This is a genomic window from Burkholderia sp. DN3021 (assembly GCF_049805555.1).
Classification (GTDB): domain Bacteria; phylum Pseudomonadota; class Gammaproteobacteria; order Burkholderiales; family Burkholderiaceae; genus Burkholderia; species Burkholderia pyrrocinia_C.
On the sequence record NZ_JBNCAB010000044.1, the window covers coordinates 1 to 56,365 of the forward strand.

Consider the following 56,365-nt stretch of genomic DNA (forward strand, 5'->3'; position numbering starts at 1 on the left):
CCGCGAGGCCGCGCGGGCCCGCCGCGACGCCGCACGCGGCACGCCGGCGTCCGCCCCGCTGCACGCCACCTACAACAACGCAGGTAATCAGGGAGGAGAACAATCATGACGACCCCGAACATGATGCCCGTGCGGCGCGACATCCGTTTCGCGCTGCCGCCCGAACGCGCGCGCGACTGGCACGTGCAGGGCGTGCCGGTCACGCACTTCATGAACGCACTGTCGCTGCTGTTCCCGGCCGGCGAACGCTTCTTCATGGATTCGGTGCGCAACTACCGCGACCGGATCGAGGATCCCGAGCTGAAGAAGCAGGTGCTCGGCTTCATCGGCCAGGAAGCGATGCACACGCGCGAGCACATCGAATACAACGACCTGCTGCAGGCGTCGGGCCTGCCCGCGCACAAGCTCGACAAGCGCCTGTGGACGATCCTCGGCTGGTTCAAGAAGGTGCTGCCGCATTCGATGCAGCTCGCGATCACGATCGCGCTCGAGCACTACACGGCGATCCTCGCGAACCAGCTGCTGTCGGGCCACGAGCACCGCATCGACGGCTCGGTCGAAGGCTACCAGCAGATGTGGATGTGGCATGCGATGGAGGAAACAGAGCACAAGGCGGTGTCGTACGACGTATGGACCACCGTGATGAAGCCGGGCCTCGGCAGCTACCTGCTGCGCACGGGCACGATGCTGACGACGACGGTGTTCTTCTGGGCGATCGTGTTCGACTTCCACGTGCGCCTGATGCGCGCGCACCGTCGCGAACACGGCAAGTTCGGCGGTATGTGGCGCCTCGTGAAGTACCTGTACGGCCCGAAGCACGGCGTGTTCCCGAGCATCGCGCGCGAATGGCTCGACTACTTCCGCCCGGGCTTCCACCCGTGGGACCACGACAACCACCAGTACCTGCAGGGGCTCGACACGCTGCTCGAGAACATCGACGCGACCAACGCGCGCTACGCGGCGCAAGCCGCCCCGCGCCGCGTGCCGCTGCACCCGGTTGCGCAGGCATGACGCGATGGCGCGCGCTCACGAGATGCTGACCGTCCAGTCCGGCGACGTGAAACTCGCCGTCTACGTAAGCGGATCGCGTCGCGCGCCGCCGCTGATCCTCGTGCACGGCTACCCCGATTCGGCGGCCGTGTGGGCGCCGATCCGCGCACGGCTCGCGAAGCGCTACCGCGTGATCGCGTACGACGTGCGCGGCGCCGGCGCGTCCGATGCGCCGCGCCGCCGTGCCGACTACACGCTCGCGCGGCTCGCCGACGACCTGAAGGCGGTGGCCGACGCGACCTGCGGCGGCCGGCCGTTCCACCTCGTCGGCCACGACTGGGGCTCGATCCAGTGCTGGGAGGCCGTGACCGACCCCTCGTTCCGTGGCCGGATCGCGTCGTACACGTCGATCTCGGGCCCGTGCCTCGATCACGTATTCCGCGCGAAGCTGCGGCTCAAGCAGAGCCTGAAGTCGTGGTACATCGCGTTCTTCCACCTGCCGTTCGTGCCGTCGCTGGTGTGGCGACTCGGCGGCGCGGCGCTGTGGCCGCGCTGGCTGCAGCTCACCGAACGCGTGCGCGCCGAGCGCGACCCCGTGCAACTGAAGAATGCGCTGAACGGCCTGCAGCTTTACCGCGCGAACTTCCTCGCACGGGCACGCAAGCCGCGCGAACGGTATGCGCAGGCGCCCGTGCAGATCCTGGTGCCCGTGCGCGACCGCTACGTGACGCCCGAAATGTCGGTCGACCTCGACCGCTGGCTCGGCAACCACGTGCGCGAGGAAATCGACGGCACGCACTGGATCGTGCTGCGCCACCCGGACATGATCGCGTCGCGGATCGACCGCTTCGCGTCCGCGCAGGAGCGGCCGGCGGTCACGACCGCCGCGGTTCAGCGCACCGCCGGCGTCGGCAGGCGCCTGAACAGCGTCTCGTAGTCGACGACGAGCCCGTCGTCGTCGATGTCCATCTCGGCCGTGAAATTCCTGAAGATGCCTTCGTAGCGGTAGCGCCGGCCCGGCTCGATGCACGCGTAGGCCTGCTTGACCGGCGTGACCTTCAGGTCCGGCGTCGAGATATACGCGACGTCGATCGGCCGCCGCTCGCCGCGCGCGAGCCCGAGGCGGCCGATCGGCAGCGAATTCGTGAACGGCGTCGCCGCGATGTCGATGTCGACGCAGCCGTCGAGCTCCGGCAGCGCGCGGCCCGCGCCGTCGTGCCAGTGGCCTGCGCCGTCGCCGCGCAGTTCGAGCGTGCCGCCGCCCATCACCTTGAGCACCGCATACGTCACGCGCCAGTGCGAATCGCACTCGACGCGATACGCGAGCCCGTATGCGCGGCCGTACCGCTGGCCGACCACCGCGCTTTCGACGACGATCCCGCCGCCGCTCCGGTCGAACGTCAGATGTTCGGCCCCGTCGCCCTCGAGCGACGCCCAACGCACTTCGCGCATCCTTCCGCCTCCGGGTTTACTCAATGCGAAGGATCGTCGCATACATTCCGACCATCCGGAATTTCACTGTCGACAAATCCAACGAGCGTCATTCGTTGTCGAAGTTCATGTCCCTGCCTTCAAACGAGGACCGGATAGCTTCCACGACTCGCGACGCCCTGCGCTCATTCTCCAGCTGCGGATACTGCTGCTTCAGCTTGCCGGAGATTTGCCAGCCGTTTTCCTTGACAGAGCGAATGATACGGTCAGCATCCGGGCCCGGCATCTCCACGACCTCCTTGAGCCGCTCCTGGGCAAGCTGAAAGATCAGCAGCGTCCTGGCTTCATCGGCCATCTCCGTGCGAATCGTGTGCTCGACAACTCGCGCGGTATACAGAACGTGAGCCGTCAGATCCGGATAACGCCAAGCGAAGCGCGCATCTTCGTAGTCGTCGAATACGAAGTTGCTCAGCGTCCCGTCCTCATAGGTCACCAGTTCTCCGAACCGATAGGACGTTGCATAGCGGCGCATGAAGCAGCGAGAAAACACCTCGAGCGTGCGATCGTAACCGGCACGGAACTCCGTCGAACTCGTGATGGTTGCCGAGATCGGCAATATCACGCCATCCGGCACCGCCTTGTCCCGCACCAGAGAATCGTTGATTAGAAAGCGATGAATCCGGCCGTTGCCGTCTCGCATAGGGTGGATATAAACGAAGCCGAATGCCAACGCAGCGGCACGTGCCAGCGGCTCTGCGCCTCGAGTCGCGGCCTCGAATTCACCGAGGCCCTCCAGCATCGCCGCCACGTCCTCGAACGCAGGAGCAATGTAATGCACGATATTCTCGCGCATCGTCGCCTGCCCTACAAAGACCGGCGAACGCCGCAACCCCAAACCGAACGCATCGTGGCCCAGAATGCCGGCTTGCAGAGTATGCAGGCTACGGTCGCTTAGTGGAGCGTCGATACGGCCGCAGTATTGCGCGATGACGTGTGCAAACCGCTGGATGCGGTCGGTCTGATCAGCCTCTTTCTCGATGAGAAAGCTCGCCCGCGACTCCTTGAACGTCAACCAGCTGGCTGTCCGCATCAGGATGTCGGCCCCGAAAACGCGATCCAACTCTCTCAATGCGGTGCCCAAGTCGAACTGCAGCGCTGCCTGCACCGCCGCAGTTCGCCGAACCAGCGGGCAGAACGCGGGCGTTCCCGGCAAGTTGTCGTGCACGCGCCAACGGCGAACGCGAAGCGACTCTGTGCGAGTAAGGTATTCAGTCGGAGAAACGGCGTTGACATAGCCGCCGTTGGTCACGTCAGGCACATTCAGGCGCCTGCCTGTCAGCCACTCGTACAGGAAACCCGCGCGTCGGGCGTATTGGCCAAAGGGGGCATTTCGGCACCACATTTCGATCGGCTCCGGTCCCACGGCTGCAAACAGGCGTGCAAAAAACTCGAAGTGAAGCTCTTCGTACTTGAGTCCGAATTCAAAATGGCCGGCGAAGTCGTCGGTGGGTCGATAGCTGGGCGGATACCGGTTTTCTACCTGCTCATCAGTTTCCCGGCTCGCACGTCCGGTGCCGATGACCGAATCGACACGCAGAGGTTGTGCGAGCGTAATACCGTAGCGAGCAGCCAGAGCCTTGAAGCCGACTTGCATGGAAAAATCTCCTACCGAGGCCGCGAAAATACTACCAATTTCCGGATCCTACCCGAAAACGCTAACGCGTTCGCAGGGGCACGGAAAATCTAACGACGACCAAAATTTGCTACCAAAATAGAGAAACTCCAAAAAAACGCTAATGCGCCTGACAAACGCATCTTGGACAACGCTTTCCGCCCCAATTCGGGGCGCCGCCCACAAATCCTGACTATCCAGGATTCCCTATTCCGGTGCATGGAATTGTGTCCTATGCTCGCGGCTCGTCCTGTCCCGCCGCCACCATGCCTACCGCCCGCTCCGCCTCGCCGTCGATCGACCTGCGCATCCTGCTGCGCGGCATCGGGCAGATCGTGCTGCAGGCGAATGCGTTCACCGGCGCGCTGCTGCTCGCAGCGCTGGCGTTGACCGACGTGCGGCTCGCGTGCGCGGCGCTGGTCGGCTCGGCCGCCGCGAGCATGACCGCCGTGCTGACGGGCGCCGAGCGGCGCGACGTCGAACTGGGGCTGCACGGCTTCAACGGCGCGCTCGCCGCGCTGATCGCCGTGCTGCTCGCGCCCCGTCCGCTCGCCGCGCTCGCGCTGGTGCCGCTGGTCGCCATCGGCGCGGCACTCGTGCAACGCGCGATGCGCGCGCCGCTCGCCCGCTGGCGCCAGTGTCCGTATTCGAGCCCGTGCCTCGCCGTTACCGCGCTGTGGCTGTCGTTTGTTGGGCCGCCGCCTGCGCGCGGCCCCACGGCTGGCGCGATACTGACGCTTTCTTCCATCGCCGACGCGCTGCTCTCGGGCATCGCGCAGACCACCTTCGCGCAAGGCGCGTGGGCCGGCGCGCTGATCGTCGCCGGCATCGCCGCCGCGTCGCGCCGCGCGGCCGCGTTCGCGCTCGGCGGCGCCATCGTGTCGGCCGTGCTGCTGCTCGCGCTCGGCGCGAACGGCACGTCGTTCGCCGACGGCCTGCTCGGCTTCAACGGCGCGCTCGCCGCGCTCGCGTTGGCGCCGCGCGGCCCGCGCGCGGCATTCGCGGCCGCCGCGCTCGCCGCACTGATCCAGTGGCTCGCGACATGCGCGGGCATCCCCGCGTTCACGGCCCCGTTCGTGCTCGCGTCGTGGGTCACGGTGGCTGTCGCGCGCCGCTTCACCCTCGGAGAACCCGATGTCGTCATTCGCACACCGTCCTGATGCCGTGAAACCCGGCGGCCCGATCTCGGATGCCGAACGCCGGCTGCGCGTCGATCTCGCCGCCGCGTATCGGCTCGTCGCGCTGAACGGCTGGGACGACCTGATCTACACGCACCTTTCCGCGACCGTGCCCGGCGAGCCCGGCCATTTCCTGATCAACCCGTTCGGCCTCGCGTTCGACGAGGTCCGCGCATCGAACCTCGTGAAGATCGACCTGGCCGGCAACCGGATCGGCGACAGCGAGCACGCGGTCAACGTGACCGGCTTCGCGCTGCACGCGGCCGTGCATGCGGCGCGCGCCGACGCCGTGTGCGTGATGCATCTGCACAATACGGCCGGCATTGCCGTGTCGATCCAGCGCGACGGGCTGTTGCCCGCATCGCAGCACGCGCTGCGCTTTCATCGCGACCTCGCGTACCACGACTACGAGGCGCTCGCGTTCTCGCCGGCCGAAGGCGCGCGGCTGACCGCGAGCCTCGGCGCGAAATCCGCGATGCTGCTGCGCAATCACGGCACGCTGACGGTCGGCCGCACCGTTGCCGAAGCCTATGTGCTGATGGATACGCTGATCAAGGCGTGCGACATCCAGGTGCGCGCGCAGGCGGGCGGCGGGCCGCTCGTGCTGCCCGACCCGGCCGTCGCCGACCGCACCGCCGAACAACTGCGCGGCGGCGGCGCGATCGAAGGCGAACTGGAATGGCCGGCGCTGCTGCGCCGGCTCGACCGGATCGATCCGTCGTATCGCGACTGACGCCGCAACCATCGCCGCAACCGCGGCCGAATCGTTCAAACCCAACCGGAGCACCTGTCATGCCGACTTTCAATATCCAGCTGTTCGAAGGCCGCACCGTCGACCAGAAGCGCGAATTCGTCGAAGCGATCACGCGCGTCACGTGCGAGACGCTCGGCTGCGCGCCGGGCTCGGTCGACATCATCCTGACCGACGTGAAGAAGGAGAACTGGGCGACGGCGGGGAAGCTGTGGAGCGACGAGGGCTGACAGGCGTAACGCAGTCCCTACGGAACCCGCCGGGCAAAACGAGCTCGAACCAGGCCGGAGCCTGAACGGCCGCGCCGCGACATCGCAGCGCTCGAAGGAGACCGCATGATCGAGAACACACGCATCGCCTCGGCGTTGAACGAGATGATCCTGTCCATGGGCGCGGAACTGGATCGATCGCTTCAGCAAGTCAAGGAAACCTGCTCCGAACACGAGTTCGCGACCTATCGCGAATTCGTCTCCTCCTTGCTCACCACGATGCTGGTCGACTTCATGAATCCACTCTATGCACGGCACCCCGATCTGAAGCCCGAGCGGCTCGACTAGCGCGCGTTCGCGCGGTCTCCCGGCTCGGCCGTTGTGCGCCCGCACATCGCTTTGTCACGCAATCGGCGCATAATGCCGGACAGACGCAGCAGCCAATGGCCACCCGGGAGACCGCCATGGAAGCGAAGAACGAGGAAGTCGTCGCACACCTGCTCTCCGACGTCGTCGAATTCGCGCGCGAGCGCCTGCCCGAAGCCACGTTCCGGATCGTCGAACCTTTCCTGCGTCATTACTACGATTTCGTCGACGCCGACGATCTCCAGGACCGCAGCATCGCCGACCTGTACGGCGCCGCGATGGCGCACTGGCAGACCGCCCAGAAATACGTGCCCGGCAGCGAACGGCTGCGCGTATACAACCCGATCCTCGAACAGCACGGCTGGCATTCCGACCACACGGTGATCGAGATCGTCAACGACGACATGCCGTTCCTCGTCGACTCGGTGACGATGGCCGTCAACCGCCTCGGGCTCGCGCTGCATTCGGCACTGCATCCCGTGTTCCGCATCTGGCGCGGCGCCAACGGCGGCATCGAGCGCGTCGACGCGGGCGGCGCGACGTCCGGCGACGGCCAGTCGCAACTCGCGTCGTTCATCCATTTCGAAGTCGATCGCTGCGGCGACGCCGCGCTGCTCGACACGCTGCGCGAGGACATCGCGCGCGTGCTCGGCGACGTGCGCGCATCGGTCGAGGACTGGCCGAAGATCGTCGACATCGTGCGCGCGACGATCAAGGACATGAAAGCGCGCGAATCGACCACGGAAGACATCGAGGCGCGCGCGTTCCTCGAATGGATGGCCGCCGATCACTTCACGTTCCTCGGCCACCGCGACTACGCGCTGGTGTCGGATGGCACCGGCTTCGGCCTGCGCGGCATCGAGGGCACGGGCCTCGGCATCCTGCGCGAATCGCTGCGCACGTCTGGCGCGTCGGACGTGACGCCGCTGCCGAAGGCCGCCGCCGACATCATCACCGGCTCCTGGCCGATCTTCCTGACCAAGGCGAATTCGCGCGCGACCGTGCACCGGCCCGGCTATCTCGACTACGTGGGCGTGAAGCTCGTCGGCGCCGACGGCAAGATCACCGGCGAGCGCCGCTTCATCGGGCTCTACACGTCGACCGCATACATGGTGTCGAGCGCCGAGATCCCGATCGTGCGCCGCAAGTGCGCGAACATCGTGCAGCGCGCGGGCTTCCTGCCGAAGGGGCATCTCGGCAAGACGCTCGTGACGGTGCTCGAAACCTATCCGCGCGACGAGCTGTTCCAGGCCGACGAAGACCAGCTCTACGACATCGCGCTCGGCATCCTGCGGCTGCAGGAACACCAGCGCACGCGCCTATTCGTGCGCCGCGACCGGTTCGACCGCTTCGTGTCGTGCCTCGTGTTCGTGCCGCGCGACAAGTACAACACCGACCTGCGCCGGCGCATCGCGAAGCTGCTCGTCGACGCGTACAACGGCGTGAACGTCGAATTCACGCCGCTGCTGTCGGAATCGGCGATCGCGCGCATTCATTTCGTCGTGCATGCGGAGCCGGGCACGATGCCCGACGTCGACACGCGCGAGCTCGAGACGCGGCTCGTTCAGGTGGCGCGCCGCTGGCAGGACGATCTCGCCGACGCACTGCTCGACGCGTTCGGCGAAGAGCAAGGCAACCGCCTGCTGCAACGCTATGCAGACTCGTTCCCGGCCGGCTATCGCGACGACTATCCGGCGCGCACGGCCGTGCGCGACATCGAGCTGATCGAACGCGTGAAGGATTCGGGCCAGCTCGCGATGAACCTGTACCGGCCGATCGAGGCCGGGGCGCGCGCGTTTCGCTTCAAGGTCTATCGCACGGGCGACCCGATCGCGCTGTCGCGCAGCCTGCCGATGCTCGAGCATCTCGGCGTGCGCGTCGACGAGGAGCGGCCGTACCGGATCCAGACGCAGGACGCCGCGCACGCATGGGTGCACGACTTCGGGCTCGAACTCGCCGACGATACCGAGTTCGACATCGAGCGCGTGAAAGGCCTGTTCGAGGATGCGTTCGACCGGATCTGGAGCGGCCGGATCGAGAACGACGACTTCAACCGCCTCGTGCTGCGCGCGCACCTGAGCGCGCGCGAAGTGACGATCCTGCGCGCGTATGCGAAATACCTGCGACAGGTCGGCTCGACGTTCAGCGACGCGTATATCGAACGCGCGCTGACCGGCAATCCGGCGATCGCGCGCCAGTTCGTCGAGCTGTTCCTGCTGCGCTTCGACCCGCGCACCGGCGACACGCGCGACGTGCAGGCCGAACGGTTGCTGAAGGCGATCGAAGCCGCGCTCGACCAGGTGCCCAACCTCGACGAGGACCGCATCCTGCGCCAGTTCCTCGGCGTGATCAACGCGACCGAGCGCACCAACTACTTCCTGCTCGACGCGAACGGCGAATCGAAACCCTACCTGTCGTTCAAGTTCAATCCGGCGAAAGTGCCGGGCCTGCCCGAACCGAAGCCGATGTTCGAAATCTGGGTGTATTCGCCGCGCGTCGAAGGCGTGCACCTGCGCGGCGGCCGCGTCGCGCGCGGCGGGCTGCGCTGGTCGGATCGCCGCGAGGATTTCCGCACCGAGGTGCTCGGGCTGATGAAGGCGCAGATGGTGAAGAACGTCGTGATCGTCCCGGTCGGCTCGAAAGGCGGCTTCGTCGTGAAGAACCCGCCGCCGCCGAGCGATCGCGAAGCGTGGATGCGCGAAGGCATCGCGTGCTACCAGACGTTCCTGCGCGGCCTGCTCGACCTGACCGACAACCTGGTCGGCAACGCGATCGTGCCGCCGCCCGACGTCGTGCGCCACGACCCGGACGATCCGTATCTGGTCGTCGCCGCCGACAAGGGCACGGCCACCTTCTCCGACTACGCGAACGCGATCTCGCACGAATACGGCTTCTGGCTCGACGACGCGTTCGCGTCCGGCGGCTCGGTCGGCTACGACCACAAGAAGATGGCGATCACCGCGCGCGGCGCGTGGGAATCGGTGAAGCGGCACTTCCGCGAGATGGGCATCGATACGCAGACGACCGACTTCACGGTAGTCGGCGTCGGCGACATGTCGGGCGACGTGTTCGGCAACGGAATGCTGCTGTCGCCGCATATCCGGCTCGTCGCCGCATTCGATCACCGGCACGTGTTCCTCGACCCGAACCCCGATCCGGCGGTCAGCTTCGCGGAGCGCCAGCGGATGTTCGCGCTCGAACGGTCGAGCTGGGCCGACTACGACCCGGCCGCGATTTCGGCGGGCGGCGGCGTCTATCCGCGCACCGCGAAGACGATCCCGCTGTCGCCGGGCGTGCAGGCCGCGCTCGGCATCGACGCGCACGCGCTGCCGCCGACCGAGCTGATCCGCGCGATCCTGCAGGCGCCGGTCGACCTGCTGTACAACGGCGGCATCGGCACCTACGTGAAGGCCGCGCGCGAAACCCACCTGCAGGTCGGCGACCGCGCGAACGACGCGGTGCGCGTGAACGGCGCGGACCTGCGCTGCAAGGTGGTCGGCGAAGGCGGCAACCTCGGCTGCACGCAGTTCGGCCGCATCGAGTTCGCGCAGCGCGGCGGCCGCATCAACACCGATGCGATCGACAACTCGGCCGGCGTCGATTGTTCGGATCACGAAGTCAACATCAAGATCCTGCTCGGGCTCGTCGTCTCCGACGGCGAGATGACCGGGAAGCAGCGCAACGCGCTGCTCGCGGAGATGACCGACGAAGTCGGGCTGCTCGTGCTGCGCGACAACTACTACCAGACGCAAGCGCTGTCGATCGCGGGCCGATATGCCGTCGAGCAGCTCGACGCCGAGGCGCGCCTGATGCGCTGGCTCGAACGCGCGGGCCGCCTGAACCGCGTGATCGAATTCCTGCCGACCGACGACGAAGTCGCCGAACGGCAAGCCGCAAAGCTCGGCCTCACGTCGCCGGAGCGCGCGGTGCTGCTCGCGTACAGCAAGATGTGGCTCTACGACGCGCTGCTCGAATCCGACGTGCCCGAGGATCCGCTGGTCGCCGCGATGCTCGTCGACTACTTCCCCAAGCCGCTGCAGCAGCGCTTCAGCGAGCCGATGCGCCGCCATCCGCTGCGCCGCGAGATTCTCGCGACACACCTGACCAATGCGCTCGTCAATCGCGTCGGCTGCGCGTTCGTGCATCGGCTGATGGAGGAAACCGACGCGAATCCGGGCGACATCGTGCGCGCGTGCATCATGGCGCGCGACGTGTTCGACCTCGATGCGGTATGGCGCGACATCGACGCGCTCGACAACCGCGTCGCCGACGACGTGCAGGCGCGCATGTTCGTCGACGTCGCACGGCTGCTGGAGCGCGCGGCGCTGTGGTTCCTGCGTCATTTGCAGTCCGGCGCGGTGGCCGACGGCGGCGTTAGCGAGCTGATCGCGCGCTGCCGCGACGCGGCGCAGCGGCTCGCGCCGCAGCTGCCGTCGCTGCTGCCGGCCGACGCGCTCGATGCGCTGTCCGAGCGGCAGCGCGTGCTCGTTGAAGCCGGCGTCGACAGCGCGCTCGCGGTGCGCGTCGCGAGCGGCGACATCTCGGCCGCGCTGCTCGACATCGCCGAAGTGGCCGCGACCTGCAACCGCAGCCTCGAACTCGTCGCGGGCGTCTATTTCTCGCTCGGCACGCTGCTCAATTACGGATGGATCGGCGAACGCGCGGCGACGCTGCCGACGCCGACGCACTGGGACATGCTCGCACGCGCGGCCGCGCTAGCGGAAGTCGCGCGGCTGAAGCGCACGCTCGCAACGAGCGCGCTCGCGGAATCGTCGGATTCGACCACGCCGGAGACGATCGTCGGCGCGTGGCGCGAGCGCCGCGACGCCGCGCTCGCGCGCTACGAGCATCTGCTCGCGGACCTGCGCGCGTCGGGCGGCGCCAGCCTCGCGGTACTGCTCGTGATCGTGCGCGAGATGGCCGTGCTCGAACGCGCGTGACCGTTCTGGCTGGATCAGACCGTCGCGACCAGCAGCTCTTCCGCGTTGTTCGGCGGCCGCAGGCCGTCCGTGCGATCGGCGAAATAGCGCCGCGTCAGTTCGGCGGCCGATACGTGCGCGGCAGTCGCGAAGCCGGCCCCCAGCGCGAGCGCCTGGATCTGCGCCGGCATGAAGAAGCTGATGAACGGCGTGCCGCTCGCGCGCGCGCCCTTCGCGGCCATTTCCAGCCCCGGGCGCACGTCCGGGTCCGCGTTCTCCAGCGGCAGCAGGAAAGTCATCGCGAGCGTCGAGCCCGGCGCGAGCGACGCGACTTCGCGCAGCGCGGCCGCATTCGCTTCGCGCGTCAGGTACATGCTGACGCCGGTGGACACCACGACCGCCGGCTTGCCGGCATCGAAGCCCGCGCCGACGAGCGCATCGCGCCACGACTGCTTCGCCTCGAAATCGACCGGCACGAAACGCAGCCAGTCGGGCACGCCGAAGCCGAGCTCGACCAGACGGCGCTGCTTCCATGCCTGCGGTGCCGGCGGGTCGACTTCGAAGACGGTCACGCGCGACGCCATGTCGGGCCGGCGCTGCACGAAACTGTCGAGGCCCGCGCCGAGGATCACGTACTGGTTCACGCCGCGCGCGGCCTGCTCGACCACGAGATCCTCGATGAAGCGCGCCCGCGCGACGATCGACGCGCGAAACGGCCGCGTGAACTGCGGATCCATGTCGCCGCGCTGCTGCCAGCCCGGCGCCGGTGCGAGCAGTCGAAGCCCGACTTCGTCGGCGAGCACGTGCGGCGGCGCGTCGAGTTCGACGTGCAGCGCGCGCCACAGCGCGACGCGCGCGGCGGTGCTGTCGGGGGCGTCTTCGCGGGTATCGGTCATCGCGGCCTCACGCGCCCTGCTTGCCCGGCGCCTGCAGCCGCCACACGCGGCCGTCCGGGTCGCGCACGGTCATGTCGCGCGTGCCCCAGTGCGTGTCCTCGAACGGCGTGACGACATCGACGATCGGCTGCGGCCGCACCGCCTGCTCGTCCGGCACCTTGAGCACGACCTGCATGTCGGGCACCTCGCCCGGCGGCACTTCGGCGATGAACAGAAAAGGGCCGTCGCCGCTGCGTAGCTGGCCCGAGTTGTGATCGGTTTCGAATTCCAGCGTGAAGCCCAGCGCCTGGAAGAATTTCGCGGACTTGCCCCAGTTGTGCGTCGTCAGGTACACGGCTTCGATTCGCTCGGATGACATGTCACGCCTCCTTGGTGGACGGCCCCGCGCCCGGCGGCGGCGCGGCCAGGTATGCGCGCAACGCGTCGGCCACCAGCGCGGACAGCGATTGCTCCGTTTCGATGGCGCGATGCTTGACCTGCCGGATCAGGCCAAGCGGCAGGTACACGTTGAATTGCTTCACTTCTTCGTCGGTCATGGCTGCTAGTATGCTAGCAAAATAGCAATTGTCAAATGCGGGCGGTGGAGAGCGGGATGTCTTGATCGGGCGCGGCCCGCCGCGCGGGCCGCCGGCGCGAACCCCATGGGTTCGCGTCGTTACTTCGCGGCGCGCGCCGCCAGCCGCGCAAACAGCGCGTCGAGATCGAACCCTGCCGTATCGATGCCGATCGTGTCGCGCAGGCATGCGCCCCACGCGGCCGCGTCGTCGAACGTGACGGTGCGCCCGGCCCCCACCGCGTCGCGCAGCGTCAGCGCGGTGTTGAGCAGCGCCGCGCGGCCGTCCGGCAGCACGCGGCATGCGATCAGGTCGTTCACGAAGATCGATTCCGGATACGTCGACGTGAACCAGTTCGCGGCGTCGTAATCGATCCACTCGGCCGGCTTCAGCGAGAAACGGTAAGTGGTCTGCCAGCCATCGGGGATTTCGAACTGCATGTCGAATTCGCCGTCGACCGGCGCGTCGATCACGCGAAACGCGCCATGCGGCGTCAGTTGCCGCTCGCCCGGCACGAAGCGCAGCGGCGCGGTCAGCGTCGCGCTGCCGAAGCCGATGTCCGCGAGCCAGACCGCATCATCGAGATCGATGCGCAGCAGCATGTGCGTCTGCGCGGTGACGATCTCGGGCGGCCGCATCCAGCGCACGCGCGCGATCAGCGGCGTCACGCGAAAACCGATCGTCGTGAGCGCGGTATGGAACAGCTTGTTGAGTTCGAAGCAGTAGCCGCCGCGGCGGCGCCCGATCACCTTGTCGACGATCGCGGGCAGGTCGAGCGCGACGCGCGCGCCGGTCAGCGGATCGAGGTTTTCGAACGGAATCGCCTGCGGGTGCAGCAGATGCAGCCGGCGCAGCACGTCGAGCGTCGGCTCGGCCGGGCCGTCGTAGCCGATGCGGGAGAAATAGCGCGAGAGGTCGAACGAGTCAGTCATGAACCTGCACCGGTAAAAAGGACACGCCACGATAGCATCGCGCGAAATCCCCATGTTGGGCGGGGCGATTGTCCGCCGTCGCGCGCGATGCCGGCACCGCACCGCGCGCAGCCCCGCGCAACGTTACGGCAGCAGCTTCAGCGCCGACGACGCGACCGACGGCACCGAAATGCCCTGGCTCGTCGCGAACTGCACGGCCTGGTTGAGCATCGCCGCGAGCGACTGCAACTGGCCCGGCGCGCTTTGCGCGATATACGACGCGGCCTGCATGTTCTGCGGATTCAGGCCTGACTGCAGCAGCGACGCGGCGCTCGTCGAACCGAGATTGCCGAGCCCCGACTGCAGTTGCGAATACTGCGTAAGCCCCTGGCCGAGCGATGCGAGGCCGTTGCTGAACGCCTGCTTGTCGATCGGGCCGTGCGACGCGCCGCCGCTCGCGAAAGCCTGGCCGAGCGCCTGCGACACCGACTGCTGCGCGCCGCCCATCTGCGACAGTGCGGCCGGCGTCAGCGCATCGCCGCCGGCCAGCTGGCTCGCGGCCTGCTGCGCCTGCCCGGCCGCGCCGGTCAACCCCATCGCCGACGCGAGCGACGACTGGCCGGACAACACCTGCTGGTTCGCACCGACATACGCCTGCAGCAGTTGCGCGATGCCGCCCTGCGCGGGCGCTGCCTGTTGCTGGCCGCCGCCGAGCAGCGATGCGCCGAGCGACTGCAGATCGAGCTGCGCGTGCGCGGCGCCGCTCGCCAGGATGCCGAACGCGATGCCTGCCGAGGCCAGATACCTGCCCGTCGCGCGAATGTGCTTCATGTGTTTCCCTCGTGCCGGAATGATTGAGGCCGATATTGTCGAAGCGCGCCGCGCGCCGCCGCAACGACTGAAACACATCGAAACGAAATCACGCCACGCGGCCGCTTGCAATTCCGCGACCGACGGACACGGTCGAGCGGATTCGTCCGCGGTTGATGCGCGATATCACGCCTGTGCCGGCATTCGTTCTCCGGTTGCATGAATGACGGCGGGTTTCGGGTTCCGCGAGCGGTACCGCAAAACGTATCGCGGCCCAGAAACGCGTTCTCGCGGGCGTGCTGAGTGCCGGGTGCCGACAAACATCGCGTTCGGGGATCGAAGCAAAACGGGCGGCTCGCCGCCACCCGTTTCGTCACCCTGCTACCCGTCACCCTGCTACCCGTCACCCTGCTACCCGTTACCGGCTGCCGGCCGGCCGCGACCTTACGCAGCCATCCACGCCGGCAGCCGCCGGCCGACCCAGTCGGCCGCCTGCTCGTAGCCGCGCGCGAGCTGCAGCACGGCGAGATCGGCGCGCGGACGCCCGATCAGCTGCATCCCCATCGGCAGCCCCGCGTCATTGAAGCCGACCGGCACGTTGATCACCGGACAGCCGGCCAGCGTCCACGGCACGACCGTTTCCATCCAGCGGTGATAAGTGTCCATCGCGCGGCCCGCGATTTCCTTCGGCCAGCGCTGGTCGACGTCGAACGGAAACACCTGCGCGGTCGGCGCCGCGATGAAGTCGTAGCGGTCGAAGAAGCTCAGCACGGCCTGGTGCCACGCGGTGCGCTCGACGCTCGCATCGAACACGGCCGCGCCCTGCATCGCGAGCAGCCCTTCGACCTCGTAGATCGCCTCGGGCTTCAGCAGCGCGCGGCGCGCCGGGTCGCGATAGTGCGCGAGCAGCCCGCCGCCGGACAGCAGGTGCCGATGCACGAGCCACAGGCGCCAGATCCGGTCGGGCGCGAATGCCGGCAGCGCGGCATCGACGTCGCAGCCGATCTCGCGCAGCGTTGCCAACCCCTGTTCGCACTGCGCGAGCACGCCGGCCTCGGTCGCGAGATAGCCGTTCCAATCGCCGACCCACGCGATGCGCTTGCCGCGCAGGTCCGCGTCGAGCGGCTGCGCGAACACGGCCGGATCCTCCGCGAGCGACAGCGGATCGTTGCGGTCGTAGCCGGCCTGGATCGCGAGCAGCTGCGCGACGTCGCCGACCGTGCGGCCCATCGGCCCTTCGATGCCGAGCTGCTGCATGAACACGTCGACGGCCGGCCAGCGCGGTACGCGCCCCTGCGACGGGCGGAAGCCGTAGATGTTGCAGAACGCGGCCGGATTGCGCAGCGAGCCGCCGAAATCGCTGCCGTCCGCCACCGGCAGCATCCGCGACGCGAGCGCCGCCGCCGTGCCGCCGCTGCTGCCGCCCGCGCTCTTCGTCAGGTCGTACGGATTGCGCGTCGCACCATAAACCTCGTTGAACGTATGCGAACCGAGCCCGAACTCCGGCGTATTGGTCTTGCCGATGAAAATCGCGCCGGCCGCGCGCATCCGCGCGACGCCGACGGAATCGGCCTGCGGCACGTTCTCGCGGAAGATCGGCGAGCCGTAGGTGGTCCGCAGCCCCTTCGTCATCGCCAGATCCTTCGGCGCCTGCGGCATCCCGTGCATCCAGCCTTGGTACTCGCCGCGTGCCAGCGCGGCATCCTTTTCCGCGGCTTCGGCGAGCAGCGCAGCGCGCTCGCGCAGCGCAACGATCGCGTTGACTGCGCCGTTCACGCGCTCGACGTGGTCGAGATACGCGCGCATCGTCTCGACGCACGAAACCGCCTTGCGGCGGATCGCCGACGCGAGCTCGCCGGCCGACAGGCGCACGATCGGGTCGACGGGGATGGAGGCGGGAGCGAGAAGCTGCGGGGCGCCGTGCGGCATGCGGGTCTCCTGGAATCGGAATGGATGGCCGGCCGCGCGGCGGCGGCGGTCGCCCCCGAACCGGCCGGGAGGGGCCGCGCCGCGGCCGATGCTCTACTCTACGCGACCCCGATTCGGCGACCTCCGATATTTTCCGTCGCGATTCATTGCGGATCCGACTGAATCGGGGCAACGCATACCGGGCCGCCCACGCCGGCCCGATCGATGAAATCGTTTATGCGCATAAACTAAAATTTCTTATATTTCTAATAGGCGCGACACGAGACGGCGCGCGTTAACGACATTTTTACGCGGTCGCCCGATTTCTTTAGATGGTCCGTTCCGGCGGCGCGCTACGCTGGAAGCATCTCGTTCCGTGGACATCGTTCATGCTCAAGCTGCTGGTTCCGGTCGGTCACTCGCCACGCTCGCTTCAGGCGGTTCGCCACGCGACATTCCTGTATCGCGAGCGGTGCGCGTCGGAAATCGTGCTGATCAACGTTCAGGCGCCGCTCGAATCGACGCGGCTCGAGGCCTATCATCCGCTGTCGCGGCTGCGCTCGATCGAGGAAAAGTTCGCGTCCGACGATCTGGCCATGGCGGAGCGGATTCTGCAGGATGCCGGCGTCAAATACAGCGTCGTGAAGAAGGTCGGGCCGGTGGCCGATACGATCGCGGCCGTGGCGGCCGAGACCGGATGCGACGAGATCGTGGTCGTCGCGCCGCGGCACGACCCGCTTCATGCACTGATGTCGGTGTTTCGCCGCAGCGTGATGGGCCGGCTGGTGCGGATTTCGAATGTGCCGGTGACGGCCGTGCAATGACGGAAACGATGCGCGTCGACAGTCTCACGACGGGCCGCAGGCTTGCACCGGCGACGGACGAATGAGCGGCGCAGTACGTGTGCGCGTTGCGCGCCGCACGTGTACTGCCCCTCACGCGGCGCTTATTTGATGACCTTGCGCCAGAACACGAAATAGGCGGCCGCCGAAGACGCAACCAGCAGGATTGCCCACATCGGAGCAAGACTGATCAGCACGGAAGAGACGTTAAGCATTTGGATTCCTCACTATTTCGACAGCGATGTTCGGCACGCACCTGCTTGCCGGAACCGATGCATTCATCCGTCATCGCGTTCCGTCAAATCATGCATTCATGCTATCGCTTTGAGCGGCAGCGCGACCGTCCCCTCCCGCCAGTACCCTGACATTCGTCAAACTCGCGCGAATCACACACCTGTCGCACCGAAATCCGTCGCACGATTGCCGCGCTGCGTGTCAACCCTCGTCTGCTGCCACCCGCCTGAAAGCTCCGTTCCTTTTGCACGCGAAACACGAAAAACGCGACGGGATCACGCCGCCCCGCCACCGATTCAGCAGACGTTTACCGGGGGAAGCCCCAAGTGCTTCGCCGAACGTGTCCGCGTTACGCTTGAGCGACGAGGAGACGCACCATGAGACGAGCCGTACATATCGCTGTTTTCGCGCTGCTGGCGTATCTCATTGCCGATCGCGCGATCCTGCATGCGCAGGGCCGCGACGCCAGCCCGCTTGCATGCGAACAGGGCGCCGCGCAGGTGAAGGCCGACGCGCTCGGCCGCGGCTTCGGCGAGGCGGCCGCCGGCAGCCAGAGCGAGGCATTCATGTCGGGTTGCCTCGTGACCGGGCGAGGCAACCGGGACGTCGCGATGGCGAACCGTTGACGCGAATCCGGTGACGTTCCGATCGCATTCGAGTCAATTCCCGCTGTTTACCGTCATTTTCTCGATCGATGTCGCGACGGATGTCACGCTCCGGACGCCGTTCATGCTGAAGGTCTGCTCGTGGCCCGTGCCGTCGCGGGGAAGACGCCGCTTCATCTACAACAACAGTCAATCAAAAGATGAGTCATCCCAACACCGATTTGATCCAGCGTTTTTACACGGCCTTTCAGCAGCGCGACATCGACGCGATGCTCGCCTGCTATGCCGATGACATCGTCTTCATCGATCCCGCGTTCGGCGAGCTGCGCGGCGAACTCGCGCGCGACATGTGGCGCATGCTGGCGGCGCGTGCGCAGGAATTTTCGTTGACGTTCGGCGAGGTCGACGCGGACGAACAAACCGGGCGCGCGCAGTGGGTCGCGCACTACCGGTTCACCGCGACCGGCCGCATGGTGGTCAACCGGATCGACGCGCGTTTCCGGTTCCGCGACGGGCTCATCGCCGAGCATCGCGACAGTTTCGACCTGTGGCGCTGGGCGCGTCAGGCGCTTGGGCTGAAGGGCGCCCTGCTCGGCTGGACGCCGTTCGTGCAACGCGCGATCCGCGCGCAGGCGCGGAAGAATCTCGACGCGTATCGGGCAAAGCGGAGATAGGACGCGCGCCGCTACTATTTCATCGTGGCGTTGGCGTGTGTACCGCTTCTTGCGTGCTTGTGCAGATATGTGCGGCACCTGAAACCAGAATCGAGCGCAAGGGCTTCTCTAGCTGGGGCGTGTAGTCGTCCGGCGCGGCTTCGCACGGCCCGCTTCTGTTCCACATAACGAAAGCGAACCCCGAAGAGACCGACCTGGCGTCAACGGACGCCCCCAAACCGCAGCCGGGCAGCCAGCCGCAAATCGCCCCCCCTCCTGCCGGCTATCGCAAGAACCACACGAAATACCTTGTCCGCAAAGGCGCTCGGGCCGCACTCCGGAGCACGCACGGAAACGCCGACTCCCCCGCGCCGCCACGCTCCCCCGCATCTTGCCCGACAACTCTTATATAAGACATAAGACATTTGACGTTACAGTTCATTGAGATTAGAATCCCGCTCAAAGCAGTGCCTGGAACAGCCCCGGAGTGCCGGAAAGGCCTTCCCCTCAAACGCCATATCAGCAGGTCTCCCCATGCTTGAAAACTTTCGCGCTCACGTGGCCGCCCGCGCCGCGCTCGGTATTCCTCCCCTGCCGCTGACGGCTCAGCAAACCGCCGAACTGGTGGAACTGCTGACGAACCCGCCCGCCGGCGAAGAGCAGACGCTGCTCGAACTGATCACCTACCGCGTGCCGGCCGGCGTCGACGAAGCCGCCCGCGTGAAGGCCGGCTTCCTGGCCGCCGTGGCCAAGGGCGAGACCGCCTGCCCGCTGATCTCGCGCGCGCGCGCCACCGAACTGCTCGGCACGATGCTGGGCGGCTACAACATCCAGCCGCTGATCGAACTGCTGTCCGACGACGCAGTCGCGGCCGTGGCCGCCGATGCGCTGAAGAAAACCCTGCTGATGTTCGACCAGTTCCATGACGTGAAGGAACTCGCCGACAAGGGCAACGCCCACGCGAAGGCCGTGCTGCAAAGCTGGGCCGACGCCGAATGGTTCACGAGCCGTCCGGAAGTGCCGCAAAGCCTGACCGTCACCGTCTTCAAGGTGACGGGCGAAACCAACACCGACGACCTGTCGCCGGCACCGGACGCGACCACCCGCCCGGACATCCCGATGCACGCGCTGGCGATGCTGAAGAACGCGCGCCCGGGCATCACGCCGGAAGAAGACGGCAAGCGCGGCCCGGTCAAGTTCATCGAGTCGCTGAAGGAAAAGGGGCATCTGGTCGCGTACGTGGGCGACGTGGTCGGCACCGGCTCCTCGCGCAAGTCGGCCACCAACTCGGTGCTGTGGTTCACCGGCGAAGACATCCCGTTCGTTCCGAACAAGCGCTTCGGCGGCGTGTGCCTCGGCGGCAAGATCGCTCCGATCTTCTACAACACGATGGAAGACGCAGGCGCGCTGCCGATCGAACTCGACGTGTCGCAGATGGAAATGGGCGACGTGGTCGAACTGCGTCCGTATGAAGGCAAGGCGCTGAAGAATGGCGAAGTGATCGCCGAATTCCAGGTCAAGTCCGACGTGCTGTTCGACGAAGTGCGCGCCGGCGGCCGCATTCCGCTGATCATCGGCCGCGGCCTGACCGCGAAGGCACGCGAAGCGCTGGGCCTCGCGCCGTCGACGCTGTTCCGCCTGCCGCACCAGCCGGCCGACAGCGGCAAGGGCTTCTCGCTCGCGCAGAAGATGGTCGGCCGCGCATGCGGTTTGCCGGAAGGCCAGGGCGTCCGTCCGGGCACGTACTGCGAACCGACGATGACCTCGGTCGGCTCGCAGGACACCACGGGCCCGATGACCCGCGACGAGCTGAAGGATCTCGCGTGCCTCGGCTTCTCGGCCGACCTCGTGATGCAGTCGTTCTGCCACACCGCCGCTTATCCGAAGCCGGTCGACGTGAAGACGCACCAGACGCTGCCGAACTTCATCAGCACGCGCGGCGGCATCGCGCTGCGTCCGGGCGACGGCGTGATCCACTCGTGGCTGAACCGCATGCTGCTGCCCGACACCGTCGGCACCGGCGGCGATTCGCACACGCGCTTCCCGATCGGCATCAGCTTCCCGGCAGGCTCGGGCCTGGTGGCCTTCGCGGCCGCCACCGGCACGATGCCGCTGGACATGCCGGAATCGATGCTGGTCCGCTTCAAGGGCAAGATGCAGCCGGGCGTCACGCTGCGTGACCTCGTCAACGCGATTCCGCTGTATGCGATCAAGCAAGGCATGCTGACGGTCGCCAAGCAAGGCAAGAAGAACATCTTCTCGGGCCGCATTCTCGAGATCGAAGGCCTGCCCGACCTGAAGGTCGAGCAAGCGTTCGAACTGTCGGATGCGTCCGCCGAGCGTTCGGCCGCCGGTTGCACGGTCCACCTGAACAAGGAACCGATCATCGAATACCTGAACAGCAACGTCACGCTGCTGAAGTGGATGATCGCGCAGGGCTACCAGGATCCGCGCAGCCTGCAGCGCCGTATCGCGGCAATGGAGCAGTGGCTGGCCGACCCGCAACTGCTGTCGCCGGATGCCGACGCCGACTACGCGGCCGTCATCGAGATCGATCTCGCCGACATCCATGAGCCGATCGTCGCATGCCCGAACGACCCGGACGACGTGAAGACGCTGTCCGACGTCGCTGGCGCGAAGATCGACGAAGTGTTCATCGGCTCGTGCATGACCAACATCGGCCACTTCCGTGCGGCGTCGAAGCTGCTCGAAGGCAAGCGCGACATCCCGGTCAAGCTGTGGGTCGCCCCGCCGACCAAGATGGACCAGAAGCAGCTGACGGAAGAAGGTCACTACGGCGTGTTCGGCACGGCCGGTGCGCGTACCGAAATGCCGGGCTGCTCGCTGTGCATGGGCAACCAGGCACAGGTGCGCGAAGGCGCGACGGTCATGTCGACGTCGACCCGCAACTTCCCGAACCGCCTGGGCAAGAACACGAACGTGTACCTCGGCTCGGCGGAACTGGCGGCAATCTGCTCGCGCCTGGGCAAGATCCCGACCAAGGACGAGTACATGGCCGACATGGGCGTGCTCAGCGCCAACGGCGACAAGATCTACAAGTACATGAACTTCGACCAGATCGAAGACTTCAAGGAAGTGGCCGACACCGTGCAGATGTAAGCACGCTGTCGGGCTGCGGCGGGCCGTTCCCGTCACAGCGACACGCAATGGCGCCGCAGGCAGCATGCTCGCGGCGCCATTTTTTTATTCGGCGCCGGACCGAAGTACCGGCCCGGTCAGTCGCAAGCGCGTAAAACCGCTCGGTCAGGTCGGACGGCAAGCCTTCGCCTATCCTTGCGCTTCGTCGAGATCGACATGCTCGCGGCCGTCTTCAGGTTGCGCGCAACGCGCTCCGCTGCCAACGGATCGCCCCAGACAAAAAGGCCCGGACATCGCCCGGGCCTGTGCGCATCGTCCGCTACCGCCGGCCGCGCTTACGCTTCGAGCGCCTCCAGCACCTTCCCCTTCGTCTCGATCCCGACGAAATGCACGGTCACCGCCGCGATCAGCGGCACGATGCCGATCAGGTAGAACGCCGGCGCGAGGTTCCCGCCGATGATCGCGTGCGGCACGACCATCGGCGCGACGAACGACGCGATCTTCAGCCACGCGCTGCCGAGCCCGCAGCCCGACGCGCGGATGCTCGTCGGATACTGTTCCGGCGTGTAGACGTACGCGGTAATGAACCCCGACGCCATCAACCCGAGCGACAGCGAGCAGAAGACCGCAACGACATACACCGACGATGCGTGATAGATGCCCGCGAGCGCCAGCGACAGCGCGCACAGCACGAACGACCACACGATCACCGGCTTGCGGCCGAGCTTGTCGACGAGCAGCGCCGACGCCAGCGACCCGAGCACGCCCATTACCGAACCGATCACCGCGAGGTTCAGCGCGAGCTGCAGCGGCGCATGATAGAAGTTCTTGTAGATCGTCGGCAGCCACGTCGACAGTCCGTACTGGATGAACCCGCAGGTCGCCCACAACGTCGCCACCGCGAGCGTGCGCTTGCGATACGCGGCGCTGAACAGGTCGCTCATCCTGCGCTTCGGATGCTGGCGCACCATCTCGTCGAACGCGGCCGCCTGCGTGACCGGCGGCAGTTCGCCGCGAACCGACGCTTCGAACACGCCGACCGCGCGCCCGGCTTCCGCGAGCCGCCCGCGCGACGCGAGCCAGCGCGGCGATTCCGGCACGAGGCGCGTGAGCACGAGCGACAGGATCAGCGGCAGCCCGCCGACGAAGTACATGATTTCCCAGCCGAAGCGCGGCACGAGCCACGCGCCGAGCGCCATCGACACCAGCAGGCCGATCGGGAACACGATCTCGTACAGCAGCACGAAACGGCCGCGGCCATGCGCGCGCGTGATCTCGTTGATGTACGTCGCGGCAACCGGCAGCTCGCCGCCGAGCCCGAGCCCCTGCAGGATCCGCAGCAGCACGAACACCTCGAAAGTCGGCGCGAAACCGCATGCGATGCTCGTGATGCCGATCACGGCCGAGCTCCATGCGATCGCCTTCACACGGCCGTGCTTCTCGGCCAGCGCGGGAAACAGGAAGGCGCCGATCAGCTGGCCGATCGCACCGGATGCGATCAGCATGCCGATCTGCGTCGGCGACAGCCCCCATTTGTGAATCAGCAGCGGCAGCGTCGCCGCGATCGTGATCACGTCGAAGCCGTCGAAGAACGTCGCGGTGCCGATCAGCACGCGTGCGCGGATTTGCATCGCGTTGCCGGGAAGCCGCTCGAGCCGCGCGATGATCGCGCCGGGCGTGGAGGCGGCAGCTTCCATCGTGGCGCGTCCGGCCACGACGTTGTCGAAAGTGCTCATGCGGGGTGTCTCCTGGTTTGCCGGTCAGGCAAGCGCTTTGGTCGTGTCCGCCAGGGCTTCCGTATCCACTGCCCGGCCCTGGTTCATCCACTTGCGCGCGAGCTTCAGCTCGCGTGCGTTGTTCACGGCGATGACACCTCTCACATGCCCGTCGCCAAGGAAAAACAGCGTCGCGCGGCGCGCGGCGAGATCGCCGCGCACGACGAGCTGCGCATCGGCCGGCAGATCGCCGAGGATCTGCAGGTTCACGTCGTACTGATCGGACCAGAACCACGGAATCTCCGCGTACGGCGCGCGCACGCCGAGCACGGCTTTCGCGGCCGCGATCGCCTGGTTCTGCGCATTGGCCCACGATTCGAGCCGCACGCGCCGTTTCAGCCAGCCGTTGTGATGGTTCGCGACATCGCCGCACGCGAAGATCGCCGGGTCGCTCGTCGCACCGAATTCGTCGACGACGATGCCGTCGTCGACGGCCAGCCCCGCATCGCTCGCGAGCGATGCGTTCAGCGCGAGGCCGATGCCGGCCACCGCGAAATCGGCGTCGATCGTCGTGCCGTCGGCGAGCGTCGCGCGCACCTTCGATGCGTCGCAAGGTTGCGCGTCGAGCGACGCGAGCGCCGCGCCGAGACGCACGTCGACGCCGTTCGTGCGATGCAGGTCGAGCAGGAAATCCGACACGATCTGCGGCACCGAGCGGCCGCACAGGCGCGGCGCGCCTTCGACCACGACCGCCTCGACGCCGAGCTTGCGCGCGGTCGCCGCGACTTCGAGGCCGATCCAGCCGCCGCCGATCACGAGCACGCGTTGGCTCGCGCGCAGCTTCTCGCCAAGCGCTGCCGCTTCGTCGAGCGTGCGCAGGTAATGCAGGTTCGGCGTCCTCACGATTGCGTCGGGCAAGCGGCGCGACGTGCCGCCGGTCGCGATCACGAGGCGGTCGTATTCGATCTCGCGACCGCTGGCGGTCGTCACCACGCGGCGCGCGCGGTCGATCGACGCCGCGCGTTCCGGCTGCCACGCTTCGATATCGAGCGCGCCGAATTCATCCGGGCGCACGACGCGTACGGTTTCGATATCGGCGTCGCCGGCCAGCACGGCCTTCGACAGCGGCGGACGCTCGTACGGCAGGTGCGGCTCGTCGGCGATCATCACGAGGCGGCCCGTGTAACCTTCCGCGCGCAACGTCTTCAGCACCCAGCCGGCGGCCTGGCCGCCGCCGATCACGACGACCGTGCCGGGCGCGGGCTGCGCCTGTGTGTTCGCTTCGGTCACGATTTGCGCTCCGTCATGAACTTGCCTTCCGGCGCCTTCGCGTTTTTCTGCCGGCGCGTGTTGCCGTCGAGGCCACCGTCGACGGCCCACTCGGCGAACACGGTCGGGCCCGGCTCGAATTCGCGCGGCTGCCATTCGGGCGTCAGCACGTCCTCGTCCGCGTAGTACTCGATCAGCGCACCGGCCGGATTCTGGAAGTACCAGAAGTACGCAGACGACACCGGGTGACGGCCCGGGCCGAGTTGCGTTTCCCAGCCGCAGCGGTCGATATGCATGCCGCCGCCGAACACTTCGTGGATGTCGCGCACGGTGAATGCGACGTGGTTCAGGCCGCGCTTTCCGTTCGGCAGCGCGAGCAGGAACAGGTCGTGATGGCCGCCGTGCGGCGCGCAGCGCATGAACGCGCCGCGGCCCGGGTAGCGATCGGACGTCTCGAAGCCGAGCAGTTCGTGATAGAACTTTTCCTGTTCGTCGAGGCAGTTGGTGAAGAACACGACATGCCCGACCTCGACCGGCTCCGCGCGTGCATAGATCGGGCTCGGCTGGTCGACGCGCAGCGTCTGGCCCCACACGTTCGACGGCGAGCCCGTGATGTCGAGTTCGCGCTTGCGCGTGACTTCGACGCGGATCGCCATTCCGTTCGGGTCGATACAGCCGACCGCATCGTCGTGCGAGTAATAACCCGGCTGGCCGGCGAGCTTCGTGCGCAGCGCGTCGACTTCGCCCTGCGTCGCGACGCCCCACGTCACTTCGCGCAGCGTCGGGCCCGCTTCGAACGCGGGCGGCAGCGCCGGATCGTCGGCGTTGACGGCCAGCACGGTACAGCCGTTCATCGTCTCGAAGCGCGCGCGCGTGTCGTCGTGCGCGACTTCCTTCAGCCCCCAGTCGGCGAAAAAGCGCCGGCAGGTCGCGAGATCGTCGACGCCGTACGTGATCTGCTCGATTCCCAAAATGCTCATTGCGTCATTCCCCTTCGCTCAGTTCGCCCACGGCAGCGGCGCGTCGTTCAAACCCCAGTAGAGGCTCTTCTGCTGCATGTACTCGCGGATGCCGAGACGCCCCTTCTCGCGCCCCATCCCGCTCTCCTTCCAGCCGGAGAACGGCGTGGAAATCGAGAACAGCTTGTACGTGTTGATCCATACGGTGCCCGTCTCGAGCGCGCGCGCGATGCGCCACGCGCGCTTGTAGTCGCGCGTCCAGATGCCGGCGGCAAGACCGAACACGCTGTCGTTCGCCTGCGCGATCAGCGACGCTTCATCGTCGAATGGCATCGCGACGAGCACGGGCCCGAAGATTTCTTCCTGGCAGATGCGCGCGCTGTTCGGCAAGCCTTCGAGTATCGTCGGCTGATAGAAGAAGCCGTTCTCGCGCCCGTCGCCCGACGGCCGCTCGCCGCCGCACAGCAGGCGGCCGCCTTCTTCCAGGCCGAGCGCGACGTAGCGCTCCACCGATTCGCGGTGCTTCGCGGTAATCAGCGGCCCCATCTGCGTATCGGGCCGCGTCGGGTCGCCCACGCGCAGCTTGCGTGCACCCGCAACCAGGCGCTTCATGAATTCGTCGTACACCGTGCGCTGCACGAACAGCCGCGAACCCGCGATGCATGCTTCGCCCGACGAGCTGAAAATGCCGTACAGCACGCCGTTGACCGCATGATCGAGATCGGCGTCGTCGCACACGATCGTCGGCGACTTGCCGCCGAGTTCGAGCGACACGGGCATCAGCTTCTCGGCCGCGATGCGCGCGATGCCGCGGCCCACTTCGGTACCGCCCGTGAACGACACCTTCTTCACCAGCGGATGGCGCACGAGCACGTCGCCGATCACCGAGCCCTTGCCGGGCAGCACGCTCAGCACGCCCTTCGGCACGCCGGCTTCCTCGCAGATGCGCGCGAGCGCAAGCGACACGAGCGGCGTGACTTCGGCCGGCTTGAGCACCACCGCGTTGCCGCCTGCGAGTGCCGGCGCGAGCTTCTGCGCGTCGGATGCGATCGGCGAGTTCCACGGCGTGATCGCCGCGATCACGCCGATCGGCTCGTACACGCTCATCGTCAGGTAGTCGCCGCGCGACGGCGTCAGTTCTTCGTCGAGCGTTTCGAGGCAGGCCGCGAAATAGCGGAACGTGTTCGCGGCGCTGGCCACCAGCACGCGCGTCTCGCCGATCGGCTTGCCGTTGTCGCGACGCTGCAGGTTCGCGAGCGCCTCGTGGCGCTGCATGATCAGATCCGCGATGCGGTACAGCACCTGCGCGCGCTGGTGCGGCTTCAGCCCGGCCCAGTCGGCGCGGCGCCATGCGGCATCGGCGGCTTCGACGGCGTCGGCCGCGTCTTCGGCGTTCGCCGTCGACACTTCCATGTTCACCGACTGGTCGGCCGGATAGATGCTGGCGTAAGGCGCGCCACGGCCGCGCCGCCACTCGCCGCCGATCAGGATGTTGCCGTCGGGTACCAGGCTCGTATCGAAAGGAGTCATGTCACAAGTCCCACAAATCTGTCTCTGCGCACCCGCCCTCGCCGTGGCGCGGACGGACGTTCAATAGTCCGAATCTCTCGAAGCGCCGCTCAGATCACGCAGCGGGCCACGCGGTTGCGCAGCGCGCGGATCGCACTGAACGCCGTCAGCGCGGACGTCTTCGGGTTGTCGGGCAGCGGCTTGCCGCTCATTTCCAGCGACATCTCGCCGAATGCGCCACACGCGGCGATGCGGTGCACGTTGCGCGAGACGGCCGGATCGGCGATCAGGCGCACGCGCGTCGCATCGAGGCCGAGGCCCGCGAGCGCGACGGTCGCCGCGACGTTCGCGTTCTTCGGATAGAGTCGCGCAGCGTCGCGCGCAGTGCCTTCGAAGATCACCTTTTCCTCGGTCATCGCGCGCAGGTCGCACAACTCCTCGGCCGGCGTGCCGAGCCAGCCGAGCGGCGGCTTGCGGCCGACGTACAGCACTTCGTCGAGACCGCCCTGCTTCGCGGAAGCCAGCGCGTCGATGCCGCCGATCGCGCCGGACAGCAGCGTCAGCGTCGCGTCGCCTTCGTCGGCGGCCCGAGACAGCACGTCGAGCAGCGCGAGATCGGACAGCGCGCCGATCGAAGCGACCGCGCAGTCGGTGCCGGCCTTCAAGAGCGGCACGACGTGATCGACGAGCGCACTGTGGCCCGCGCATTCGAGCGCGAACTCGGGGCGACGGGCCAGTGCGTCGACCGACGACACGACCTCCACCGCGCCGCCCAGCACGCTCTGCACCGCGGCGCGCTGGTGGTCGGGCACGATCACGTGCGCGATGCGCAGCGCCGCATCGTGCTCGACCGCGTGGTACACGGCCGCGCCGATCGCGCCGAAGCCGATCATCGCGACGTCGACGGGTGCGTGCCCGCGTGCGTGGTCGTTACACATACTGGCGCTCAGACGGCGCTTCCGTCTTCACCGGCGGGCCTGCGAACGACGAGGCGAACGAGCCGACCGACAGCATGTCGACTTCGACCATCACCGGCCCTTCCTTCGCCATCCCGTCGCGCACGATCGCTTCGGCCTGGTCGAGCGACGTGATCCGGTAATGCGCGAGGCCGAAGCTCGCGCAGAACTGCGCGAAATCGGGCTGGTGCAATTGCACGAAGCAGCGGCGGCCACCGTAATGCGCGTCCTGGATGTTGCGGATCACGCCGTAGCACTGGTCGTTCATCAGCACGATCATCACGTTCGCGTTTTCCTGCACGGCCGTCACGAGCTCGCCGACGTTGACCATCAGGCCACCGTCGCCGACGAGGCAGACCGTCTTCGCGGCGGCGCCCGCCAGCGCCGCGCCAATGCCCATCTGAATCCCCTGGCCGATGCCGCCGCCGAGCGCATGCACGCCCGCGCGCGGTTCGAAGATCTTCAGCAGGCGGTTGCCCCACGTGCTGTTCGAGATCGTCACGTCGCGCACCCAGTTGTAGTCGCGGCCGACCGCGCCCTGCAGCGTATCGACGAGCTGCTTGTAGGGCCCCAGGCCCTTCGCCACATCGGCAACCGCCTGCTCGCGGGCCGCCGCGAGATCCGATGCGAACTGCGGATCGACCGACAGGCGGCCTTCGAGGCGATCGGCCAGCTCGGCCAGCACGCGCTTCGAATCGCCATGCACGAACAGCTCGTTGCGATAGCCGCGGTTGTCGGCGAGCGCGTCGGCATCGACGCGGAACAGCGGCTGCGGCAGCGCGAGCTTGTACTTCAGCGTCTCGTTGCCGCGCAGGCGCGAGCCGACCACGACGAGCGCATCGCAGGTCTTGTAGAACGCTTCGACGGACGCATGCACGTTGAACGCGCCGAGCGTCGCCGGATGATCCTCGGGCAGCACGCCGCGGCCCTGCACGCTCGTCACGACGCCGAAGCCGAGCTTCACGAGGCGTTCGACTTCGTCGCGTGCGTGACGCGCGCCGCCGCCGAGCCACAGCAGCGGGCGGCGCTTGGCCGCGAGCGCGTCGGCGAGCTTCGCGACGCGTGCGGCGTCGTGTTCGCTCACCGCGACGTGCGCCGGCGCAAGATCTTCCGGCCATTCGATCTCGGCGGCCTGAATGTCGATCGGAATCTCGACCGACACGGGGCCCGTCGGCGCGGTCTGCGCGATGCGCACGGCTTCGCGGATCGTCGGCAGCACGGTCTCGACCGTGCGCACGCGGAACGCGGCCTTCGAGATCGCGTCCAGCATCGTCAACTGGTCGGGCGCTTCGTGGATATAGGCGAGATCCTGGTCGAGGTACGGCGTCTCGATCTGTCCGGTGATGTGCAGCATCGCGGTGCCGGCCGTCAGCGCCTCGACCATCGCGCCGGCCGCGTTGCCCGCCGCCGTGCCCGTGCTCGTGAACGCGACGCCGAGGCCGCCCGACACGCGGGCCAGGCCGTCGGCCATGTTCACCGCGCCGGCTTCGCCGCGCGCGCCGACATAGCGGATGTTGCCGCGCGAGTTGATCGCGTCGAGGATCGGCATGTTGTGGATCGAGATGACACCGAATGCGGTTTTCACGCCGCACTGCTCGAGAAAGGCGGCAATCAGCTCGCCAACCGTGGTTTTTTCAGACATGGCGTGTAAAGCCTCCAGAAACGTCGATATGGCTGCCCGTCGTGTAGGACGACAGATGCGTTGCGAGATAAAAAAGTGCCCAGGCGGCCTCGTCGGGCTTGCCGAAGCGATTCAGCGGGATGTTCTTCGTGCGCGCGAGCGCCCCCGTCCAGTCTTCCCAGCTTTCGCCGGCTTGCGCCTGCGCTTCGTAGCGGCGGCGCCACTGGCCCGATTCGACGATGCCGATCAGGATCGAGTTCACGCGGATGCGCTGCGGCGCCAGTTCGGTCGCGAGCGACTTCACGAGGCTCAGCACGCCCGCACGCGCCGACGACGTCGCGACCATGTGCGGCTCGGGCTGCAGCGCGAGCAGCGAGTTCACGCAGGTGATCGTCGGCGCGGCCGCGTCGCGCAGCAGCGGCAGGAACGCGCGCGTCGGGCGGATGATGCTGAAGTACTTCAGTTCGAGTTCTTCGCGCCACGCGTCGTCGGTCGTGCCGGCGAAGGTCGACACGCGGCCCTGGCCTGCATTGTTGACCAGCATGTCGGCACGGCCGAAGCGCGTGGACACCGCTTGCGCGAACGCGGCCACGTCGGCTTCGTCGAGCACGTTGCAGCGCTCGGCAAGCAGTTGCGCGCCCGCGTATTTGTCGCGAAGCATCGCTTCGGCGCGTGCGAGGCGGTCGCTGTCGCGGCCGCAAATCGCAACCGATGCGCCGGCCTGCAGGAATCGTTCGGCCGTCGCGAGGCCGATGCCGGACGAACCGCCCGTCACCACCGCAACCTGCGCGGTCAGATCGATCTCAATCATGTCAATCCTCGCCGGGCCGTCCCAAGAGGATTGACCGCCCCCTCGGGGGGCAGCGCGCGAAGCAAGCGTGGGGGTCTCATTTCAATCCTAACGCCTTCATAAACGTGTGCTCGTCATCCGAGCGGTAATTGAGCCGCCGCGACAGTTCCGCCGCCGCGCGCTGCACCTTTTCGATCAACCCGTCCGCGATCAGCGCCGCGTCGATCTCCGGCCGCGGCACCGTCACCGTGATGCACGCGACGATCTTCTGCGTCTCGTTTCGCACCGGCGCCGTGACCACCGAGATGCCGCGTTCGAACGACGAATTGCTGACGCCATAGCCGCGCAGCGCATCCTCGCGGATCACTTCGTACAACGCATCGACCGTCTCCGGCGTCGCGCTCGTCATCCGGTTCAACGTGCCTTCCGGATACAGCGAGCGCAGCTCCTTCAGCGACAGGTCGCCCATCAGCACGTGGCCGTGCGTCGTCGCATACGCGGGCAAGCGCGTGCCGACGTTCACGCGGATCGAGCTGAACACCGGCGACTGGCTCTGCGCCTTCGCGACGAACACGACGTCGCGGCAGTCACGGATCACGATGTGCGTCGTGAAGCCGGTCGCGTCGCGCAGGCTCTCGATCACCGGCAGGCCGAGGTCGGTCAGCTCCAGCGAGCTCAGGTATTCGAAGCCGAGCCGCAGCACGGCGATGCCGAGCTTGTAGTTGCGATCCTTGTCCGCACGCTCGAGAAAGCCGAGCGATTCGAGCGTCTGCAGCAGACGGAACACCGTCGTGCGTGGAATGCCGAGCCGCTTCGACAACTCGGGCGCGCCGAGCACGGGCTCGCGCGGCGAGAATTCGGCGAGAATCCGCAGCCCGCGCTCGAGGCCCGGCACCACGTAGCCGGCTTCGGCCTTCCTGTTTTCGGGTTCTTGTTGCAGCGGTTCGCTCATGCCAGCCCCCACTGCGTATCGCACTGACGGCAGAACGTGTCGATCAGTGCGGAATAAACGGCCGGCGCTTCCACGTACCCGGCATGACCGGCTTGCGGAATCACCTGCAGCCCGACGTGCGCGGCCGCGGCGATCCGCTCGCATGCGGCGGGCGGCGTGATCGCGTCGTTCGCGCCGACGGCCACGGCCGTGCGGCCGCGAAAACCGGCGAGATCGGCCGCGAGATCGGCATTCGCGAGCAGATGCGTGGCCTGCGCGTAACCTGCCGGCGCGATGCGCGCCATGTTCCAGCGCACCCACGCACGCGCATCCTCGCTCGCGAAACCGGACAGCATGTTGCCGCTGCGCTGCTCGGCGAGCCCGGCCGGACCGAGTTCCGCGAGCATCGCGAGCCGCGCGTCGCGGCGCGATTCGCGCGTTTCGGCTGGCGCGCTGCCGTAGCCGCCGGCAGGCGACACCAGCAGCAGGCCGGCGATCCGACCGGGCATCGCGCGGGCGAGACCGCCCGCGACGATCGCGCCGAGCGAATGCCCGACCAGCACGCAGCGTTCGATGCCGAGTGCCTCGAGCCACGCGCTCAGCGATGCCGCGTAATCGGCGGCGGCCGGCGACGCGTCGTGCACGGGCGTCGACGCGCCATAACCGGGCGCATCCCACGCGAGCACATGCCGCGATGCGCCGAGCGTGTCGAGCTGGCGCACCCAGGATGCGGCGCCCGAGCCGATCCCGTGCAGCAGCACGACGGGCAGCGCGCGGCCCGCATGCTGCGCGCCGGCCTCGCGATATCCGATCGTGCCCGCCGCGCCGGCCGCGCAACGCTGCTCGGGAAACTGCCCGAGCAGTGCGGCGAATGCCGCGGTGCGGTCGCGTTCACGTTTGTCGATGACACTCATTGCTTCACCGGCTCCGTCTCAACGCTTGATCTTCGCGAGCGGCGAATCGGGCGGATACGTCGGCGTGATCGGCTTCGGCGAACCGAGCATCACGCACATCAGCGCGTCTTCCTCGCCGATGTTGATTTCCGTGCGATACACGCCGGGCGGCACCGAGATCAGGTCGCGCTCGCCGAGGATCGCTTCCCACGTCTCGCCGTCGCGTTCGCAGATCACCTTCATCTTGCCGCGCAGCACGAAGAAGATTTCTTCCACGTCGATATGGATGTGGCTCGGGCCGATGTTGCCGGCCGGGATCACCATCGTCGAGAACGTGAAGTTGCCGGCCGGCACCGTGTTGACGTCCTTCGCGACGCCCGTGCCGCCGGTGCCGACATAGCGCATCTGCGCACGGCGGTACTTCGGGTCGTAGTCGGCCTGGAACTTCAGTGCGTCCCAGTCGTAGCGACGCGTCGCGTAGCGCGCGACGCGCCCTTCCATCCAGTCGTTGAAGCTTGCGCCTTCCGGCTGGTCCCACGACTTGCGTTCGAGATCGGCGTCCGCCATCGTCAACTCCTTCATCAAGGGTGAAAACATCAATTCATCACGAAGCCGCCGTTCACCGGCAGCAGTTGGCCCGTCACGAAGCGCGCGCCGTCCGACAGCAGGAACAGCACGGGGCCCGTCACGTCGTCGGGCACCTGCGCGCGCGTCAGCGCGCGGCCCTGCATGTAGAACGCGTGGCGCTCGGCCGGCACGTAGGCCGTCGCCTCGACTTCGGTCAGCCCCGGCGCGATCGCGTTGACCGTCACGCCGTGCGCGCCGAACTCGCGCGCCTGCGCATGCGTCATCGCGATCACCGCGCCCTTGCTCGCGACGTACGCAAGCAGCTTCGGCGCGCCCCACAGCGCGGTGTCCGATGCGAGGTTCACGATCGCGCCGCGGCCCGAGCGCGCGAGGTGCGGCAGCGCCGCATTGCTGACGAGCCACACGCCACGCACGTTGACGTTCATCACGGCATCCCAGGTCGGCACATCGAGTTCCGTCGACAGCCTGCCGCCCGAGTTCGTGATCGCCGCGTTGTTGATCAGCGCGTCGATGCCGCCGAGCGCCGCCGCACTCTGCGCGACGAATGCGTCGACGCTCGCCGGATCGGCCAGGTCGAGCGCGAAGAAATGCGCGGCGTGACCGGCTTGCGCGAGCTGCGCGGCCAGCGCGCGGCCCTCTTCGGCGAGCACATCGCCGAACGCGACCTGCGCGCCCGCGGCGACGAGCGCCTTCACGAACGCCGCGCCAAGACCGCGCGCGCCGCCGGTGACGAGCACGCGGCGCCCCGCGAGCGACACGACCGGTGCGAGCTCAGCCATTCGCGGGCTCCGAAGCGGCTTGCGCCGCGCGATGCGCGTCGAGCGCGGACAGGTGTTCCTGCGCACGCTGGCGCAGCATCCGGCGCACGCGCGTGATGCCGATGTCGTGCTGGTACAGGTATTCGTGATCGCGCGCCTGCGGCGCGAGGCTTTCGAGGACGTAGCGGTCCTGCTCGAGCACGTCCCAGTGCAGCCCTTCGAGGCGGTTGCGGTACATGAAGCGCCACACGTCGCGCTGCCAGCCGCTGACCTTGCGCGTGCGCCAGAAGTAGACCTGGCAGTTGTCGCCGTCGACCGGCGTCGCGAAGCCGATGATCCCGAAGTTGCCGCCCGGGCCGAACTTCTGCTTGTACGGGATCGCGAGGCGCATCCACAGGCAGCCGGTTTCGCCGAGTTCGACCCAGTCGAAGTTCACGTCGCGCTGGCCGATCTTCTCGAACATCAGGCCCGTTTCCGTCTTGCGCACGCGCATGTCGGCCTGCTTGTCGCCTTCGGCCATCGAGTGCGACGTCGCGTGCAGGTATGCGCCGTGCATCGGGTCCATCACGTTGTCGATCGCGTACTGGTAATTGCACTTCCAGTTCGACACGCACAGGAAGTGGCCGTATTCGTCGGCGACCAGTTCCTCGGGCAGGTTCAGCGGCGCCGGCTCGCCGTGCGCTTCGTCGCCGAACCACAGGAAGATCGCGCCGGCCTTCTCTTCGACCGGATAGGACTTCACGCACTTCGTGCCTTCGAGCGGGCAGTTCGACACGGCCGGCACACGGTTGACCGTGCCGCCGCCGTCGACTTCGATGCCGTGATACCAGCACGCGATGCTGCCGCCGAGGTTCCAGCCGAGCGACAGCCGCGCGCCGCGGTGCGGGCAGCGATCCTCGAGTGCATGGACCTTGCCGTCGTGATCGCGCCACAGCACGATCTGCTCGGACAGGCGCGTGAGGCCGACGGGTGCGTTCGACACCTGCCAGCTCGGCGCGACGGGATACCAGTAGTTCTTGATGCCGCGGTCGAGATAGTCACGGACCGGGTCGTGTTGGGAAGCGTGTTGTACGGGGGACGTCATCAGTGTGCTCCGGATGCGGTTGTCGTCGGGTCGGCGGATCGCGCGCTCGGTGCGGTCATTCCGCCAGCGCGGCCATTTCGGCGCGGAAGCGCTCCGGTGTCCACGGCGTGCCGTCCGGCGCGCGGAAGCCGATGCGGTTCAGGCCCGCGACGACGTCGTCCAGCTCGGTCGCGCCGGCTTCGAACACGCGTTCGAGCGCATCGCCGAGGTCGTTCTCGTACTGGGTCGGCTCGGCCTTGCGGTTCTGCCAGATCCGGTTCTCGACCTGGCCGGGAATCTCGATCTGCCCCTTGCCGGCGACGTTGTTCGGCTGCGGCGCCACCCACGGCTTCAGGAAGGGATTGAAGTTGACGGTCGCTTCTTTCATGTCATTCCACCTTGATCTGGATTTCCTCGCCGGCGAGGCGCACCGCGTACTGCTTCAGCGCGCGTCCGCCCGGACCCTTCAGGCATTCGCCCGTCCTGATGTCGAACACGGCCTCGTGCAGCGGGCATTCGACCGTGCCTTCGTCGACGAACCCCTGCGTCAGCAGCGCGTACGCATGCGGGCACACGTTCTCGAGCGCATACACGTCGTCGCCGACGCGATAGATCCCGATTTCGACGCCGTCGGTCCGCTTGAACTCGATCGGCGTGTCTTCCGACAGCGCGCCGGCGTGCCCGGCGCAAATCCATTGTTCAGACATCTCACACCCTTCCTTCTGATCGACTCTCGGTTTGCTTCTCGATTGTTCCATACCAGGAACAACAGTTTATGGATGGTGATTATAGGAGTGACTTTCCACGAGTAAAACAAAAAGCTGCACGCCCTAGGGAAAACACCGACCATCGGGTCGACCATTGCCCCCGCCTGCCCCATCAAATGTGGTTTTTTGTTTTGTGGCGGGAAGTTATGCCCTTTTTACGGGCTTCGCGCAGCGATGCCGCGCACCGTCCGGGAACCCATCCGTCCCGAAAAATTTATTTTTGATCACGCGCTTGACGCCCCTATACTACATTCCATCAGAGGCACGTCGTTCCTTATATGGAACACAAGAAATGCCCATCCGGCGGTGGAACACGCGTGACGGCCGGCCGTCCCCGCGCATGCCGCCACGGCACGTTTTCATCAGGTTGGAGAGTCAGGAGATCAAATGGTCAAGCATGCGGTAGCAGCAGCAGTCATCGGGATGGGCGCCGCGTCGGGCGCGTGGGCGCAGAGCAGCGTGGTGCTGTACGGCAGCCTGGATGCGGGCGTCGCATACGTGAACAACGTCGGCGGTCATGCGAAGTGGGCGATGATCCAGGGCAACACGCAGCCCGATCGGTGGGGCCTGAAGGGCAAGGAAGACCTCGGCGACGGCCTGTCGGCGATCTTCCAGCTCGAAAACGGCTTCTATACGAACAACGGCCAGTTCGCGACCGCGAACACGATCTGGAACCGCGCGGCGTTCGTCGGCCTCAGTTCGGAGCGCTACGGCACGCTGACGCTCGGCCGCCAGACGCCGCTGTCGTTCGACTATCTCGATCCGCTCAGCACGGCCTACCTGGCGCTGAGCTGGTACGCGTTCCACCCCGGCAACATCGACGGGCTCGCCGCGACCGGCAACGTGCCGTACAACAACGCGGTGAAGTACCGCTCGCCGAGCTTCGCAGGCTTCTCGGCCGCGGCGGCGATCGCGCTCGGCAATACGACGAACTTCTCGACCGGCAAGTCGGTCGGCGTCGCGCTGAACTATGCGAACGGGCCGTTCAAGGCGTCGGCCGTCTATTCGAACGAACACGACCGCTCGATCCTGATCGGCCAGACGGGTATCGCTTCGTTCCAGGGGCAGAACACCGCGAACGGCTACATAGCGAACAAGGTCGAGAACATCGGCGCGGGCGCGTCGTACCAGTTCGGCGACTTCCTCGTGCACGGCCTCTACACGCGCACGAAGATGCAGTCGAACGGCTTTTCGGATACGTTCCAGAGCTATGACGCGGGCGTGAACTACCGCAGCAGCGCGTTCAACACGATCGCGGGCGGCGCGGCGACCACGACGCTGGCCGGCCGCCGCTGGACGCAGGTCGAACTCGGCGACATCTATGCGCTGTCGAAGCGCACGCAGCTCTATGCGAACGTGTTGTACGAACACGGTTCGGGCGGCGCGAAAGCCGCGTTCTTCACGGCCGGCGTATCGAGCACCGCGAACCAGGTGATCGTGCTCACCGGGATCCACCACTCGTTCTGAGCGGTTTCGCGCGTTCGGCGTCCGAAACGACAAGAGCGGCCCGCGGGCCGCTCTTTTCCTTTGCGATGCCGGATGCGTCGCGCCGCTTGTACGTCAGAACATCGCGACCTTGTGGCGCGCGTGCGCAAACGTCGGGTCGCTTTCGAGCGGACGATAGTTCAGGCGCTGCGACAGGTCGACCGCCGCACCGCACACGGCTTCGACGAGCCGCTCCTTCTCGCCGGCCTCGCCGATCTCCGAGCGCGGCACCGTTGCGGTGATCGCCGCAACGATCGAGCCCGAATGATCGCGCACGGGCGCGGTCACGGCCGAGATGCCGCTTTCGAACGCCGCCTCGCTGACCGCATAGCCGAGCCGCGCGTACTGCCGCACTCGCTCGTACAGTTCGTCGACGGTGCCCGGCGTGCGCTCGGTGAACTGTTCGAGCCGCTTTTCCGGATAGAGCTGGCGCAGCGCGTCGCGCGTCAGGTCGCCCATCAGCACGTGGCCGTGCACAGTCGCATGCGCGGGCAGGCGTGTGCCGACATGCACCTTCACCGAACCGAACATCGACGCATTGCTCTGCGCCTTCGCGACAAACACGACGTCGCGCTGGTCGCGGATCAGCAGGTGCGTCGAGAAGCCGGTGGAATCGCGCAGCCGTTCGAGCACGGGCGCGCCGAGATCGGTCAGTTCGAGCGAGTTCAGGTATTCGAAGCCGAGCCGCAGCACGCCGACGCCGAGCCGGAAATGGCGGTCGCCGTTCACGCGTTCGAGAAAACCGAGCGCCTCGAGCGTCTGCAGCAGGCGGAACGTGGTCGTGCGCGGAATGCCGATGCGCTTCGACAACTCGGGCGCGCCGAGCACGGGCTCGCGCGCCGAGAATTCGGCGAGGATCCGCAGCCCGCGCTCGAGCCCCGGCACCAGATAGGACGAAGCGCCGCCGGACGATTCGTCGTCGCCGGCAGCGGCAGGATCGGGGGCGTCGCTCATCGTTGTCTTGACCATGTGGACATGGACGGAAGGAAATCAGTCACGAAACAGGTCATGGATCGTCGTGGATATTCAGTCATGCTACTCCAGCGCGCGCGCAGGCTCGCACCCGCGCGCTTCGCCGCGACGCGGCATGCGCATCCGCGACCCCATGCAGAGTCATTCACGGTCGAGAGGATAGCAGCGATGGACAGCGCGACGCCATGCGGAAATCGCCGAACGGCGGGAACCCGGCCGCCCGGCCGTTGCCTGCTTCGGGCGGCTGAAAGACGGCGAGCGGCGCGGCATCCGGCGCCGCGTCGCCTACAGGCGCGACAGGTGGACCCGGATGTTCGCGCGGTCGTACGTAAAGCCGCCGGCCGCATCCTGCTCGAGCACCCGGGCAAGGTCGACCGCATACATCCATCCGCTGCCCAGACGGCCGCCGTTCACCGCCCGGATCCGGCTGCCGCCGACCGCGATCGCGGCATGAAAGACATTGCCGCCGCGGGAGAAACCGACCGCGGTTCCCGCCGGAATGCTGGCGCGCCCGTCCCACTGATCGCCGGTCTCGAAGTTGAATCGCGTCCTCCAGTGCTGGCCGATCGTGTCGAGCAGCGTACCGGGCGCGATCATCGCGTCGCCGCGCAGCAGGTACCGGACATAGGCCGCGGCGTCGTAACAGACGCCGCCGGACACGTACTCGTTGATGTCGGCCATGCCGTACATCAGCGCTTGCGCATGTTTCTGCTTTTCGGCGAAGCCGGATTGGGCGACATGGCCGCCTAACTGGGTCAGTTGCATGGGTAGGTCCTTTTGAGGAAGAAGGGCATCGTAGCCCCGCCAACGCAATAACCTCATATCTTATTACGATATCCGCCTGCATCGGCCGGCCCATGCGTCACGGCGTGCGCGCCGCCGACGCCGGTGCGGCGGCCGCCGCGTCGGGATTCGGCGCGAGCCGCAGGCGCACGCGCAACGGCTGCAGCATGTCGGGCGGCGGCGGCTCGGCCAGCGGGCCGCCGGCCGTCAGCAGTTGCCGCAGCGTCGCGTCCGCATCGGAATCGCCCAGCGACGCGAATTCGACGCGCGTGACGGCGCCGTTCGCTCCGATCCACGCGCGCACGACGATCGCGGGCGGCGGTGCATCGGCGCTCGCGTGCGGTACCGTGCGATGTACGCATCGCGGTTGACGGAAGACAGGAATCGATCGGGAAAAAACAGCGGCCAGCGGGCGGCAGGCGGTGAAGGCGATCCTCGGGCGGGATCGCCGCGACGGCGTCAGGCCGTCACGGCGGCGTCATACTCGGCGCGGGCAAGCTGGCCGGCGGCGTACGCCTCGGCTTCGCCGCGAAAGCCTTCCCGGCTGAATGCGACGACTTTCACACCGACGCCGGTCGCCCGCTTCACCGTCAGCGCCCATTGCCATCCGCCGTCTTGTTCAAAGACGTGCAGCGAGGGTTCGAAGGAAGGGTCGAGTACGGTCACGCGTTAAGCTCCTGCCCCCTTGCGCATTGCATCGGCAACGCACGGGGCATGTCGAAAGGGTCGCGCCAGTATACGAACGACGCGTTTCAGCCATTCGACAGTCTAGTCAATGATTGTTGCGACGCACCATCAGAGGTTTCACTCATCTATCGGAACCTGGCGGTCGATCGAATATTCCTGAAACCCATATGGGACGGGCCTCAAAGCCGCTTCAGGCAGCACGGTACAACGCTCATGCGGCAACGTGCCGCACGCGCGGCCGATTGCGTGCATCGGTCGTTCGTGGGTCACAAAAACGGGGCGGGAATCTCCCGGCCACCCGGGCATCGTCGTCTTGACGACCGGCCGCTACCGGCCCGTACCGGCCGGCATCACGCGCCGGAATGTCAGGTTGACGCGCTCGCCCTGCACGCTCGGCGCCTTCGGCACGCGATGCTGCCATTCGGCCTGCGTATGCCCGCGCATCACCAGCAGGCTGCCATGCACGAGGCGATACGCATGCGTGACGCCGGTCGCGCGATGGCGAAGATCGAACACGCGCATCGCACCGAGGCTCACCGACGCGATCACCGGCGCATCGCCGAGCTCGGGCTCGTTGTCCGCGTGCCAGCCGAGGCTGTCCTGCCCATTGCGGTAGCGATTGAGCAGCACGCTGTTGAATCGCGCGCCGCATGTCGCCTCGACCGCGTGCTTCAGGTCGAGCACGGCCGGCGTCCACGGCGCCGGCACGTTGCGGATCCCCGAATACACGTAAACGGCATCGGGCTCGCCCTGCCACGCCGTGAGCCTCGGCAACGGAATGCGGCCGCGCGGCGTGCGGATCGTGTCCTGCCGCCACGCGACCTCGCCGATCAGCGCGGCCAGCGCGCGGTCGGCGTCGGGCTGCGCGAGCCAGTCCGGGTACCAGTCCACGTCGGGCACGGGCGTGTCAGAGAAAAGATCGGGCGTCGACATGTCGGGAAGGAGCGAGCGATGAACGGGGCGAACCATGCATGTCTGCATACTAGCCAACGGCGCCGCGCGCCGCCATGCGCTGTCATTCGCCGATGAAAGGGCCGATGAAAGGAAACCGCCGCGCACCGCGATGCGCGTTCTCGCATCACGCTATCATCGCGGCGTGTCGCGGCGCCCTGCCGCGGGGCGCGGCTTTCTTCCGCCATGCCTGCCGGCGCGCCCCGGCCGCCTTCTTCCCGGATCCCATCATGACGACGCTCTCCGATTCCGCCCTCGATCAACTGTTCCGCACCGCGCGCACGCACAACGCGTGGCAGGACAAACCCGTCGACGACGCGCTGCTGCACCGGCTGATCGACCTGACGAAATTCGGCCCGACGTCGGCGAACTCGAGCCCCGCGCGCTTCGTGTTCGTCAAGTCGCCCGAAGGGAAGGCGCGCCTGAAGCCCGCGTTGTCCAAAGGCAATCTCGCGAAGACGATGGCCGCGCCCGTTACCGTGATCGTCGGCATGGATTTCGCGTTCTACGATCACCTGCCGCGCCTGTTCCCGCACGCCGACGCACGCAGCTGGTTCGCCGGCAACGATGCGCTGATCGAGGCCACCGCGTTCCGCAACTCGTCGCTGCAAGGCGCGTACCTGATCCTCGCCGCACGCGCGCTCGGCCTCGATGCGGGCCCGATGTCGGGCTTCGACAGCGCGAAGGTCGATGCCGAATTCTTCGCGGGCACCGCGATCAAGAGCAACTTCCTCGTGAATCTCGGCTACGGCGATCCGGCCGGCCTGTTCCCGCGCAGCCCGCGCTTCGACTTCGACGATATCGCCCGCATCGAATGACGGGGCTCGCTAGCCGCCGCGCGTCAGCCGGATCAGCGTAATCTCGGACGGCACGCCGAAGCGGTTCGGCGGCCCCCAGTATCCGGTGCCGCGGCTCGTATAGAGCCACAGATCGCCGAAGCGGCTCAGCCCGCCGATCACCGGCTGCTGCATCCGCACGAACGGCGGCCACGGCAGGAACTGGCCGCCGTGCGTGTGCCCCGACAACTGCACGGTAAAACCCGCGCGGTTCGCCGCCTCCGCGCTGCGCGGCTGGTGCGCGAGCAGGATCTTCGTGCCGACGTCGCGCGGCGCGCCCGCCAGCGCCTGCTCGGGGTCGCTGCGATGCGCGGGATCGAACCCGCCCGCCGTGAAGTCGGTCACGCCGGCGAGCACCGCACGCGCGCCGTCGTGCTCGATCAGCACGTGCTCGTTCAGCAGCACCGTCAGCCCGATGCGCCGGAATTCGTCGATCCACTCATGCGCACCCGCGTAATACTCGTGGTTGCCCGTCACGAGAAAGCTGCCGTGCCGCGACTGCATGCGGCCGAGCGGCGCCGTATGCTCGCGCAGACGCTTGACCGAACCGTCGACCACGTCGCCCGTCACGACGACGAGGTCCGCATCGAGTGCATTGACCGCGCGCACGATCCGTTCGATATAGGGCCGCTTGATCGTCGGCCCGACGTGGATGTCGGACAGTTGCACGATCGTCAGCCCGTCGAGCGCAGCCGGCAGCCCCGCGACCGGAATCGACACGCGCTTGACCGCCGCCGTGCGGCGCGCGCCGACGAACCCGATCGCGGTGACGAGCACCGCGGCCGCCAGTACGCCGAGCGCCGTGTCGGCTGCAGCGCCGCTCCACGCGCCGTCGTGCCCGAGATGCCGCCACGCGAACACGCCGAGCAGCACGAACTCGCGCAGGACAGTCAGCACGAGCAGCGACGAAAAGAAGCCCATCACGAGCGAGCCGGCCCAGCCGACCAGCGTCGCGGCCCAGCCTTCGTCGAAGCGGCGTGAGAACATGCCGACCGGAATCAGCACGACGAAGCTCGCCAGCACGAGCGCCGAGATCGTGCGCGCGACCGGCGACGCGAACGCGTCGGGAATGATCCGCATCCCGACGTACAGATGGAACAACACGCCGATTGCAATGAACCGGACAAAGAAACTTCGCATGGAGCGCTCACCTTCGTTGCAATACGGCTTCCGCGAAATCCGCAACACGGGGCCGTGACGCCCCATGCCGCGCTTCGCGCCATACGTACGATGGTACACAGATCCCGGCTACGACGACCGGTCGCGGCCGCCGGTGGAGCCTCGCGTGGCTTCGCGCGGCGATCGGCCGTTTCCACACCGATTCCGCCGCGTCAGCGCGGTAAATTTCTTCAGCCCTCTTTCGTCTGACGATCCTTTACAGTCCGTTAGCAACCCTACACGAGCTTGCGCTGGCAGAATCATGGCGATCCGACCGCCCCGCCGCCGAAACGCGATGCCGGACGGGCCGGCACCACCGCCAGCGCGACCGCGACCGGCCGTGGCCCGTGCCGCCCCCCTCGAGACGGACGGCTGGCGGTCCGCATCGCGCTGCTTTATTATCGGCCCCGTATCGCGGAATCGTCGTCGCGGCGGCGAACCGCATTGCGCCGCGCCCGGCATCCCCCCCATCGTCGAGCTCGCCACACCATGAGAAAAACAACGCCGCGCGCGCCCCTGCGCGTCGCCGCCGTCCTGACGCCAGCCCTGCCGCTCGCGGGCTGCGCATCGCGCGGCGCACCGTCGTACGTGCTGTTCGGCGCGTATTTCCCGCTCTGGCTCGTCAGCGCGATCGTCGGCATCGTCGGCGCGATCGTTGCGCACCGCGTGTTCGTCGCGACCGGCTGGGCCGCCACGGTCCCTTACCAGCTTGCCGTCTGCACCGCGATCGGGCTCGTGATCGCCGTGCTCGTCTGGCTCACCGGCACCGGGCCGTTCGCATGAAGGCCGCCGGAACCGCCCGCCCCTCCATGAAAGGCCGCGTGATCGCGCTCGCGATCGTCGCGCTCGGCATCGCGGCGCTCGCGTACGCGTACCACCGCACGACGGCCTACCCGTCCACCGACGATGCGTCGATCGACGCGGACATCGTGCATGTCGCGTCGCCTGTCGGCGGGCGCATCGTGCGGCTCGCGGTGCATGAAAACCAGCGCGTCGCGAAAGGCGACCTGCTGTATGAAATCGATCCCGTACCGTACCGGCTGACGGTTGCGCAGGCGCAAGCCGACCTCGAGCTCGCGCGCGCATCGCTCGACACGCGCCGCCGTTCGCTGATCGGCGAACGCTCGAACGCGGCGGTCGCCGCCGAGCAGGTCAAGCGCGCGGCGCAGAACGCCGACCTCGCGACGCGCGACGTGAACCGACTCGCGCCGCTCGCCGCGCAGGGCTACGTCAGCGCACAGCAGTTCGACCAGGCGAAGGTCCGCCAGCGCGATGCGGCCGTGTCGCTCGCGCAGGCGCAGGAACAGCAGCGCGCGTCCACACAGACGATCGGCGACGAAGCCGACGCGATCGCGACGCTGCATGCGCGCGAGGCCGCGCTGGCCCGCGCGCAGCACGCGCTCGACGATACGGTCGTGCGCGCGCCGCACAACGGGCTCGTGACGGGCCTGACCGTGCTCGCCGGCGAGACCCTCGCGCCGAACCAGTCGATCTTCACGCTGATCGACGCGAGCGAATGGTTCGCCGTCGGCAATTTCCGCGAAACGTCGCTGAATCGCATCGAGGTCGGCGACTGCGCGACCGTCTATTCGATGATCGACCGCAGCCGCCCGATGACGGGCAAGGTCGTCGGCATCGGCGCGGGCATCGCGGACAGTGCTCGCATCAACCTGCCGCGCTCGCTGCCGATCGTGCAGAACTCGGTGAACTGGGTACACGTCGCGCAGCGCTTCCCCGTGCGCGTGAAGCTCGACGAACCCGACGGCAAGCTCGTGCGCGTCGGCGCCAGCGCGATCGTCGAGGTCCGGCATGGCACTGCCTGCCGCTGACGTCCGCTCGCCGGGCCCGCGCGAAGTCCTGCGGCTGCTGGCACCGTTTCCGGGGCGCACGGCGATGGCCGTGCGCGTCGCGCTGATCTGCGCGCTGGTCGTGCTCGTGACGAGCGGCTACGGCACGCCGGAAGCCGCGATCTCCGCGTATGTCGTGTTCTTCCTGAACCGTGCCGACCGCGTGACGAGCGTCGTGCTCGCGGTCGCGATGCTGCTGCTCGTCACGGTCGTGATCGCGCTCGTGATGGGCGTCGCGATCTTCAGCATCGACTATTCGATCCTGCGGGTCGCCTGCATGACCGTGATGTCGATCGGCCTGCTCTACCTGACATCCGCCAGCAAGCTGCGCCCGGTCGGCGCGATCCTCGCGATGATCGTCGGCTTCGGGCTCGACCAGCTCGGACTGGCGCCGTTCGGCGAAGCCGCGACACGCGCGCTGCTCTATGCATGGCTGATGGTCGCGATCCCGGTCGGTGTCGCGATCGTCGTCAACCTGCTGATCGCGCCGTCGCCGCGCAAGCTCGTGCACGCGCAGCTCGCGAAACGGCTGCGGCTCGCCGCGCGGCGGCTGCGCGGCGATGACAGCGGCGACTCTCGCGCCGCGTTCGACGCGAGCCTGCACGAAGGCGACAAGCAGTTGCTCACGTGGCTCAAGCTGTCGAAGCTCGAAGGCTCGTCGGCGGCCGCCAACGTCGTCGCGCTGCGGCAGGCCATCGCATCGAGCACCGCGCTGCTCGTCGCGGTCGCGCTCGCCGACCGCGAACCCGACGCGCGGCTGCCCGACGCGTTTGTCGAGCCGATCGCGACGACGCTCGACGAGATGGCCGCCATCCTCGAACGCGGCGGTTATCCGGTCGACGTGACGCTCGCGCTACCGGCAGCCGAAGCGCTGCCACCGCTCGCGCGCGTCGTCGCGACGGATCTGCACACGGCGATCACGCACTTCGCGGAACCGGCCGAGGCCGATGCTTCGGCCGACACAGCCCACGCGCACGCCGCCGACACGCCTGCCGAACCCGCCGCACCGCCCGCCCCCGGCGGCGGCTTCTTCCTGCCCGACGCGCGCACCAATCCCGACCACATCCGCTATGCGCTGAAGACGACGGCAGCGGCGATGTTCTGCTACCTGCTGTACTCGCAGCTCGACTGGTCGGGCATCCATACCTGCTTCATCACCTGCTACATGGTGTCGCTCGGCTCGACGGCCGAAACGGTCGAGAAGCTCACGCTGCGCATCGCCGGCTGCATCGTCGGCGCGCTGCTCGGCACCGCCGCGCTCGTGTTCGTCGTGCCGTCGCTGTCGTCGATCGGCGAGCTGATGGCGCTCGTGTTCGCCGGCGCATGGCTCGCCGCGTGGGTCGCGTTCGGGTCGCCACGCATCGCCTACGCGGGCTTCCAGGTCGCATTCGCGTTCTTCCTGTGCGTGATCCAGGGCGCGGGCCCCGGCTTCGACCTGACGCTCGCGCGCGATCGCACGATCGGCATCCTGCTCGGCAACGTGGTCGTGTATCTCGTGTTTACGCGCATCTGGCCCGTCAGCATCGGCAAGCAGATCGACGCGGCGCTCGCGGCGCTGCTCGACCAGTGGCGGCGCGTCGCGCAGATCGCGCAGCCGGCCGAGCGGCGCGCGCTGGCCGCCGAAGCGTTCGCACGCCACGGCGCGATCTCGCAGGAGCTCGGCCTGATCCATTACGAACCGTCGTGGGTGCGGCCGGCCGCCACGTGGCTCGCCGCACGGCGGCGCGCACTCGCGGAACTCGGCGCGCTCGAAGGCCCGCTGTTCCTGCTCGCCGAGCGCGCACCGGGCGACGCGGCGATCGGTGCGCGGCTCGCACGCGTGGTCGACCTGCACGACGACGAAGCCGCGCCTCGCGCGGATTCCCCCGCGCCGCCGGCCCCACCGCCGAATGTCGCCCCCACCGACCCCGCACGCGACGCGCTGCTGAACCTGATCGACACGCGGCTCGCGCACATCGCCGACGCCGCCCGTCAAGCCACACCGAAGGAGCCTGCCCCCCATGCGCCTACCTGAACCGCCGGCCGCCTCGATCGCCGCCGCCGCCCTCGCGACCGCCGTCGCGCTGGCCGGCTGCGCGACGTCGTCGATCGATCTGGCGCCGGAGGCGTCCGACCGCCCGTGGCAGCCGCAGACCTCGGCCGCGGGCGACATCGTGCCCGCACCGCCGCGCGCGACCGCGCAAGGCGCGCACGACTACACGCTGCCAGCCACGCCCGCGCTCGCGTCGGTAGCGCCGCCTGCCGCGCTCGATTCCGCGCATGCGTACACGCTGCCCGAGCTGATCGATCTCGCCGAATCGGCGAACCCGCTGACGCGCATCGCATGGAACGACGCGCGCAATGCGGCGCTCGCGGTCGGCATCGCGAAAGCCACCTACCTGCCGAAGCTGTCCGCGACGGCCATGGGCGCGTACCAGGCGAGCCACGGCTCGACGTCGACGATATTCGGCGACTCGTCGAGCGACACGACCGTGCACGGCACGATCTCGGCGCTGTCGCTGCAATGGCTGCTGTTCGATTTCGGCGGCCGCGCGGCGCGCGTCGAAGCGGCCGAACAGGCGTCGATCGCATCGAACGTCGCATTCACGGCCATGCACCAGCAAGTGATCCACGACGTGACCGTCGCGTACTACCGCTACGAAGCCGCGCGCTCGCGCGCACTCAGCGCGCAGCAGGGCCTCGCGAACGCGGACGCGATCCTCGCGGCGTCCCGCGCGCGGCTCAAGCATGGCGTCGGCACGGTCGTCGAGCTCGCGCAGGCGACGCAGAACCGTGCGCAGGCGAACCTCGCGCTCGTACAGGCGAGCGGCACGGAGAGCGACAGCTACCTCGCCCTCGTGTCCGCGCTCGGCATCTCGCCGCTGTCGAAACCGACGATCGCCGCGCTGCCGAAACGGCCGCTGCCGCCCGCGCTCGGTTCGTCGGTCGACGCGATCGTGTCGGACGCGATCGCGCGCCGCCCCGACCTGCAGGGCGCGTTCGCGCTCGAAAAAGCCAATCGCGCGAAGATCAAGGCCGCCGAAGCCGCGTTCATGCCGAAGATATTCCTGTCCGCTTCGACGTCGTATGCGAGCGGCGGCACGGCCATCACCGCACTGCCCGCGATCGGCGACCAGGCGCCGACCGTCAACCTGAACGGCAGCCGCTACGGCGGCGGCGTGTTCCTCGGCGTGACGATCCCGCTGTACGACGGCGGCCTGCGTTCGGCTGTGCTGATGCAGGCGCGCAACGACGCGCAAAGCGCATCCGCGCGCCTCACACGGACCAAGGAGGAAGCCGTCCGCCAGGTCGTCGCCGCGCAGAACGCGGTGCAGACGAGCCTCGCGTCGCACGACGCCGCGACCGCGCTCGTCGATGCCGCGCAGACGAGCTACGATGCGGCGCTGACCGCGTACCGGAACGGCGTCGGCTCGGTCACCGATGCGACGATCGCGCAAAGCCAGTTGCTCGCGGCGCGGAATGCGGAGGTCGACAGCTACGCCGGCGCGCTGTCGGCGGCTGCCGCACTCGCGCTCGCGACCGGGACGATCGGCTCCGCGCAGTAGCGCAACCGCCGCCGGGCGGTTGACGCATGCGCACGCCGCCCACTAGAATGCCGCCCATTCTTTCTTCAGGAACCATCGTGGACAGTTGCAGCACTCCGTTGCGTGCGCCGCTTGCCGCCTGAACGCCTGTCCGACGCAGTTCTCTCCTGCCCCGGCTCGCGTTCCGCGAGCCCGCACGCCTACCCGTTTCACACTGAATGACGCATACGCGCGGTACAGTACCGCGCGATGACGGCTATCGTCGCGTCGCCTTCGGCATTGCGCCACGGCGATGCGAGCCGCTATGCGCGCCTTGCACGGCAGGACAACCATGACTTTCGATTTCGCACTCCGTCTTTTCACCGCGTTCGCCTGCGGCGTCGCCATCGGCCTCGAGCGCCAGATGCGTCAGCGCACGGCCGGCCTGCGCACGATCACGCTCGTCGCGAGCGGCGCGTGCCTGTTCGTCACGCTCGGCGTGTTGACCGGCAACGGCGTCGCGGGCGTCACGCAGATCGCCGCGTACGTCGTGTCGGGCGTCGGCTTTCTCGGCGGCGGCGTGATCATGCGCGACAAGGGCTCGATCCAGGGCATCAACACGGCCGCGACGCTGTGGTGTTCGGCCGCCGTCGGCGTGCTGTCCGGCTCCGGCCATTACGTGCCCGCGCTCGCCGGCACGGGCGTCGTGCTGCTCACCAACACCGTGCTGCGCGGCGTCAGCCAGGCGATCAACGCGACGCCCGTGTCGAACGCCGATCTCGTGCGCGAATACCAGATCACCGTGATCTGCCTCGCCGCCGACGAAGTGCACATCCGCACGCTGCTGTCGAACTCGATGTACGCGAAGCCGCTGTCGTTCCAGAGCCTGACGAGCGAGGACGTGCCCGACCAGCCGGACCGGCCGGACCGGCTGAAGGTGACCGCGACGCTGAAGCTGCATCCGAAGGATCAGCAGAAGCTCGAGCAGATCGCGAGCCGGATGAGCATGGAGAAGAGCATTTCCAGCGTGAGCTGGACCGCGAAGGAAGCGGAGCCGTTGATGGAGTGAGCGGCATGGCGGCCGCCGGATTCGGCGTCGCCGCCCTCGCTCGCGTCAGGCCTCGATGAGCCCGGCCGAGATCGCCTTGACGACCGCCTGGACCTTGTTCGTCGCGCCGAGCTTCTCGAGGATGTTGTTGACGTGGAAGTTGACCGTCCGCTCCGAGATGCTGAGGATCTGGCCGATTTCGCATGCGGTCTTGCCTTCGGCGGTCCAGCACAGCACCTCGCGCTCGCGCGCGGTCAGCGTGACGCCCGCCGCGGGTGACAGCTTCGGCACCATGAAGCGGCTCATCAGCGAATGCGACAGGTTCGCGAGCCAGTTCGTCTGCAGCGTCAGCATATTGATCTCGGCCGGCGTGAGCCGGTCGGCGTGGCGCGCGATGCTCAGCAGCCCGAACGCACCGCGGGCCGCCCAGCTCGACTGCGCGACACCCACCGACAGCCCGAATTCGCGCGCGTCCTGCCACAGCGGGTTCGGATCGATCCGGTCGACATCCGGCCAGACGATCATGTTGGTGCTGTGCGCGCCGTCGCGCACCGTCGAATCGATCTCGATGTAGTTCCGCGCCTGGTAGTGCGCCATCCAGCCATCCGGATAGGTATCGAAGATCGCGACCGACGGTTTCGACACCGGCAGCGGCACGCGAATGCCGTAACAGCAATATTCGAATCCCAGCCGTCTGGAATAGGCGGCGATCCGCTGGAAGAGCTGCTGCTCGTCTTCCGCGGCGCTGAATTGTTGATAGGCATCCTGCCAGCGCAGTTCCATTCGTTCTCCGACAACGTCACGCTGTCATACTTGTCAGGTGCCAGCTCCAGTTCGAGGCTGATACATTCCGCGCATGACTTCACCTTTGCTGCACCCGGTCCCCGGCCCGTCCCCGGACGGCTACGTGCGCCTGTCAGAAGGCGCACTGGCCGCGCTTGTACTCGATCATGTCACAAGCGGCCTCGATACATCGCTGCTCGCGGAACTGCGCGACAACGCGATCGACGCACGCCTCGCCGGCTATACCGAATGGCAGCGCACGGCCCGTGCCGGCGTCCCTTACGTGACGGTCGGCTGGGACTGGTACCTCGAACGCGCAACGGGCACGTTCGTCATCACCGGCGGCGACGTCCGCAGCAACGTAATGGCCGTCGACGCCACGGGTGCCGACATCGGCATGTTCCGCACGGCCGCCGCGCTCGTCGCGCGGCTCGCCTGCATCGACTGGCACGCCGCAGTCGCGTCGGCCCTGCTCGGTCGCAACGACGCCTATCATGCCGGTCCGACGCTCCAGTGACAACCGGCTGCGCATTCATCTGACAATTTCCATGATGCTGGCGCTCTTTATAAGCAAAAGCGCCCGGTTTTTCAATCCCGTCGATCAAGAAACCGTTACCACGTCCTAAATGGCGTCTTTGCGCCGCCCAACCTGTAAGAGTTACCAGTTACCGCCTCCTCGTGCCGCGCGATGTAATGCGTGCATACAAAAGCACAAATCCGAGGACACCATGCGGACCTTCGTTCACGAAGAAGGGCGGTTGCCACACGAACTTGCAGCGGATCTCGGGCGCTACCGGCGCCGCGTGTTCGTCGAACAACTCGGTTGGGAGCTCCCGTCGGCGAACGAAAGCTTCGAGCGCGACCAGTTCGATCGCGACGATACCGTGTACGTGTTCGCGCGAAATGCCGGCGGCGACGTGTGCGGATGTGCGCGCCTGCTGCCCACGACGCGCCCGTATCTGCTGCAGTCGCTGTTCGCCGACCTGATCGCCGCAGACATGCCGCTGCCGCAATCGGCGGCCGTCTGGGAGCTGTCCAGGTTCGCGGCGACCGACGACGAAGGCGGGCCGCGCAATGCCGAATGGGCCGTGCGACCGATGCTCGCGGCCGTGGTCGAATGCGCGGCGCAGCTTGGCGCGCGGCAGTTGATCGGCGTGACATTCGCGAGCATGGAGCGGCTGTTCCGCCGGATCGGCATACACGCGCACCGCGCAGGCCCGCCGAAGCAGGTGGACGGACGTCTGGTGGTCGCGTGCTGGATCGATATTGATCCGCAAACGTTTGCGGCACTAGGAATCGAGCCGGGGCAGGCAGCCCGGCAAGCCATCGCCGCCTGAGCCGGAACGCGCGTTTCCGTCCGGGCGGCATCGTAACGAAGGAGAACCAACGTGGACCAGTCTCAGGTCTTTCGCGCGATGATGCCCGGGTTGACGAGCGCCAGCGGCGCCCGCATCGCGGTCGCCTATCCGTCGTTTCCCAGGCCGCTGCCGCTCGTGCGGCTCGACCGCCGCGGGCTCGTGTTTCGTGCCGTCGGCGCCGCGCCGCTCGTCTGCGGGCTGCCGCGCGCGGCGACGCTGCTGGTCGCGGACGAGCCGCTTTGCTCGCTGCGCCTCGTGATCCGCGATATCGCCCCGGCCGGCGAGGGCCGCCACGACCTGACGATGCAGCCGTCCGGCGCCGCCGGCGACGAATTGCTGTGGCATGCGCTACGCGACCACGCACCTTACCGGCAGATTCAACACCCGCTCGCGCCCGTCGGCGCGCCCCTCGCCGCGGCGAGCGAACCGCACGCGGCGGCCGGTGAAGCCGGGCCGCGCCCGGCGCGGCGCGCGGCGTTCCGCCTGCCGTGCCACAGCGACGCGCTGTTCTTCGCGGACTGGCTCGAATATCACTTCGACGAGTTGCGCGCGCTGTCGCAACAGCACGGGCCGCAACTGCAGCTCAACCAGCTCGAGCGGCAGGTTGCCGACGACGAGGTTGGCGTGCGCTTCGTCTACGACATCGACGGACACGCGACGCGGCATGCGCTGACCGACTGCGCGCGCGAGGCCTGTGCGTGGATCGAGACGGAAATGCGCGACAAGTACGCGCTGCCTGTCGCGCAGGAACGGTTCGGTGCGTTTGCGGCGCACGCGCGGGCTGGCGGAATGTGAGTGCGGTATCGGTTGCATCGACGCGAGGCGGCCGGTACGGCAGCAAGTTGCATCGATACAACGGGGGCTTGCCAACCCTCGGGTTTTCCCTTAAATTTATGTCTGTCTCCTCCATGTCTCCAAACATGGATTCAGCCCGCTCAAGCAGCGGGCTTTTTTATTGCCTGTGCGAATTGCGGGGCCATACCGCCCGACGCCCTCTGCCAGAGCATTCCGGCGCGCCACAATCCGAATCGGTCGGATTATCATCGGCGGGACTGCCACGCCCCCCCCCGAGTCCAACTTGCACGCCCATCTGCGCATTGCCCGCCCGGTTGGCAACCTTGCCAGAACAGAGCGCATGTATCGCGACGCCCTCGAATTGTCGGTGCTCGCGCGCTTCGAAGATCACGACGGTTTTTCCGGCGTGATGCTCGGACGCGAAGGACTCGACTACCACTTCGAATTCACGCACTGCCCGGACCATCCGATCGCCCCGTCTCCGACGCCCGAAGACCTTATCGTCTTCTACCTGCCCGATCGTCCGGCATGGGAAGCTGCCTGCGAGCGTGCGACCGCGCACGGCTTCATGCCTGTAATGTCGTTCAATCCGTACTGGGACATATCGGGCCAGACATTCGAGGATGCCGACGGCTACAGGATCGTGCTGCAGAACGCCGCATGGCGCTGACGGCCCGATGTACGTGAGCCATTACGCGCCGGCGCCGCCGCCGGGGCGCGCGACATACACGACGTGCCGCCGAAGCGCATGCCCTTCCGGCAAATAGGGTCGCCATTGCACAGCGGCTCATCGGTTGGTGGGACAGGCAGATCGTCTATACGTTGGCCGGATCACGCGAGAGGTTCATCAGCAAGATTGAGGTTCTCAAGCAGATTTCTGAAATAGCTGCCAATCTTGAAAGGGACGAACTTGCGCCGGACTTCGAAACCCTTCTGCCCCCCGTCGAACACGAACCTGACTCGATGCTGGCGCGACAGATTGAACTGGTCGATGGCACTAGGAGCGATTACGCAACAGCCAGACGGGAACAATGGCGCGCTCACGAACAGCGTTACATCTGGTCCACCACCCGCCTTGATATGGCTGCGCGTCTCATCCGATACGACAGCATTCTCGAGGAAGCATGGAAGGACACCCGGCGGCTCAACCCCAGATAACCACATGCCTTGCGTTGCGAGAGACCCCGCCGAGTCAGGACTTCCAGCGCTTCGCGCCGGCCCGTTGGCGTGCTCATTTTTTTTGGCTGAATTCCTTCAGGCCGTCGATGACCAGCAATTGCTCCGCAATCAGGCGCTTAAGCCGCTTGTTCTCCGATTCCAGATCCTTGAGCCGACGGGTGTCGGCCACATCCATGCCGCCGAACTTGTTGCGCCAACGATAGAACGTCTGTTCCGAGAATGTTGTGGCGCTTGCACAGATCCTTCACAGTCTCGTCCTGGCTCTCGGCCTCGCGCAAGATTCGGATGATCTGCTCGTCGGTAAATCGCTTCTTCATCGAGTTCTCCTTGCCTCCAGGATAAAAGAGAACTCACTTGCCAAATGGCTACAAGAAACGGCTCAGGTCACCGCCCCAAAACCCGCTCCACCAACCTCACGAAATAACTCGCCCCCACCGGCAGCAACGCATCGTTGAAGTCATAACTGGCGTTATGCAGCAGGCAAGGCCCGCCGCCATGCCCATGCACGTGATGATCGCCCGCCCCGTTCCCGAGGAACGCATAACAACCCGGCTTCTCGCGCAGCATGAACGAGAAATCCTCCGCCGCCATGGTCGGATCGACGGCGGCGTTCACATGCGCGTCGCCCACCAGCTCGCGCATCACCGCCACCGCCACCGCGGTCTGCTCGGCGTCGTTCACGGTAGCCGGATACTGGCGCTGGAAATCCACCTCGCTCTCGCAATCGAAGGCCGCGGCCGTCCCGGCCACCACGGCGCGCATGCGCGTCTCGATCAGGTCGAGCGCCGCATCGGAGAAGGTCCGCACCGTGCCGCCGAGCCAGGCATCGGTCGGCACCACGTTCATCGCCTCGCCCGCATGCACCTGCGTGACCGACAGCACCGCGCCGTCGATCGGATTTCGGTTGCGCGTGACGATCCCCTGCAGAGCACTCAGCACCTGCCCCGCCGCGAACACCGGATCGCGGCCCAGGTGCGGCATGGCCGCGTGGCAGCCGGCACCGCGCAAGTTGATCCGGAACAGGCTGGTCGATGCCATCAGCGGCCCCGGCCGCACCGCAAAATCGCCGGCCGCGATGCCAGGCCAGTTGTGCAGCCCAAACACGGCATCCACCGGGAAACGCTCGAACAGGCCGTCCTCGATCATCGCGCGCGCGCCGCCGCCCGACTCCTCGGCCGGCTGGAAGAACAGCTGTACGGTGCCGTCGAACTCGCCATGCCGCGCCAGATGGCGCGCGGCCCCCAGTAGCATGGTGGTGTGCCCGTCGTGGCCGCAGGCATGCATCGCGCCGGGCACCGTCGAACGATGCGCGAAGGTGTTGGCCTCCTGCACGGGCAGCGCATCCATGTCCGCGCGCAGGCCGATCGCGCGCGCGCTGCCGCCGCGCTTCAAGGTGCCGACCACGCCGGTGCGGCCGATGCCGCGCGTGACGGCATAACCCCATTGCTCGAGCCGCTCGGCAACGAGTTCGGCGGTACGGAACACGTCGTAGCCCACCTCGGGATGGGCATGGATATCGCGGCGTATCGCCGTCAGTTCGTCGGCGTGCGCGACGATGGAATCGATCAGTTTCATGCGGATGGGAGCGCTTTGTCGGTCGTCGCGGCACGGCGGCGGGACGGTTCATGCCGCCCGCCGCCGTGCCGCGAGGCATCAGATATGGAACAGCTGCGCCACCAGGGTCGCGCCGATGAAGGTGCCGGCATTGGCCACGAAGGACACCAGCACGATGCGCCAGCCGAGCCGGCGGAAGGCCGGGATGTCCTTGGCGATCGACAGCCCCGCGAACACCAGCATCGGCGTGGTCACCCCGAGGAAATCGTTGTGCGAGCTGAGCGCGGCGATCTGCGAAGCCCACGGGCACCACGGCGAGGTCAGGAACATCGCCACCACCGATACCCAGCAGACCGCCGGAATCCGCCGTCCCGTCACGCGCGCCAGCGCATCGCCGACGATCGTCGCGCACACCATGATCGCGATCCCCGGCAGTCCCGCCAGCGGTGTGGTGCCGTGGGCGATCCAGTCGCACACCAGCGCCATCGCGGCCGTCACGATCCAGGCCAACAGCTTGCCGCCGTAGCCGAGCGCGGGCGCCTCGGTCCGCACGTCGCGCAGCGACGGGCTGGCCACTTCGGGCTGCGCCGATGCCTTGGTGGTGCGGCCGATCAGCGGCTCCAGCACGCGATAGCCCCAGACCGCGAGCGGCAGCGAGATGAACAGCGTGAAGTAGGTACCGATGGTGGTGGTGATCAGGTTGCTGGCCGCGGCGAACGCGAGCACCGATTTCGCCGTCTCCGGGTCCTGCTGCGCGGCGATCGCGCCCGAGGCCGCCGCCATCATGCTGCCCGAGCCGACACCCGAGCCCATCGCCAGCGCGAGCGGATCGAAGATGCCGAGGCTGCTCACGAAACCCGCGAACACGGCGATGAAGACCGCACCGAACACTGTGCCGGTCAGGTACTCGGCCAGCACGCCGCGGCCCTCGGCCGAATCCATGCCGTACTTCTCGCCGATGATCGCCAGGCTCGGCTCGCGGCCCACCGAGAAGGTCGCGCCAATCGCCTCGCGCTTGATGCCGAGCAGCAACGCGAGCGGCAGGCCGAGCAGGATGGTGCCGACGAAGTGGCCGAATTCCTGGAAGGCCAGTGCCCAGCCCGCCGACGCCAGCTTGGGCAGCGCGCTGCCCACCATCAGCCCGAGCTTGGAGACGAACAGCAGCAGCGCCGGCTGCAGGATCGCGGCCGCGAAGAACTGGTCGGGCACGCTCAGGCGCGCACTGCTGTTCCAGCGCGCGCTGGCCAGCCCCACCGCGGCGCCGAGCAGCAGCGCCCAGATCATCGGCAGCAGCACGACCTTGCCCGGTCCGAGCTTGAACGTGAACGAGCCGATCCATTCGGCGACCAGCAGGATGCCGGCCGCGTAAAGCAGGACCTTGGCGGTGGCCGCGCCGCCAAGCTCGCGGCGCTCGATACCCAGTGCGTGTTCCATGACGAATCTCCCCTTGAAGCCCGGCTGCCGTCGAATGCGGGCCGGTGGTTACAGATAACCGAACGCGGTGGGCGGCGCTTCGGCCGTCTCGACCCACACGCTCTTGGTCTGCGTGTATTCGTACAGCGCCTCGACTCCGCTCGAG

The 56,365-nt window shown here is 67.4% G+C and carries 53 protein-coding genes and 3 pseudogenes (1 of these 56 cut by a window edge); 23 read left to right on the forward strand and 33 right to left on the reverse strand.

The features are described 5' to 3' along the window. The 3 genes and pseudogenes from ACPUER_RS21200 to ACPUER_RS21210 all read left to right on the forward strand — a co-directional run. A pseudogene (locus ACPUER_RS21200) lies at window positions 1–109 on the forward strand (short-chain dehydrogenase); the annotation flags it as partial. Further along, window positions 106–1,011, forward strand: a complete 906-nt coding sequence (locus tag ACPUER_RS21205; RefSeq protein WP_310141010.1) for a metal-dependent hydrolase — start codon at window positions 106–108, stop codon at window positions 1,009–1,011. The pseudogene ACPUER_RS21200 and the gene ACPUER_RS21205, both read left to right, overlap by 4 nt. A 4-nt stretch (window positions 1,012–1,015) precedes the next feature. After that, complete coding sequence (locus ACPUER_RS21210) at window positions 1,016–1,927, forward strand: alpha/beta fold hydrolase (RefSeq protein ID WP_425132026.1); 912 nt, start codon at window positions 1,016–1,018, stop codon at window positions 1,925–1,927. Here the strand turns inward: ACPUER_RS21210 and ACPUER_RS21215 are convergent. Both ACPUER_RS21215 and ACPUER_RS21220 read right to left on the reverse strand, forming a co-directional pair. Beyond that, window positions 1,882–2,442, reverse strand: coding sequence for a putative glycolipid-binding domain-containing protein (locus tag ACPUER_RS21215; RefSeq protein ID WP_072443312.1), 561 nt, complete (start codon window positions 2,440–2,442; stop codon window positions 1,882–1,884). The two genes, ACPUER_RS21210 and ACPUER_RS21215, sit on opposite strands and share 46 nt — an antisense overlap. A gap of 88 nt (window positions 2,443–2,530) precedes the next feature. Then, window positions 2,531–4,075 carry a Fic family protein gene (locus tag ACPUER_RS21220; protein ID WP_175959366.1) on the reverse strand — a complete coding sequence of 515 codons (1,545 nt, stop codon included), beginning with the start codon at window positions 4,073–4,075 and terminating at the stop codon, window positions 2,531–2,533. 284 nt (window positions 4,076–4,359) lie between these two features. Here ACPUER_RS21220 and ACPUER_RS21225 point away from each other — a divergent pair, with 284 nt between their 5' ends. The 5 genes from ACPUER_RS21225 to ACPUER_RS21245 all read left to right on the forward strand — a co-directional run bounded on the left by ACPUER_RS21225 (window position 4,360) and on the right by ACPUER_RS21245 (window position 11,537). Then, a complete protein-coding gene (locus ACPUER_RS21225; RefSeq protein ID WP_425132027.1) occupies window positions 4,360–5,253 on the forward strand; it encodes an urea transporter in 894 nt (297 codons plus the stop codon). After that, window positions 5,228–6,004, forward strand: coding sequence for a class II aldolase/adducin family protein (locus ACPUER_RS21230; protein WP_425132028.1), 777 nt, complete (start codon window positions 5,228–5,230; stop codon window positions 6,002–6,004). Before ACPUER_RS21225 ends, ACPUER_RS21230 begins: the two co-directional genes overlap by 26 nt. A 59-nt stretch (window positions 6,005–6,063) precedes the next feature. After that, the gene (locus ACPUER_RS21235; protein ID WP_072443320.1) at window positions 6,064–6,252 is read left to right on the forward strand and encodes a 4-oxalocrotonate tautomerase; all 189 of its coding nucleotides are present in this window, start codon (window positions 6,064–6,066) and stop codon (window positions 6,250–6,252) included. A 105-nt stretch (window positions 6,253–6,357) separates the two neighbouring features. Next, entirely contained in the window at window positions 6,358–6,579 is a 222-nt protein-coding gene (locus ACPUER_RS21240; protein WP_175959369.1) for a hypothetical protein, read from the forward strand. A gap of 116 nt (window positions 6,580–6,695) precedes the next feature. Beyond that, window positions 6,696–11,537: an NAD-glutamate dehydrogenase gene (locus tag ACPUER_RS21245; RefSeq protein ID WP_425132029.1), complete on the forward strand. Its 4,842-nt coding sequence runs from the start codon at window positions 6,696–6,698 to the stop codon at window positions 11,535–11,537. 14 nt (window positions 11,538–11,551) lie between these two features. Here the strand turns inward: ACPUER_RS21245 and ACPUER_RS21250 are convergent, their stop codons facing one another. The 6 genes from ACPUER_RS21250 to ACPUER_RS21275 form a co-directional block, all read right to left on the reverse strand. After that, entirely contained in the window at window positions 11,552–12,412 is an 861-nt protein-coding gene (locus tag ACPUER_RS21250) for a class I SAM-dependent methyltransferase (protein WP_425132030.1), read from the reverse strand. Window positions 12,413–12,419: 7 nt separating this feature from the next. Continuing rightward, window positions 12,420–12,770, reverse strand: a complete 351-nt coding sequence (locus ACPUER_RS21255) for a VOC family protein (RefSeq protein ID WP_310140995.1) — start codon at window positions 12,768–12,770, stop codon at window positions 12,420–12,422. 1 nt (window position 12,771) lies between these two features. Next, entirely contained in the window at window positions 12,772–12,948 is a 177-nt protein-coding gene (locus ACPUER_RS21260; RefSeq protein ID WP_425132031.1) for a ribbon-helix-helix domain-containing protein, read from the reverse strand. Window positions 12,949–13,067: 119 nt separating this feature from the next. Beyond that, complete coding sequence (locus tag ACPUER_RS21265; protein ID WP_425132032.1) at window positions 13,068–13,898, reverse strand: arylamine N-acetyltransferase family protein; 831 nt, start codon at window positions 13,896–13,898, stop codon at window positions 13,068–13,070. A 123-nt stretch (window positions 13,899–14,021) separates the two neighbouring features. Further along, window positions 14,022–14,708, reverse strand: a complete 687-nt coding sequence (locus ACPUER_RS21270) for a hypothetical protein (protein WP_310140990.1) — start codon at window positions 14,706–14,708, stop codon at window positions 14,022–14,024. 423 nt (window positions 14,709–15,131) lie between these two features. Then, window positions 15,132–16,616: an amidase gene (locus ACPUER_RS21275; RefSeq protein WP_425132033.1), complete on the reverse strand. Its 1,485-nt coding sequence runs from the start codon at window positions 16,614–16,616 to the stop codon at window positions 15,132–15,134. A 368-nt stretch (window positions 16,617–16,984) separates the two neighbouring features. Between ACPUER_RS21275 and ACPUER_RS21280 the strand changes: the two genes are divergently transcribed. From ACPUER_RS21280 to acnB, 4 genes are all read left to right on the forward strand, one after another. Continuing rightward, a complete protein-coding gene (locus tag ACPUER_RS21280) occupies window positions 16,985–17,419 on the forward strand; it encodes a universal stress protein (protein ID WP_034180351.1) in 435 nt (144 codons plus the stop codon). 629 nt (window positions 17,420–18,048) lie between these two features. Then, window positions 18,049–18,297 (forward strand): hypothetical protein, encoded by a 249-nt coding sequence (locus ACPUER_RS21285; RefSeq protein ID WP_034180352.1) that lies wholly within the window; start codon window positions 18,049–18,051, stop codon window positions 18,295–18,297. 179 nt (window positions 18,298–18,476) lie between these two features. Further along, window positions 18,477–18,950: a nuclear transport factor 2 family protein gene (locus ACPUER_RS21290; protein ID WP_425132034.1), complete on the forward strand. Its 474-nt coding sequence runs from the start codon at window positions 18,477–18,479 to the stop codon at window positions 18,948–18,950. Between the two features lie 513 nt (window positions 18,951–19,463). Next, a complete protein-coding gene (acnB, locus tag ACPUER_RS21295; protein WP_425132035.1) occupies window positions 19,464–22,049 on the forward strand; it encodes a bifunctional aconitate hydratase 2/2-methylisocitrate dehydratase in 2,586 nt (861 codons plus the stop codon). A 314-nt stretch (window positions 22,050–22,363) separates the two neighbouring features. Here the strand turns inward: acnB and ACPUER_RS21300 are convergent, their stop codons facing one another. From ACPUER_RS21300 to ACPUER_RS21365, 14 genes are all read right to left on the reverse strand, one after another. Next, the gene (locus tag ACPUER_RS21300) at window positions 22,364–23,764 is read right to left on the reverse strand and encodes an MFS transporter (protein ID WP_034180360.1); all 1,401 of its coding nucleotides are present in this window, start codon (window positions 23,762–23,764) and stop codon (window positions 22,364–22,366) included. Between the two features lie 24 nt (window positions 23,765–23,788). Then, the gene (locus ACPUER_RS21305) at window positions 23,789–25,033 is read right to left on the reverse strand and encodes an NAD(P)/FAD-dependent oxidoreductase (RefSeq protein WP_175959378.1); all 1,245 of its coding nucleotides are present in this window, start codon (window positions 25,031–25,033) and stop codon (window positions 23,789–23,791) included. After that, window positions 25,030–25,992 (reverse strand): VOC family protein, encoded by a 963-nt coding sequence (locus ACPUER_RS21310; RefSeq protein ID WP_425132036.1) that lies wholly within the window; start codon window positions 25,990–25,992, stop codon window positions 25,030–25,032. Before ACPUER_RS21310 ends, ACPUER_RS21305 begins: the two co-directional genes overlap by 4 nt. 18 nt (window positions 25,993–26,010) lie before the next feature. After that, window positions 26,011–27,501, reverse strand: a complete 1,491-nt coding sequence (locus ACPUER_RS21315) for an aldehyde dehydrogenase (protein ID WP_425132037.1) — start codon at window positions 27,499–27,501, stop codon at window positions 26,011–26,013. Between the two features lie 89 nt (window positions 27,502–27,590). Beyond that, window positions 27,591–28,418, reverse strand: a complete 828-nt coding sequence (locus tag ACPUER_RS21320) for an aspartate dehydrogenase (protein WP_425132038.1) — start codon at window positions 28,416–28,418, stop codon at window positions 27,591–27,593. After that, window positions 28,411–30,078 carry a thiamine pyrophosphate-binding protein gene (locus tag ACPUER_RS21325; protein WP_425132039.1) on the reverse strand — a complete coding sequence of 556 codons (1,668 nt, stop codon included), beginning with the start codon at window positions 30,076–30,078 and terminating at the stop codon, window positions 28,411–28,413. Before ACPUER_RS21325 ends, ACPUER_RS21320 begins: the two co-directional genes overlap by 8 nt. Then, on the reverse strand, window positions 30,071–30,868 hold the full coding sequence (locus ACPUER_RS21330) for an SDR family oxidoreductase (protein ID WP_425132040.1): 798 nt from the start codon (window positions 30,866–30,868) through the stop codon (window positions 30,071–30,073). The genes ACPUER_RS21325 and ACPUER_RS21330 overlap by 8 nt, the downstream gene beginning before the upstream one ends. A 76-nt stretch (window positions 30,869–30,944) precedes the next feature. Continuing rightward, complete coding sequence (locus ACPUER_RS21335; protein ID WP_425132041.1) at window positions 30,945–31,799, reverse strand: IclR family transcriptional regulator; 855 nt, start codon at window positions 31,797–31,799, stop codon at window positions 30,945–30,947. Next, on the reverse strand, window positions 31,796–32,692 hold the full coding sequence (locus tag ACPUER_RS21340; protein ID WP_425132042.1) for an alpha/beta fold hydrolase: 897 nt from the start codon (window positions 32,690–32,692) through the stop codon (window positions 31,796–31,798). Before ACPUER_RS21340 ends, ACPUER_RS21335 begins: the two co-directional genes overlap by 4 nt. 18 nt (window positions 32,693–32,710) lie before the next feature. Further along, entirely contained in the window at window positions 32,711–33,238 is a 528-nt protein-coding gene (locus tag ACPUER_RS21345; RefSeq protein WP_034180369.1) for a cupin domain-containing protein, read from the reverse strand. 29 nt (window positions 33,239–33,267) lie between these two features. Further along, on the reverse strand, window positions 33,268–34,038 hold the full coding sequence (locus ACPUER_RS21350; RefSeq protein ID WP_425132043.1) for an SDR family oxidoreductase: 771 nt from the start codon (window positions 34,036–34,038) through the stop codon (window positions 33,268–33,270). Beyond that, window positions 34,031–35,101 (reverse strand): aromatic ring-hydroxylating dioxygenase subunit alpha, encoded by a 1,071-nt coding sequence (locus ACPUER_RS21355; protein WP_310140964.1) that lies wholly within the window; start codon window positions 35,099–35,101, stop codon window positions 34,031–34,033. The genes ACPUER_RS21350 and ACPUER_RS21355 overlap by 8 nt, the downstream gene beginning before the upstream one ends. Window positions 35,102–35,156: 55 nt before the next feature. Further along, window positions 35,157–35,468, reverse strand: coding sequence for a recombinase-like helix-turn-helix domain-containing protein (locus ACPUER_RS21360; RefSeq protein ID WP_034180372.1), 312 nt, complete (start codon window positions 35,466–35,468; stop codon window positions 35,157–35,159). 1 nt (window position 35,469) lies between these two features. Further along, on the reverse strand, window positions 35,470–35,787 hold the full coding sequence (locus ACPUER_RS21365) for a non-heme iron oxygenase ferredoxin subunit (RefSeq protein WP_027789384.1): 318 nt from the start codon (window positions 35,785–35,787) through the stop codon (window positions 35,470–35,472). Window positions 35,788–36,234: 447 nt separating this feature from the next. On the opposite strand from ACPUER_RS21365, the gene ACPUER_RS21370 reads away from it, so the two are divergent. Then, entirely contained in the window at window positions 36,235–37,314 is a 1,080-nt protein-coding gene (locus tag ACPUER_RS21370; protein ID WP_425132044.1) for a porin, read from the forward strand. A 93-nt stretch (window positions 37,315–37,407) separates the two neighbouring features. Here ACPUER_RS21370 and ACPUER_RS21375 read toward each other — a convergent pair whose 3' ends face one another. From ACPUER_RS21375 to ACPUER_RS21395, 5 genes and pseudogenes are all read right to left on the reverse strand, one after another. Further along, window positions 37,408–38,301, reverse strand: coding sequence for an IclR family transcriptional regulator (locus tag ACPUER_RS21375; RefSeq protein ID WP_034180374.1), 894 nt, complete (start codon window positions 38,299–38,301; stop codon window positions 37,408–37,410). 288 nt (window positions 38,302–38,589) lie between these two features. After that, a complete protein-coding gene (tecA, locus tag ACPUER_RS21380) occupies window positions 38,590–39,069 on the reverse strand; it encodes a type 6 secretion system effector deamidase TecA (protein ID WP_175918184.1) in 480 nt (159 codons plus the stop codon). A 97-nt stretch (window positions 39,070–39,166) separates the two neighbouring features. After that, a pseudogene (locus tag ACPUER_RS21385) lies at window positions 39,167–39,433 on the reverse strand (YbaB/EbfC family DNA-binding protein); the annotation flags it as partial. Window positions 39,434–39,546: 113 nt separating this feature from the next. Next, window positions 39,547–39,753 (reverse strand): hypothetical protein, encoded by a 207-nt coding sequence (locus ACPUER_RS21390; protein ID WP_034180396.1) that lies wholly within the window; start codon window positions 39,751–39,753, stop codon window positions 39,547–39,549. 348 nt (window positions 39,754–40,101) lie between these two features. Next, on the reverse strand, window positions 40,102–40,707 hold the full coding sequence (locus tag ACPUER_RS21395) for an alpha-ketoglutarate-dependent dioxygenase AlkB family protein (protein ID WP_425132057.1): 606 nt from the start codon (window positions 40,705–40,707) through the stop codon (window positions 40,102–40,104). Window positions 40,708–40,955: 248 nt separating this feature from the next. On the opposite strand from ACPUER_RS21395, the gene ACPUER_RS21400 reads away from it, so the two are divergent. Further along, complete coding sequence (locus ACPUER_RS21400) at window positions 40,956–41,543, forward strand: malonic semialdehyde reductase (RefSeq protein ID WP_425132045.1); 588 nt, start codon at window positions 40,956–40,958, stop codon at window positions 41,541–41,543. A gap of 9 nt (window positions 41,544–41,552) precedes the next feature. Here the strand turns inward: ACPUER_RS21400 and ACPUER_RS21405 are convergent, their stop codons facing one another. After that, window positions 41,553–42,701 carry a metallophosphoesterase gene (locus ACPUER_RS21405; protein WP_425132046.1) on the reverse strand — a complete coding sequence of 383 codons (1,149 nt, stop codon included), beginning with the start codon at window positions 42,699–42,701 and terminating at the stop codon, window positions 41,553–41,555. Between the two features lie 507 nt (window positions 42,702–43,208). Here ACPUER_RS21405 and ACPUER_RS21410 point away from each other — a divergent pair. From ACPUER_RS21410 to ACPUER_RS21430, 5 genes are all read left to right on the forward strand, one after another. Beyond that, window positions 43,209–43,502 carry a hypothetical protein gene (locus ACPUER_RS21410; protein ID WP_072442498.1) on the forward strand — a complete coding sequence of 98 codons (294 nt, stop codon included), beginning with the start codon at window positions 43,209–43,211 and terminating at the stop codon, window positions 43,500–43,502. After that, window positions 43,499–44,548: a multidrug transporter subunit MdtN gene (gene mdtN, locus ACPUER_RS21415; protein ID WP_175959392.1), complete on the forward strand. Its 1,050-nt coding sequence runs from the start codon at window positions 43,499–43,501 to the stop codon at window positions 44,546–44,548. Before ACPUER_RS21410 ends, mdtN begins: the two co-directional genes overlap by 4 nt. After that, window positions 44,529–46,580 (forward strand): FUSC family protein, encoded by a 2,052-nt coding sequence (locus ACPUER_RS21420; protein WP_425132047.1) that lies wholly within the window; start codon window positions 44,529–44,531, stop codon window positions 46,578–46,580. Before mdtN ends, ACPUER_RS21420 begins: the two co-directional genes overlap by 20 nt. Further along, window positions 46,567–48,111, forward strand: coding sequence for a TolC family protein (locus ACPUER_RS21425; protein ID WP_425132048.1), 1,545 nt, complete (start codon window positions 46,567–46,569; stop codon window positions 48,109–48,111). Before ACPUER_RS21420 ends, ACPUER_RS21425 begins: the two co-directional genes overlap by 14 nt. 310 nt (window positions 48,112–48,421) lie before the next feature. Next, window positions 48,422–49,138, forward strand: coding sequence for an MgtC/SapB family protein (locus ACPUER_RS21430; protein WP_425132049.1), 717 nt, complete (start codon window positions 48,422–48,424; stop codon window positions 49,136–49,138). 45 nt (window positions 49,139–49,183) lie between these two features. On the opposite strand, the gene ACPUER_RS21435 is transcribed toward ACPUER_RS21430, so the two are convergent. Beyond that, window positions 49,184–49,900, reverse strand: coding sequence for an autoinducer binding domain-containing protein (locus ACPUER_RS21435; protein WP_425132050.1), 717 nt, complete (start codon window positions 49,898–49,900; stop codon window positions 49,184–49,186). Between the two features lie 73 nt (window positions 49,901–49,973). Here ACPUER_RS21435 and ACPUER_RS21440 point away from each other — a divergent pair, with 73 nt between their 5' ends. From ACPUER_RS21440 to ACPUER_RS21455, 4 genes are all read left to right on the forward strand, one after another. Continuing rightward, window positions 49,974–50,417 carry a DUF4902 domain-containing protein gene (locus ACPUER_RS21440; protein WP_175959396.1) on the forward strand — a complete coding sequence of 148 codons (444 nt, stop codon included), beginning with the start codon at window positions 49,974–49,976 and terminating at the stop codon, window positions 50,415–50,417. A 211-nt stretch (window positions 50,418–50,628) separates the two neighbouring features. Then, the gene (locus ACPUER_RS21445) at window positions 50,629–51,237 is read left to right on the forward strand and encodes an acyl-homoserine-lactone synthase (protein WP_072442486.1); all 609 of its coding nucleotides are present in this window, start codon (window positions 50,629–50,631) and stop codon (window positions 51,235–51,237) included. Window positions 51,238–51,288: 51 nt separating this feature from the next. Further along, window positions 51,289–52,053: a hypothetical protein gene (locus tag ACPUER_RS21450; RefSeq protein ID WP_425132051.1), complete on the forward strand. Its 765-nt coding sequence runs from the start codon at window positions 51,289–51,291 to the stop codon at window positions 52,051–52,053. Between the two features lie 283 nt (window positions 52,054–52,336). After that, window positions 52,337–52,723, forward strand: a complete 387-nt coding sequence (locus ACPUER_RS21455; protein WP_310140928.1) for a VOC family protein — start codon at window positions 52,337–52,339, stop codon at window positions 52,721–52,723. Window positions 52,724–53,177: 454 nt separating this feature from the next. On the opposite strand, the pseudogene ACPUER_RS21460 reads toward ACPUER_RS21455, so the two are convergent. From ACPUER_RS21460 to ACPUER_RS21475, 4 genes and pseudogenes are all read right to left on the reverse strand, one after another. Continuing rightward, a pseudogene (locus ACPUER_RS21460) lies at window positions 53,178–53,549 on the reverse strand (transposase); the annotation flags it as partial. Between the two features lie 67 nt (window positions 53,550–53,616). Beyond that, a complete protein-coding gene (locus ACPUER_RS21465; RefSeq protein WP_425132052.1) occupies window positions 53,617–54,807 on the reverse strand; it encodes a M20 aminoacylase family protein in 1,191 nt (396 codons plus the stop codon). Between the two features lie 78 nt (window positions 54,808–54,885). Further along, window positions 54,886–56,220, reverse strand: coding sequence for a DUF3100 domain-containing protein (locus ACPUER_RS21470; RefSeq protein WP_425132053.1), 1,335 nt, complete (start codon window positions 56,218–56,220; stop codon window positions 54,886–54,888). Window positions 56,221–56,268: 48 nt separating this feature from the next. Then, a protein-coding gene (locus ACPUER_RS21475) for an aldehyde dehydrogenase family protein (RefSeq protein WP_425132054.1) crosses the window boundary here: on the reverse strand, window positions 56,269–56,365 show its 3' end. 1,421 nt of this gene lie beyond the right edge of the window; 97 of the gene's 1,518 nt are visible here — the last part of the coding sequence; the start codon falls outside the window, past its right edge; the stop codon is at window positions 56,269–56,271.

Bases quoted from the DNA above. Each gene is read 5' to 3' on its own strand.
- ACPUER_RS21205 (WP_310141010.1), top strand. From the start codon at position 106: ATGACGACCCCGAACATGATGCCCGTGCGGCGCGACATCCGTTTCGCG.
- ACPUER_RS21210 (WP_425132026.1), top strand. From the start codon at position 1,016: ATGGCGCGCGCTCACGAGATGCTGACCGTCCAGTCCGGCGACGTGAAA.
- ACPUER_RS21215 (WP_072443312.1), bottom strand. From the start codon at position 2,442: ATGCGCGAAGTGCGTTGGGCGTCGCTCGAGGGCGACGGGGCCGAACAT.
- ACPUER_RS21220 (WP_175959366.1), bottom strand. From the start codon at position 4,075: ATGCAAGTCGGCTTCAAGGCTCTGGCTGCTCGCTACGGTATTACGCTC.
- ACPUER_RS21225 (WP_425132027.1), top strand. From the start codon at position 4,360: ATGCCTACCGCCCGCTCCGCCTCGCCGTCGATCGACCTGCGCATCCTG.
- ACPUER_RS21230 (WP_425132028.1), top strand. From the start codon at position 5,228: ATGTCGTCATTCGCACACCGTCCTGATGCCGTGAAACCCGGCGGCCCG.
- ACPUER_RS21235 (WP_072443320.1), top strand. From the start codon at position 6,064: ATGCCGACTTTCAATATCCAGCTGTTCGAAGGCCGCACCGTCGACCAG.
- ACPUER_RS21240 (WP_175959369.1), top strand. From the start codon at position 6,358: ATGATCGAGAACACACGCATCGCCTCGGCGTTGAACGAGATGATCCTG.
- ACPUER_RS21245 (WP_425132029.1), top strand. From the start codon at position 6,696: ATGGAAGCGAAGAACGAGGAAGTCGTCGCACACCTGCTCTCCGACGTC.
- ACPUER_RS21250 (WP_425132030.1), bottom strand. From the start codon at position 12,412: ATGACCGATACCCGCGAAGACGCCCCCGACAGCACCGCCGCGCGCGTC.
- ACPUER_RS21255 (WP_310140995.1), bottom strand. From the start codon at position 12,770: ATGTCATCCGAGCGAATCGAAGCCGTGTACCTGACGACGCACAACTGG.
- ACPUER_RS21260 (WP_425132031.1), bottom strand. From the start codon at position 12,948: ATGACCGACGAAGAAGTGAAGCAATTCAACGTGTACCTGCCGCTTGGC.
- ACPUER_RS21265 (WP_425132032.1), bottom strand. From the start codon at position 13,898: ATGACTGACTCGTTCGACCTCTCGCGCTATTTCTCCCGCATCGGCTAC.
- ACPUER_RS21270 (WP_310140990.1), bottom strand. From the start codon at position 14,708: ATGAAGCACATTCGCGCGACGGGCAGGTATCTGGCCTCGGCAGGCATC.
- ACPUER_RS21275 (WP_425132033.1), bottom strand. From the start codon at position 16,616: ATGCCGCACGGCGCCCCGCAGCTTCTCGCTCCCGCCTCCATCCCCGTC.
- ACPUER_RS21280 (WP_034180351.1), top strand. From the start codon at position 16,985: ATGCTCAAGCTGCTGGTTCCGGTCGGTCACTCGCCACGCTCGCTTCAG.
- ACPUER_RS21285 (WP_034180352.1), top strand. From the start codon at position 18,049: ATGAGACGAGCCGTACATATCGCTGTTTTCGCGCTGCTGGCGTATCTC.
- ACPUER_RS21290 (WP_425132034.1), top strand. From the start codon at position 18,477: ATGAGTCATCCCAACACCGATTTGATCCAGCGTTTTTACACGGCCTTT.
- acnB (WP_425132035.1), top strand. From the start codon at position 19,464: ATGCTTGAAAACTTTCGCGCTCACGTGGCCGCCCGCGCCGCGCTCGGT.
- ACPUER_RS21300 (WP_034180360.1), bottom strand. From the start codon at position 23,764: ATGAGCACTTTCGACAACGTCGTGGCCGGACGCGCCACGATGGAAGCT.
- ACPUER_RS21310 (WP_425132036.1), bottom strand. From the start codon at position 25,992: ATGAGCATTTTGGGAATCGAGCAGATCACGTACGGCGTCGACGATCTC.
- ACPUER_RS21315 (WP_425132037.1), bottom strand. From the start codon at position 27,501: ATGACTCCTTTCGATACGAGCCTGGTACCCGACGGCAACATCCTGATC.
- ACPUER_RS21320 (WP_425132038.1), bottom strand. From the start codon at position 28,418: ATGTGTAACGACCACGCACGCGGGCACGCACCCGTCGACGTCGCGATG.
- ACPUER_RS21325 (WP_425132039.1), bottom strand. From the start codon at position 30,078: ATGTCTGAAAAAACCACGGTTGGCGAGCTGATTGCCGCCTTTCTCGAG.
- ACPUER_RS21330 (WP_425132040.1), bottom strand. From the start codon at position 30,868: ATGATTGAGATCGATCTGACCGCGCAGGTTGCGGTGGTGACGGGCGGT.
- ACPUER_RS21335 (WP_425132041.1), bottom strand. From the start codon at position 31,799: ATGAGCGAACCGCTGCAACAAGAACCCGAAAACAGGAAGGCCGAAGCC.
- ACPUER_RS21340 (WP_425132042.1), bottom strand. From the start codon at position 32,692: ATGAGTGTCATCGACAAACGTGAACGCGACCGCACCGCGGCATTCGCC.
- ACPUER_RS21345 (WP_034180369.1), bottom strand. From the start codon at position 33,238: ATGGCGGACGCCGATCTCGAACGCAAGTCGTGGGACCAGCCGGAAGGC.
- ACPUER_RS21350 (WP_425132043.1), bottom strand. From the start codon at position 34,038: ATGGCTGAGCTCGCACCGGTCGTGTCGCTCGCGGGGCGCCGCGTGCTC.
- ACPUER_RS21355 (WP_310140964.1), bottom strand. From the start codon at position 35,101: ATGACGTCCCCCGTACAACACGCTTCCCAACACGACCCGGTCCGTGAC.
- ACPUER_RS21360 (WP_034180372.1), bottom strand. From the start codon at position 35,468: ATGAAAGAAGCGACCGTCAACTTCAATCCCTTCCTGAAGCCGTGGGTG.
- ACPUER_RS21365 (WP_027789384.1), bottom strand. From the start codon at position 35,787: ATGTCTGAACAATGGATTTGCGCCGGGCACGCCGGCGCGCTGTCGGAA.
- ACPUER_RS21370 (WP_425132044.1), top strand. From the start codon at position 36,235: ATGGTCAAGCATGCGGTAGCAGCAGCAGTCATCGGGATGGGCGCCGCG.
- ACPUER_RS21375 (WP_034180374.1), bottom strand. From the start codon at position 38,301: ATGGTCAAGACAACGATGAGCGACGCCCCCGATCCTGCCGCTGCCGGC.
- tecA (WP_175918184.1), bottom strand. From the start codon at position 39,069: ATGCAACTGACCCAGTTAGGCGGCCATGTCGCCCAATCCGGCTTCGCC.
- ACPUER_RS21395 (WP_425132057.1), bottom strand. From the start codon at position 40,707: ATGTCGACGCCCGATCTTTTCTCTGACACGCCCGTGCCCGACGTGGAC.
- ACPUER_RS21400 (WP_425132045.1), top strand. From the start codon at position 40,956: ATGACGACGCTCTCCGATTCCGCCCTCGATCAACTGTTCCGCACCGCG.
- ACPUER_RS21405 (WP_425132046.1), bottom strand. From the start codon at position 42,701: ATGCGAAGTTTCTTTGTCCGGTTCATTGCAATCGGCGTGTTGTTCCAT.
- ACPUER_RS21410 (WP_072442498.1), top strand. From the start codon at position 43,209: ATGAGAAAAACAACGCCGCGCGCGCCCCTGCGCGTCGCCGCCGTCCTG.
- mdtN (WP_175959392.1), top strand. From the start codon at position 43,499: ATGAAGGCCGCCGGAACCGCCCGCCCCTCCATGAAAGGCCGCGTGATC.
- ACPUER_RS21420 (WP_425132047.1), top strand. From the start codon at position 44,529: ATGGCACTGCCTGCCGCTGACGTCCGCTCGCCGGGCCCGCGCGAAGTC.
- ACPUER_RS21425 (WP_425132048.1), top strand. From the start codon at position 46,567: ATGCGCCTACCTGAACCGCCGGCCGCCTCGATCGCCGCCGCCGCCCTC.
- ACPUER_RS21430 (WP_425132049.1), top strand. From the start codon at position 48,422: ATGACTTTCGATTTCGCACTCCGTCTTTTCACCGCGTTCGCCTGCGGC.
- ACPUER_RS21435 (WP_425132050.1), bottom strand. From the start codon at position 49,900: ATGGAACTGCGCTGGCAGGATGCCTATCAACAATTCAGCGCCGCGGAA.
- ACPUER_RS21440 (WP_175959396.1), top strand. From the start codon at position 49,974: ATGACTTCACCTTTGCTGCACCCGGTCCCCGGCCCGTCCCCGGACGGC.
- ACPUER_RS21445 (WP_072442486.1), top strand. From the start codon at position 50,629: ATGCGGACCTTCGTTCACGAAGAAGGGCGGTTGCCACACGAACTTGCA.
- ACPUER_RS21465 (WP_425132052.1), bottom strand. From the start codon at position 54,807: ATGAAACTGATCGATTCCATCGTCGCGCACGCCGACGAACTGACGGCG.
- ACPUER_RS21470 (WP_425132053.1), bottom strand. From the start codon at position 56,220: ATGGAACACGCACTGGGTATCGAGCGCCGCGAGCTTGGCGGCGCGGCC.